A 57,671-nucleotide genomic window follows, 5' to 3' on the forward strand; every position below is an offset into this window, starting at 1 on the left:
TACACGAAAACAACCTTGATGTGAAATCGAGTAGGGCGGGACACGTGACATCCTGTCTGAATATGGGGGGACCATCCTCCAAGGCTAAATACTCCTGACTGACCGATAGTGAACCAGTACCGTGAGGGAAAGGCGAAAAGAACCCCTGTGAGGGGAGTGAAATAGAACCTGAAACCGTGTACGTACAAGCAGTGGGAGCCCTTCGGGGTGACTGCGTACCTTTTGTATAATGGGTCAGCGACTTACATTTTGTAGCGAGGTTAACCGTATAGGGGAGCCGTAGGGAAACCGAGTCTTAACTGGGCGTCTAGTTGCAAGGTGTAGACCCGAAACCGGGTGATCTAGCCATGGGCAGGTTGAAGGTTGAGTAACATCAACTGGAGGACCGAACCCACTAACGTTGCAAAGTTAGGGGATGACCTGTGGCTGGGGGTGAAAGGCCAATCAAACTCGGAGATAGCTGGTTCTCCCCGAAAGCTATTTAGGTAGCGCCTCGGACGAATACTACTGGGGGTAGAGCACTGTTTGGGCTAGGGGGTCATCCCGACTTACCAACCCCATGCAAACTCCGAATACCAGTAAGTAATATCCGGGAGACACACGGCGGGTGCTAACGTCCGTCGTGAAGAGGGAAACAACCCAGACCGCCGGCTAAGGTCCCAAAGTTCTGGTTAAGTGGGAAACGATGTGGGAAGGCTCAGACAGCTAGGATGTTGGCTTAGAAGCAGCCATCATTTAAAGAAAGCGTAATAGCTCACTAGTCGAGTCGGCCTGCGCGGAAGATGTAACGGGGCTCAAACCAGGCACCGAAGCCGCGGATTCACACTTATGTGTGAGTGGTAGGGGAGCGTTCTGTAAGTCTGCGAAGGTGTATCGAGAGGTATGCTGGAGATATCAGAAGTGCGAATGCTGACGTAAGTAACGATAAAGGGGGTGAAAAGCCTCCTCGCCGGAAGACCAAGGGTTCCTGTCCAACGTTAATCGGGGCAGGGTGAGTCGACCCCTAAGGCGAGGCCGAAAGGCGTAGTCGATGGGAAGCAGGTTAATATTCCTGCACGACTTGTAATTGCGATGGGGGGACGGAGAAGGCTAGGTGGGCCAGGCGACGGTTGTCCTGGTGAAAGTGCGTAGGTGGTGTTTCTAGGCAAATCCGGAGACACAACACTGAGACACGAGACGAACACACTACGGTGTGGAAGCCATTGATGCCCTGCTTCCAGGAAAAGCCTCTAAGCTTCAGATTACAAGTCATCGTACCCCAAACCGACACAGGTGGTCGGGTAGAGAATACCAAGGCGCTTGAGAGAACTCGGGTGAAGGAACTAGGCAAAATAGAACCGTAACTTCGGGAGAAGGTTCGCTCTTGACAGTGAAGTCCCTTGCGGATGGAGCAGTTGGGAGTCGCAGTGACCAGATGGCTGGGACTGTTTATCAAAAACACAGCACTCTGCAAACACGAAAGTGGACGTATAGGGTGTGACACCTGCCCGGTGCCGGAAGGTTAATTGATGGGGTTAGCGCAAGCGAAGCTCTTGATCGAAGCCCCGGTAAACGGCGGCCGTAACTATAACGGTCCTAAGGTAGCGAAATTCCTTGTCGGGTAAGTTCCGACCTGCACGAATGGTGTAACCATGGCCATGCTGTCTCCACCCGAGACTCAGTGAAATCGAATTCGCCGTGAAGATGCGGTGTACCCGCGGCTAGACGGAAAGACCCCGTGAACCTTTACTACAGCTTGGCACTGAACATTGAACCTACATGTGTAGGATAGGTGGGAGGCTTTGAAGGCGTGACGCCAGTTGCGCTGGAGCCGTCCTTGAAATACCACCCTTGTATGTTTGATGTTCTAACGCAGGCCCATGAATCTGGGCCGCGGACAGTGCCTGGTGGGTAGTTTGACTGGGGCGGTCTCCTCCCAAAGAGTAACGGAGGAGCACGAAGGTTGGCTAATCCTGGTCGGACATCAGGAGGTTAGTGCAATGGCATAAGCCAGCTTAACTGCGAGACGGACAGGTCGAGCAGGTACGAAAGTAGGTCATAGTGATCCGGTGGTTCTGAATGGAAGGGCCATCGCTCAACGGATAAAAGGTACTCCGGGGATAACAGGCTGATACCGCCCAAGAGTTCATATCGACGGCGGTGTTTGGCACCTCGATGTCGGCTCATCACATCCTGGGGCTGAAGTCGGTCCCAAGGGTATGGCTGTTCGCCATTTAAAGTGGTACGCGAGCTGGGTTCAGAACGTCGTGAGACAGTTCGGTCCCTATCTGCCGTGGGCGTTGGATGATTGAAGGGAGTTGCTCCTAGTACGAGAGGACCGGAGTGAACGAACCTCTGGTGTTCGGGTTGTCACGCCAGTGGCACTGCCCGGTAGCTAAGTTCGGAATCGATAACCGCTGAAAGCATCTAAGCGGGAAGCGAGCCCTGAGATGAGTCATCCCTGACCCCTTGAGGGTCCTAAAGGGCCGTTGGAGACCACAACGTTGATAGGTGGGGTGTGTAAGCGCGGCGACGTGTTGAGCTAACCCATACTAATTACCCGTGAGGCTTAACCATACAACACCCAAGAAGTGTTCTAAGGCTTGTAGCAAATAGAACGAACTACTCAAATTCAGTGATAGTGACAAGCCAAGCGCAACATCACTACTCACGTCAGCTTTCTGGATTAAGAATTTGCCTGGCGGCCATAGCGCCGTGGAACCACCTGATCCCATGCCGAACTCAGAAGTGAAACGCGGTAGCGCCGATGGTAGTGTGGCATTCGCCATGCGAGAGTAGGACACTGCCAGGCACCCAATTTAAGAACCCCGCTCATCGAGCGGGGTTTTTTATTGCCTACAATTCAGTAAATCGCCTTAATATTGACCTTTTATTCCCTCTTCTCTGCCGTTTTCCCTGTTTTTCCTCCCCTATTTTCTCCGGTTCTGCCATCGCCGCTGGCGTTGGTTGTCGTTATAATGGCCGCCCTCAAGCAAGGTGGTGGTATGAAAGCAGAATATCTACAGCGATTCGGGGGCATTGCCCGTCTTTATGGTCAGAGCGCACTGCGTTCCTTTAGCCAGGCCAAGGTCTGTGTGGTGGGGATCGGTGGCGTGGGCTCCTGGGCGGCCGAGGCGCTGGCCCGCGCCGGCATCAACCAGATCACCCTGATCGACATGGATGATATCTGCATCACCAACACCAATCGCCAGATCCACGCTATGCAGGGTACGGTTGGTCGCCTCAAGACCGAGGTGATGGCCGAGCGCATTCGCGCCATCAATCCGGATTGCGAAGTGATCGAGGTGGACGATTTCGTCACCGCCGACAACCTGGCCGAGCATATCAAGCGAGAGTTTGACTATGTGGTGGACGCCATCGACTCGGTCAAGGCCAAGGTGGCGCTGATTGCCTTCTGCAAGCGCAACAAGATACCGGTAATTGTGGCCGGTGGTGCTGGCGGGCAGATGGATCCGACCCAGATCACCGTGGCCGATCTGGCCAAGACTATTCAAGACCCGTTGGCGGCAAAGGTGCGCTCCGACCTGCGCCGGTTGCACAATTTCAGCAAGAATCCGGCGCGCAAATTCGGGGTGGAGTGTGTCTTCTCAACCGAGCAGCTGAGTTATCCGGATGGTAATGGTGGCACCTGTCAGGCCAAGGCGGCCAGCGATGGCACCATGAAGATGGATTGCGCCTCCGGTTTTGGCGCCGTGACGCCGGTGACGGCAACCTTCGGGCTGGTTGCCGCGTCCCGGGTATTGAAGAAGATTGCCGAGCGGGGGGCCCGCGCCGAGAAAGAGAGCGGGAATGAAGATGCAGGGTCGATTGGTGAAGCCTAATCGACCACTGAACAGAGCGGGTTAGACAGCCTGTTCCCGGATCGCCAGCACGATAGCTCTGAGCCCGTTACCTCGTGACGGGCTCAAGTGTTTCTCAAGTCCCAGTTCGGTGAAATACCCTTCCATATCAAATGCCTGGATCGCCGCAGACGATTGGTGGTTGAGTGCCGCCAGCACGATGACGATAAGGCCCCGCACGATCCGGGCATCGGAATCACAGGCAAAGTGCCAGCAGCCATCCTCGCTTTGTTCTCCCTTCAGCCAGGCCTGGCTTTCACACCCCTTGAGGCGGAACTCCTCCTGCTGCCATTCGGCGGGTAGCGCTGGCAGCTGCTTGCCGAGCTGGATGATGAGCCGGTACTGGTTCTCCCAGCCATGAGCGGCGGCAAACTGCTGGCGGATGGTGTCGGCGTTGGGCTCAAGGCCAATCTGGGTATAGCTTGCGAGGTCACTCATTCGGTTGTCTGCCTTAGAAGAAGTCACTGAGTTTGTGCAGGGCGGCCAGCAGGGCGTCGACATCGTTCCGATTGTTGTAGCAGGCCAGCGAGGCGCGCATCGTGCCGCCGATCCCGAGCGACTCCATCAACGGCATGGCGCAGTGATGGCCGACTCGCAGGGCGATCCCCTGCATATCGAGCAGGGTAGCAGCATCTTGCGGGTGGATGTCGTCGAGCAGGAAAGAGACCGAACCGGCGCGTTGGCCGGGTTCGCCGATCAGACGCAGCCCCGGCACCTGCTGAAGGCCAGCGACCAGATAGTCGGTCAGGGCCTGCTCATGCTGGTCGAGCCATTGCCTATCTTGCGCCATCACAAAGTCGATGGCGGCAGCGAGGCCGATAGCGCCAGCGATATGGGGAGTGCCCGCTTCGAACTTGAAGGGCAGGGTATTGAAGGTGGTGCCGCTGAAACTGACCCGATCGATCATCTCGCCACCTGCTTGCCAGGGCGGCATCCGTTCCAATAGCTCGGTGCGGCCCCACAACACGCCTATGCCGGTCGGGCCATAGAGCTTGTGACCGGAGAAGACGTAGAAGTCGCAACCGATGGCCTGCACATCCACCTCGAGATGAGCCACCGCCTGGGCGCCGTCGATCAGTGTCACGGCGCCAGCTGCCTTGGCCGCTGCCACCATCTCTTTGACTGGATTGACGGTGCCAAGGGCATTGGATACGTGGGCCACGCTCACCAGCCGGGTACGTGGCCCCAGCATGGCGTGATAGGCGGCCAGATCGAGATCGCCCCGCTTATCGAGTGGGATAACCCGGATGACTGCGCCTGTGCGTTGGGTGACCAGCTGCCACGGGACGATATTGGCGTGGTGCTCCAGCGTGCTGAGGATGATCTCGTCCCCCGCTTTGAGCTCGCTCATCCCCCAGCTCTGGGCTACCAGATTGATCGCTTCTGTGGTACCACGGGTCCAGATAACTTCGTGGCTGCGGGGCGCATTGATAAAGCGGGCGACCGTCTCGCGGGCAGCCTCAAAGGCGCGGGTAGCGCGGCCACTCAGAGCATGGGCGGCACGGTGCACATTGGCGTTGTCGGCCCGATAGTAGTGAGCGATGGCATCCAGTACCGCTTGCGGTTTCTGGGTGGTGGCGGCGTTGTCCAGATAGACCAGAGGGTGGCCGTTTACCTCCTGCGTCAAGGCCGGAAACTGGCTGCGCAGTTGGTCGTGCTGTTGCTGATTCATGCTCCCCTCATCATCTGGAAAAAGTCATCATCTCGAAAGGTCGGCCATGATCCTGAAAATAGCGCCCGAACACAAGGCGCGATAAGCCCGATTGGCGGTTGCCTGCCGTGCAGCAGGTACGGCTCGTCGGGTGATTTCTGGTACAATGCCGCCCCTCATCATAAGCCAAGAGATCCGGCCCATGAAGCTCAACCCCAATCAGAACGAAGCGGTCAAGTATGTCTCCGGCCCTTGCCTGGTGCTGGCGGGTGCCGGATCGGGCAAGACCCGCGTCATCACCAACAAGATTGCCTATCTGGTGCAGCAGTGCGGCTACAGTGCGCGCAACATCGCTGCGGTCACCTTTACCAACAAGGCGGCGCGGGAGATGAAGGAGCGGGTCGGCCAGACCCTGGGTCGCAAGGAGGCGCGGGGGCTGATGGTCTCCACCTTCCATACCCTGGGTCTCGATATCATTCGTCGGGAGCACAAGAGCCTGAATCTCAAGGCGAACTTCTCCCTGTTCGATGACACCGACCAGCTGGCGCTGCTGAAAGAGTTGACTGAAGACGAGCTCGACAACGACAAGGACAAGCTCTCGGCCCTTATCAGCCAAATCTCCAACTGGAAAAACGACCTTATCCTGCCAGCCCGCGCCATGCGCATCGCTCGCGGGCCGGAAGAGGTGTTGATGGCCCAGCTCTACGAGCGTTATCACCGCCAGATGGTGGCCTATAACGCGCTGGATTTTGACGACCTCATCGTGATGCCGACCCTGCTGCTCAAGAGCAATCAGGAGGTGCGCGAGCGCTGGCAGAACAAGATCCGCTATCTGCTGGTCGATGAGTATCAGGACACCAACACCAGCCAGTACGAGCTGGTGAAGCAGATCGTCGGCGAGCGTGCACGTTTTACCGTGGTAGGGGATGATGACCAGTCCATCTACTCCTGGCGCGGTGCCAAGCCGCAGAATCTGGTGCTGCTAAGCGAAGATTTCCCCAGCCTCAAGCTGATCAAGCTGGAGCAGAACTACCGCTCCAAGCGGCGGATCCTCAAGTGCGCGAACATCCTGATCGCCAACAACCCGCACGTCTATGACAAGGCGCTCTTCTCCGAGTTGGATGAGGGGGTGAAGCTCAAGGTGCTGTTCGCCAAGAACGAAGAGCACGAAGCGGAGCGGATCGCCGCCGAGATGATGGGCCACAAATTTATGAACCGCACCCGGTTCAAGGATTACGCCATCCTCTATCGGGGCAACCATCAGTCGCGCATCTTCGAGAAGGCGCTGATGACTAACCGGATTCCTTACCGTATCTCCGGCGGCACCTCGTTTTTCTCCCGCACCGAGATCAAGGACATCATGGCCTACCTCAAGCTGCTGGTGAATCCGGACGAGGACACCGCCTTCCTGCGGGTGGTCAACCTTCCGCGCCGCGAGATTGGCCCCACTACCCTCGAAAAACTGGGTCAGTATGCCAATCAGCGCGGCAAGAGCCTGTTTGCTGCCAGCTTCGAACTGGGGCTGGAACAGCATCTCTCCGGGCGGGGCCTGACTGCTTTGCAGGCCTTCACCAACTGGCTGGTTCGCCTTGGCGATCAGGCGTTGCGTGGTAATCCGGTGGAGGCGGTGCGGGACATGATCAAGGAGATCCATTACGAAGAGTGGCTCTACGAGACCTCGCCCAGCCCGAAAGCGGCCGAGATGCGGATGCAGAACGTTTCCACCCTCTATCGCTGGATCACCGAGATGCTGGAGGGGGATGAGCTGGAGGAGTCGATGACGCTGGCTCAGGTGGTCACTCGCCTCACCCTGCGCGACATGATGGAGCGCAACGAGGGGGAGGACGATGCGGATCAGGTGCAGTTGATGACCCTGCATGCCTCCAAGGGGTTGGAGTTCCCCTATGTCTATATGGTGGGGATGGAGGAGGGCTTGCTGCCCCACCAGACCAGCATCGACGAGGACAACGTAGAGGAGGAGCGGCGCCTCGCCTACGTGGGCATCACCCGGGCCCAGACCGAGCTGACCTTTACCCTCTGCAAGGAGCGGCGCCAGTTTGGCGAGTCGGTACGGCCCGAGCCGAGCCGCTTCCTGCTGGAGCTGCCGCAGGATGATCTGGATTGGGAGAATAAAAAAGTAGTCAGCCCTGAAGAGCGTCAGCAAAGAGGTTTGGATGCTCTTGCTCAGATAAGAGCACAACATAATTTGAAAAAGGGGTAGGGCGATTCTTCTCTACTTCTTGAGTTATCCCCAAGGGGAAAACCAGAAGAAGGTGACTGCCGAGGAGCGCCAGCAGAAGGGGCAGGTTGGTGTTGCCAACCTGCGGGCGCTGTTCAAGAAGGATTAATCCTAAGGATTTGCCGGGGTCAGTAGCGGTACTATGTCTGCTCCCGGCATGGGCGGTGAGATATAGCGCCCTTGCCCCATCCGGCAGCCGATATCAATCAGCTTCTGCAACTGCTGCTGGTTCTCGATCCCCTCGACCACCAGGGTGTAATCGAGATCCTGACAGATATCCCGCATGGCGCGGATCAGCGCCAAATCTTTGGGTGATTGCAGCATCCGCTGGGTAAAGCTGTCATCCACCTTGATGTAATCCACCGGGAAGTGGAACAGGGCGTTGAGGGAAGAGAAGCCGGTGCCGAAATCATCGAGGCTGATCTGGATACCCTTGGCCCTCAGGTCATGCAGGGATGCCAGCGCATCGGAATCTTGCCGCGACAGCTCCCGCTCGTTGAATTCAAAAATCAGATAGCCGGGGGCGACCCCCTCCTCTTCGATAATTCCCATCAGCCGCATGATGTGGTCATGGTTGACCAGATGCTTGCCCGACAGATTGATGGCGATCTTGAACTTGCCCTGCCCGGAGATTGGCAGCCAGTTCTTCAGCTGTTGGCAGGTGTGGCGCAGGATCTGGTAATCCAGCTCCAGAATCAGGCCGCACTGCTCCGCCAGCGGAATAAAGTCGAACGCATCCTTCAGAATCCCTTCCTCGGTCAGCCAGCGCGCCATCACCTCCAGTCCGGTCAGGCGGCTATCCTGCAGCCGGATCACCGGCTGGAAGTAGGGGACGATACGCCCCTCCCGCAGGGCTCTGGCCAGCATCTCTTCCGGCGAATTCCAGTTCTGGTTGATGCAATCATCCGAGTAGCTGACGATGCGACTGCGACCATTGCGTTTGGCCTGATACATGGCCAAATCGGCCTGATGGAGCAGCTGGCTGATATCTGAGGTTTGCTCGGATACGCTCGATACCCCAAGGCTGACGGTAATGCTCAGCTCGTTGCCGAGTAGCCGGAAAGGGTAGGAGAGACGGCTGATAATGCGGTTGAGCACCGGGCTGATGTCATCGTCGCTCTTGCTGCTGTCCAGATAGATGACAAACTCGTCGCCCCCCAGTCTGGCCACCAGATCATTTTGCCGGATACAGGTTTGCAGGCGGCGGCTGACCTCCTTGAGCAGCTGATCCCCAGCGCTGTGGCCCAGGGTGTCATTGATCTGCTTGAAGTGATCCACATCGATGAATATCACCGCAAATCCCGGCGATTTGTAGCGGTTGTAGTGGGTCATGGCGTGGTTGAGGTGGTTCATCAACAGCGCGCGGTTGGGCAGCTGGGTCAGCGGGTCGTGAAGCGCATCGAATTGCAGCCGCCGTTCCAGCTCCTGATGCTGCTTGAGCTGCTTTTGCAGCCTGAGGTTGGTCTGACGCAGCTGTTGCAGCCGCTGGTTGATGGAGTCTTCGGTATTGATGTCGTTGAGCTGCTGGCGGATCCGTCTCAGCTCCAGCAGCAGGGTGAGCTGACCACGCAGGAAGTCGAGAAACAGCTTGTCGTCGGTCTCCAGCGGTTGAGCCGTGCTGATGATGAAGTGGGCGAAGTACTGTTGTTGCAGCCGCAGCGGCATGCTGTGCCAGTAGCGTGACTCCCTGCTCACCTCGATATTGCTGGTGCTGTGGCACAAGCCGCTGATGAACTCGTCTCCCTGATGGGGATGGGCAGGGTAGATCTTTTCCAGCTTCTGACTGGTTAGCCTGACCAGCAGCATGTCCTCGATGGTGAGCATCTGACGCAGTACAGCTTCCAGTTGGGAGAAGAGCGCCTGGGCCGGCAGGGTATTGGCGAGCCGCATGATGCGGCTGATGCTCTCGATTTTCTTTTTCCAGTTCGGGTCTTTGCGGATTAGCGGCGAAGGCAGCTCGGTGAGATGGGATCCCGCCTGGGTTTCGGTCAGCCGTTTGGCCAGACACTCCAGCAGCAGACGCAGGGTTGGCAGGTCGGCAGGGGTGCCGCGAGCCAGCAACCACTGTATCTGGCCATGCTCAATGGGGAAGACGCACCACCCTTCGGCTTCATCCAGCTGGGTGAGCTGATCGGTGATGCGGGACTGCTCACGGCCCAGCTGTTGCTTGAAGATGTCGCTGACCTTGTAGGCGTAAAGCCAGTTCAGACCGGTATCGGAGAGGCCCAGCATGCCGAAATGTTGCAGCGGGCAGAGTTGGTCAATCTGCTGGATCAGGGCATCGTAATCGTCAGACGTGGCGGTTTGTGGCGCCGGGAAGTCCATAATGGCAGAGACCAACGCCAACAGAGGAGTTGAGTAGTGGGGTTCGATGGATTGGGCCGACATGTGCAACTCCCGATATGTCTACCTTACAAGAGTAGTCGGAAGCCGATAGATTGAAAGGGCCGCAATTGCGGCCCTTTCAAATACTTACAGCTTGTCGATCATGTAGTGGATGGCGTTTTCAATCTCTTCATCACTACAGTTCGCACAGGTGCCGCGCGGAGGCATCATGCCGGACTTGCCGGTAAAGCCTTCAATGGCATGTTTCTTGAGAGTATCAATGCCCTGGGCGATGCGAGGATCCCAGGCGGCCTTGTCACCCCGTTTGGGGGCACCAGCGGCGCCGGTGTCGTGACAGGCAAAGCAGGCGCCCTTGTATACCGTTTCGCCATCGCGGGGACCGGAAGAGGCGGCCGCCGTCGGTGCAGCACTCGCGCCGGCAATACCTTCCAGATCCTTGGCGGTATAGACCTGACCGATTGGTTTGATCCGCTCGGCAATGGCCTCCGGTGACATCTCATCGGCAGCAAGCACTGCCCCAGACAAGCTGGCGGCCGTCATCCCGACAGCCAGCAAATAGCTCAGTTTTTTCAACACGCTCATATACTCCCAGCAGTCTTTTATTATCCATGTAAACGACGGGATTATAACCGAATAGTTACAGCCATTTAAACGCTTGTGTGTGAAGTGTTAAACACTCTGCGTACAAAGTTTTGGCCGATATCACGGCAATTCGGGCGGTGGAGATAAAAAGAAACCCGGCATTCGCCGGGTTTCGGTTAACCAAGGGGTGAAACGGCCTATTTATCCCAGCTCAGGATCACCTTGCCGGAGTGGCCGGAGCGCATCGCATCGAACCCCTGCTGGAATTCGTCGATATGGAATCTGTGGGTGATGATGGGGGAGAGATCCAGCCCGGACTGGATCAGGCTGGCCATCTTGTACCAGGTCTCGAACATCTCGCGGCCATAGATCCCTTTGATAAACAGCCCCTTGAAGATCACCTTGTTCCAGTCGATGGCCATGGTGGAGGGGGGGATGCCAAGCATGGCGATCTTGCCGCCGTGGTTCATCTTGTCGAGCATCTCCTGGAAGGCGCTCGGGACGCCGGACATCTCCAGCCCCACGTCGAAGCCTTCGGTCATGCCCAGCTCGCTCATCACGTCGGCCAGCTTCTCCTTGGCCACGTTGACCGCGCGGGTGGCGCCCATCTTGCGGGCCAGCTCCAGCCGGTATTCGTTGACATCGGTGATCACCACGTGGCGCGCACCCACATGGCGGCAGACGGCGGCAGCCATGATGCCGATGGGGCCTGCCCCGGTGATGAGCACATCTTCACCCACCAGATCGAAGGAGAGGGCGGTGTGCACCGCATTGCCGAACGGGTCGAAGATGGCGGCCAGCTCGTCCGGGATGTTGTCCGGCAGCTTGAAGGCGTTGAATGCGGGGATCACCAGATACTCGGCAAAGGCACCCGGGCGGTTGACGCCAACGCCAATGGTGTTGCGACAGAGGTGAGTGCGCCCGGCGCGGCAGTTGCGGCAGTGACCGCAGGTGATATGCCCTTCGCCGGAGACCCGATCGCCGATGGCGAAGCCGCGCACCTCCTGACCGATGGCGACCACTTCCCCAACATATTCGTGGCCGACCACCATGGGTACCGGAATGGTCTTCTGGGACCACTCGTCCCAGTTGTAAATGTGGATATCGGTGCCGCAGATGGCGGTTTTGCGGATCTTGATCAGCAGGTCGTTGTGGCCGAGCTCGGGGGCCGGCACATCCGTCATCCAGATGCCGACCTCTTTGTGCAGTTTGGAGAGTGCTTTCATGGCTGTTCCTTCAATATGAATGCTAAAAAAAGGGGCTGCAGCCCCTTGATTCAAATCAGATAACGCCGAGTTCACGGCCGATGCGGATAAAGGCGTCGATCGCCTTGTCCAGCTGCTCGCGGGTGTGGGCGGCAGACATCTGGGTGCGAATACGCGCCTGACCTTTGGGCACGACCGGGAAGGAGAAGCCCACCACATAGATGCCGGCTGCCAGCATGCGGCTCGCCATTTCGGAGGCTAGCTTGGCATCCCCCAGCATCACCGGAATGATGGCGTGGTCGGCGCCAGCCAGAGTGAAGCCGGCGGCGCTCATCCGCTCGCGGAAGTAACGGCTGTTCTCTTTCAGACGTGCGCGCAGGTCGTGACCTTCCGCCAGCATGTCGATCACCTTGATGGTGGCAGAGACTATGGAGGGGGCCAGCGAGTTGGAGAAGAGGTACGGGCGGGAGCGCTGACGCAGCCAGTCGATCACCTCTTTCTTGCCGGAGGTATAGCCACCGGACGCGCCGCCGAGCGCCTTGCCCAGGGTGCCGGTGATGATGTCGACCCGATCCATCACACCGCAATATTCGTGGGTGCCACGACCATTTTCACCGATAAAGCCGACGGCGTGGGAGTCATCCACCATCACCAGCGCATCGTATTTGTCGGCCAGATCGCAGATGGATTTGAGGTCGGCGATGACCCCATCCATGGAGAAGACGCCGTCGGTGGCGATCAGCTTGAAGCGGGCGCCATCGGCGTCAGCCTGTTTGAGCTGGGCTTCCAGTTCGGCCATGTCGTTGTTGGCGTAGCGATAACGCTTGGCCTTGCACAGCCGCACGCCGTCGATGATGGAGGCGTGGTTGAGGGCATCGGAGATGATGGCATCTTCGGCGCCGAATAGGGTCTCGAACAGGCCGCCGTTGGCATCGAAACAGGAGGAGTAGAGGATGGTATCTTCGGTGCCGAGGAAGGCAGACATCTTCTGCTCCAGCGCTTTATGCTGGTCCTGGGTGCCACAGATGAAGCGCACCGAGGCCATGCCGAAGCCGTGGCTGTCGAGTCCCTGATGGGCGGCAGCGATCAGATTCGGGTGGTTGGCCAGCCCCAGATAGTTGTTGGCACAGAAGTTCAGTACCTGCTCACCGCCGACGGCGATGCTGGCCTGCTGGGCGGAGGTGATGATGCGCTCCTGCTTGTACAACCCTTCAGCTTGCACCTGGTTCAGTTGCTCGGTCAGGTGACGATAGAATCCGTTAGACATCCTCGATCCTTAGTGGCTATTTCAGCTGCGTATCAACAGAGGGCGACATTTTACTGCAATCTGTTGCGGTAAATTCAAATGATTGTGCTGATATTCAACAAATGTGAAACAGATCTCACCCTGCTGGTTGGGCCAGCTGACGGTAGTGCTGTTCCAGCTGCTGGATCTGTCCGGCCACCTGGGGTTGCACATAAGGGCGCAGCAGGAACAGCACCTTCAACACGCCCTGATAGAGCAGCGGTTTGGTGATGCGGGTGTTGGGGGCCTGGGCAATCTGGAAGGGGATCCAGCAGGTCACCACCATCTTGATGGTCTGTCCCAGATCCGGCAGGTCTTCATCGCTGACATCTATGATGCCCCCTTCGCGCAGGCTTCTGAGCAGCGCGACCACGGAGGAGCGCATCTGTTCCTGGGCTTTGAGGTACTTCTGTTGCAGCGGTTCGTCACGGCTCAGGATGTCCGGCAGATTGGCGTAGAAGAAGCGGAACTGCCACATCAGATAGAAGATGGCATCCAGATAGCCCATCAGATCCTGCAGGGTGATCTCACGGTTGCGGGTCGGGACGAAGCTCTCGCTCAGGTGGCGGGCATACTGGTCGAAGATGGAGTGGATGATGTCTTCTTTATTGCGGAAGTGGTAGTAGAGGTTGCCCGGGCTGATGCCCATGTGCGCCGCAATATGGTTGGTGGTGATGTTGCGTTCACCCTGATCGTTGAACAGCTCGGTCGCGCTGTGAATGATCCTGTCTCTGGTTTTCATCACTCATTCCTCCAACAGGTTCCGCTCGGGGCAGTTTTGAACAAGGTCGAATCCCCGGACGGCCCGTGATAAACTTTTCGGCAATTTCAAATTGGCTCACTATACACAGCTTTAACAAGCAGTCACATGTAGCCATCAACGTACGAGAGGCAAACTCCATGATCGTAGTAACTGGCGGTGCTGGCTTTATCGGCAGCAATCTGGTCAAGCAGCTGAACGCTCAAGGACGGACCGATATCGTGGTCATTGATGACCTGACCGACGGCACCAAGTTCGTCAACCTGGTCGATCTGACCATCGCTGACTACATGGACAAAGACGAGTTTCAGGCTCGGATCGTCTCCGGTGACGAGTTTGAAGAGTGGGACAACGGCATCGAGGTGATCTTCCACGAAGGTGCCTGCTCTGCCACCACCGAATGGAACGGCAAGTTCATCATGGAGGTCAACTACGAGTACTCCAAGGATCTGTTCCACTACTGCATCGAGCGTGAAATCCCGTTTATTTACGCCTCTTCTGCCGCGACCTACGGTGGCCGCAATGACAACTTCATCGAAGATCCCAAGTTCGAACAGCCGCTCAACGTCTACGGCTACTCCAAGCAGCTGTTTGACCAGTACGTGCGCCGCTGGATGCCGGAGATCAACTCTCAGGTTGTCGGCCTCAAGTACTTCAACGTCTACGGCCCGCGCGAGCAGCACAAAGGCTCCATGGCTTCCGTCGCCTTCCACCTCAATACCCAGGTGAAGAAGGGTGAGAATCCCAAGCTGTTCGAAGGTTGCGATGGCTTCCCGAACGGTGGCCAGATGCGTGACTTCATCTATATCGACGATGTCTGCAAGGTAAACCTCTGGTTCTGGCAGAACCCGCAGCACTCCGGCATCTTCAACTGCGGTACCGGCCGTGCCGAGCCGTTCCAGAACGTGGCCGAAGCAGTGATCAAGCATCATCAGAAGGGAGCCATTGAGTACATTCCCTTCCCGGATCACCTCAAGGGTCGCTACCAGAGCTTCACCCAGGCTGACATGACCAAGCTGCGCAGCGTGGGTTATGACGCCGAGTTTAAAACCGTTGCCGAAGGGGTAGCGGATTACATGGCCTGGCTCAACCGCTAACGGGTGAGCACAACGCGGCAGTTTGAGCGCAAAACCGGAAGTGGGCACTCGCCTGCTTCCGGTTTCTGGTCTCTGTGGCTGCTTGCCATTCCTCTCTTCTCTACCGGGTAACCGCGCGATGAATATATTGATGGCACTCTCCCAGCTCGAGGTAACGGGAGCTGAGGTCTATGCCACCACGGTCGGTAACGAACTGACCCGGCGTGGTCACAACGTCTTTTATGTTTCTGATACCCTGACCAAGCCGACGCTTGGTCCCGTCTTCAAGCTGAGATTCAACAAGCGCAGCATTCTGCGCCGCTTCTGGCACGTCTTTTACCTCATCTATCTCATCAAGAAGCACCATATCCAGTTGGTGCATGCTCACTCCCGCGCCTCCGGCTGGAGCAGCTATGTCGCTTGCAAACTGACTGGCACCCCGATGATTACCACGGTTCATGGTCGCCAGCCGGTGCACGCTTCGCGCAAAGCATTCCATGCCCTTGGGCTTAGGGCGGTTGCCGTTTGTGAGGATATTGCCCATCAGATTGTCGACAATCTGGGGGTGGATCCCGCGATCGTGCAGGTGCTGCGCAACGGTATCGAAACCGACAAATTCCAGCTTGTGCCAGCGCCGGACAACCCAAAGCCGGTGATTGCCATCATTGGCCGTTTGAGCGGTCCCAAAGGGGAGCTTTGCTACCGCCTGCTCGACGAAGTACTCGATCTGGATGCCTGCAAGGTACGGATTGTCAGCGGTACCAAGGTGCCGGAGCGCTTTGCCCGTTTCGAAGATCGTACCGAGTTTGTCGGTTATGTCGATGATGTGCCTGCTCTGCTGGCTGGCAGCGATTTGGTGATCGGCGCCGGTCGGGTTGCGATGGAAGCACTGCTCTGTGGTCGGCCCGCCTTTGCCATTGGTGAAGCCAGGGCCATTGGTCTGGTGACCGAACAGAATCTGGATGATGCCCTGGCGAGTAATTTTGGCGATATCGGCCCCAAGGATCTGGCTATCGATTTTGCTGCCCTGAAGGGAGAAATCGAGACCGCCCTGGCCAGCAAGACGGTGCCGGAAGTCATTCGGCAGCGCATTCAGGATGAGTATGGCTTGCAGGGGGTAGTATCTGGCCTCGAAACCATCTATCAGGATGCCGTAGTCGAAACCCTGCGCCGCGAGATGCCCGTCATCATGTACCACCGCTTTATCGAACAGGATAGCGAGAAAGGGGTGCACGGCACCTGGATGCCGATCACCATGTTCGAGAAGCATCTGCGCCTGATGAAGTGGCTCGGCTACGAGACCCTGACTTTCCGCGATTTGGCGGACAAAGGCTTTATCCACCGTCTGCAATACGGCAAGAAGTACCTGATGATCACCGCCGATGACGGCTATCAGGACAACCTGACCCGCATGCTGCCACTGCTGGAAAAATATGGTTACAAAGCTGTGGTGTACGTGGTCACCGGCGAAGGTTATAACCGTTGGGATGTGGATCATCCGACCAATCCGGATACCAAGGTCTCATTGATGAGTGGTGAGCAGGTCAAGGCGCTGGCCGCCAGCGGTCATGTGGAAATTGGTGGTCATACCCTGACCCATCCCCGCTTGAGCAAGCTCACACCCGAACAACAAGCCCATGAAATTCAGGAGAATAAACGCCAACTGGAGGCCCTGCTTGGCCATCCGTTGCTCTCGTTTGCCTACCCTTACGGAGATATGAACGAGAGTGCCAAGGAGCAGGCTATCGCTGCCGGGTATCGTTTTGCCGTTGCTACCAATAGCGGCCCCAAAGCGATGCACCAGGACCCCTACCAGATCCGCCGGATCGCTATCTTCCCCCGTACTGATGTATTCGGGCTGTGGCGCAAGATCCGCGGGAATTATGTTTTTAGAAAATGAAAGAGAAAAAAATGAATTACAAAAAAATAGAAAGATATTTACTTTGTTTGTTTGCTGCTTCCATATTTACTAGTAAGCCAGCTATTTATATTTCATCGGCACTAATGATAGTGTTTTTTATTGGGCGATGTGTTTTTGACAGAGAATATTATAATGTGGTGAAACGCGATGTTGTTTTATGGGGGCCAATCGCGGTGTTCCTATTCGGGGTCTTCGCGAAAATAATATCTCCTGCTTCCTTTGTGGATATAGGTCATTTTTTTTATAAGGGGATGTTTTTATTGGTTTTCCCGGCCTTAGTTATTTCTTTGCGAGAGAATAAAAATAGACGATTAGCATTCTCGATATCGATGTTGGGTTTTCTTCTATCTGTATTATGGTCTTTTGTCCAAGCATTTGTTCTGCTTCCACATACTTGGAGTGGTGAGCGATTTGGTGGGTTCTGGGATATAGGTCGGTGGGCTGAGATCACAACGTTTGTCTTTGCATTTATGTTGCCAAAATTGTCTGATGATATGACGGCATCAAAGAAAATTGTCATTGGATTATTTTTGTTTGTGACTTTCTTGAGTCTTATAATATCTGGCGGTCGTGCTGGTTGGATTGCTGCATCATTTTCCCTTGTGGTGTATATGATCTTTATGAATCGGAAAATGTTGTATGTTTTTACTCCGGTTGCATGTGTGTTGATTTTTTCTCTTTATCTAGCAATGCCCTCACAATTTAATGCTGTAGCGGGAAGGGCTACATCTGTAACTGAGACTACAAGCAAGGATTATTCTAACTTTAGCCGTATTCTCATGTGGGGGAATGGCGTTTCTCTTCTGCATGAAAATTTATCACATTATCCTCGAAAGTTTCTATTTGGTATAGGGTTCAATAAGTTTCAGACAGAATACTCGGCCTATTTGAACAAAATTTCGAATACTGAGGATCTGATAAAATTAACGCAAGGTAATTACTCCTTAAATGACTTGCATAATTCTTATCTTGATTCGGCAAATAAAATGGGTTTTTTGTATACGTTGTTTTTCTATGGCTCATTAATTTTCATTGTGTATCTTTTTTATAAGAAAGAATCTCTCATTAAGGGTTGCATATTAATTGCTCCATTTTTAATTTTGGGTGTTTTCTATACAAATTATCTTGAGTTTCAAACCTACATATTTTTCTTTGTTGTTGCATTAGCCTACTCGGAGGTTGAGCAATATAATGTTGATAACCATAAGGTGAGAGCATGAAAGCTAGTGTTATTATAGCTTTTTACAATAATTTAAAAGCATTGAAAATTATTCTGTCAGCTCTTAACAATCAGTTTGAAGATAACTTTGAGGTTATTATTGCTGATGATGGCTCCAGGGAAGATGTTGTTTCAGAAATAAAGTCTATTCAGACAGGATTTAGTTATCATATAAAGCATGTATGGCATGAAGATAAAGGTTTTAGAAAAAACAAGATACTTAATCAGGCTGTGTTACTTGCATCAAATGAGTACATAATATTTATTGATGGAGATTGCATTCCACAAGTTAACTTCGTTCGTGATCATTTGGAAAATGCAGAGGTTGGTTGTTTTTTAAATGGAAGAAGGGCGGACTTGTCACCATCATTTAGTCAGAAAATAACACTTGTCAGGCCAGAGTCATTTTTTAAAGAGAACGTATTTTTTATGCTTGCAGAATATATTTTTCTTGGGAAAGGGAAAAATATAGAGAAAGGGATGAGAATTACTAATCGATTTTTGAGTAGATGGTTGAATAGGAAAAACAAAGGGGTTGTTGGATGTAATTTTTCTCTTTACAAGAAAGATTTGACTTATATTAATGGATTCGATGAGCGGTATGAGGCTGCGGGGGTCGGAGAAGATACTGATGTTGAATTCAGATTGAAGTTGGCTGGTTTTAGATGCAAAAATATTTTTTATTTGGCTAATCAGGTTCACATGTATCATAAAGAGCTTCCTAGAGATCGAGTTAATGATGAGATATATGCATCTGTTGTTAAATCAGGGGAGTATTTCACCCCGTGGGGAATAGAAAAAAAGGCAGTTGATTAAAATGAAATTTCGGCTATTTAAGACTATTAAAGATCAATTTTTCATAGGGCGAGATTTATTTAGACGGCGTCTGGCAAGAATACTGTTTGATAAAGAGAGAAATTGTAACAAACATAATCTTTCAATATCTAGAGGTAATGGGAAAAAATTTCTGGTTATTCGTTGGGATGCCAAACTAGGGGATTCTATAGTTTGCTCTTGGTTATATAGGGAGATTAAAAAAGAGAATAAAAACAATCAACTTATAGTAATTTGCAATTCTAACATACAGAAATTGTATGAGAATATTTGGGGAGGTGATGTTTTTGTTATAAAAAAACGGCCTTCTTATAGAGAGTTGCGTCTGTTGGCAGAGAAAATAGGTTTTGTCGATTATGCTCTTCATTTTGGTGAGAAGCTAAAAATGAGAGACATTTATTTTCTAAGTAAGCTCTCTACAACATGCATTGCGGGGATGGATGATGACCTTGATTTAATAAATATTAAACTTGGTCAAGTTACATCAGAAATGCATTTTAGTGAGAAGTTTGTTTATTTTTTAAATGGAATTGGATTTTTTAATGTTGATGCGAAATATATCATTCCTGACTTCCCATTAGTTGAAAATAAAATAAGTTCATATCGGTGGCCACAAAAGAGCAATACTATTTGTTTTAATCCTTATGGGAGTGGGTCATCTCGAAGAATGAACTCTGAGTTGATAATTTCTCTGTGCGATTTCATGCTAAGAGAAACGGGTTTTTCTATCGTATTGTTAGGTATGCGTGATCAAGTTAAGGTAATTGAACATATGATAGCTAAAACCATAGATCCTGGACGAGTTTTTTGTTTACCGCCAGAGGACGTGTCAATTGAGTCACTATTCTCTCAGCTACGAATGTCAATTGGGTTGGTATCCGTAGATACTGCTACGATACACATCGCTTCCGGTCTGAATTTACCAACATTGGCAATTTATAATTCTAAAAGTGGTGAGCCAGATCAAAATTTTTTAAACTGGCATCCAAATAATGAGAAGGCTGATGTTGTTTTTACTAAGGATTTGAGTGGTCGTGGTGTAAACTCGCTTTCTGTTGATGATTTTGAAAGTAGATTCAAACAGTGGGTGAAGCGATTTCTATCATAAAAAAAAATAAATTATTTTATTTCGGTGTGATGTTTATTGGTCTCTTGATCAGCATATTATATTCGAATTTACAGAAGCTCACCGGCGATCAGACCCAGATGCTCTACAAAGGTTACCTTGGGGCCTATGAGGGGGTCTGGCTCAGCTATGGCAATGCGGCGAGTGCGGTGGGCAATGTGCCGGGGAGTTTGTCGGCCTGGCTGATCGGCGGGCCGCTGCTGCTGTGGGATTCTCCCTATTCCCCCATGGTGTTGCTGCTGGCGATGCGGTTGGTCGGATTCCTGCTGTTTGATGCAGTGATCCGTCAGGTGTTTGATGACAGGGTGCGTCTGCTGTTTCTGGTGATCTGCTGGCTCAACCCCTGGTTCCAGTACGAGAGTCTGCTCTACAACCCCTCCTATCTGTTCCTCTTCTCGGCCATGCACTGCTGGTCTGCCTGGCATATGCGCGAGCGGGCCTCCTTCTGGCACATGATTGTTCACCTGCTGGCCATCGGCATGGCGATGCAGCTGCACTACTCCTGGCCGCTGCTGGCGGTAATGTCCACCTATCTGTTCTGGCGCCGCATTCTCAAGGTGAGCTGGAGCGGGGTGGTGGTGGCTGCCCTGCTGATCGGTGCCTCCCTGATCCCTTATGCCATGGAAGTGATGAGCAACAGCCATATTACCCAGAACGTCGATCCCGAGGCACGCCAGCGCTATATCGGCTGGGGGCTGGTGCACGTCTATCCGGTGCTGAAATCAGTGCTCTACTGGCTGCGCTACGGCTCCTGGCTGTTTGCCAGCAAGCTGGTCAACGACACTCAGTTCATCTGGCTGGCAGGCCACGAATACCTGCAGATGGTAGCGATCTGGGTGTGGCGCATCGTGATTTACGGCGTGGGTTCCGCAACTGTGTTGCTGGCGGCCAAGGCCAACTGGCAGCTGTGGCGCGAACTCAAGCCGCGTCTGCTGCGCAGCGACCATGCTCCAGTGGATGGTGAAAGCTGGCTCGGCCTCTATGCGCTGGCGGCGGTGCTGGCGGTACTGGTGAGTGCGGCGCTCTCGCCCATCATCTTCAACTACTGGCACCTGATGCTGATCTTCCCCTACGCCCTGTTTCCGATCCTGCTGCTGCTGGTGCGCTGGAGCCGTCGTCATCCGCAGTGGGTTGGCAAGGGGCTGCTGGCGGCCACCTTGTTCTGCACCGCTGTGAACCTGATCGCGGCGTGCGACAGCACCAAGTTCTCCTATCAGGCGGACTACAAAACCCAGGTGCTGGAGTATCTGCAAGAGATGAAGCTGCAACCCAAGCAGTGAGTCATCCACGGCCAGCTCCCCTATCTCGGGGGGCTGGCTGTCACTATTCGAAACGGTCCATATGGGCGAAGTTTTTGGCTTCGGCAACCCAACCCTCACGCCCCTGCTTGTCCCGAATTTTTACCCACCACTGGTTCTGCGGTGACCGGCCGTATCTGATCTCTTTGCGCGCATAGTCATAATCGAGAATGTAGGTTTTGCCCATGTACCAGAACAGGCTATTGCCTTCGCCCAGTCCGCCGAGGATATAAAGCCTTTCCCCTGCCTTCATATTCAACAGCGGCCCTTTGCCCTCCTTGCTATAGCCCAGCTTGACCGATCTGAGTATCTCGACGATCCCCGGTTGTTCGGTAATGACGACCCCGGTCAGCCCTTCCACCTGCTGGCCGCGGGGTAGCCGGAACAGCGCTTTGGCCGTCAGGGATGGCTCGGCTCTGACGATCACCTCTTGCTTGGTGGTCCACGCCTGATAGGTACAACCCTCAAACGGGCAGCGACCCCAGTCGTAATAGGGCAGGCGCGGCTTTTCATCAGAACTTACGGTCGCAGCAAACAACGACAACAACAGCAAAAACAGTCTCATGAATCTACCTGTCCGGCGGGGCGCTCATCCGCCGGTTTAATGAATGGGGCCGCACTATATCTCAAGAGACCAAAATCCATCAAAGCAGCGGAATTATTGATTTTCACTTCAATAAAACGGGGCCCATTGGTCATGGGAGTCGGGGGCGCAAGAGGTCGAAGCGCGGCGGGAGCGGATAGCCCGCTCATTTGCCTTGTGCCATGCTGATGGCTATCAGGGCATCGGGTCGGCACCTATGGGCATCTCTCGTTCGGGCACGCGTTTGTCATTACTGCTATCGGCACTTCTTCTCCCTCTTATGACCATCAGCCAGGCCGTGGCGATCAACGCGCCACTGCGGGGATGCGTTTTCCAGCTGGCGCCGCTGGTCACCATCGATCAGCAGGGCAAGGTCTCCGGGCCGGTGATCGACTACTTTCGCAGTCATATCGAACCCGCGATCGGGCATACCATCGAGTGGCAGGGGCTCAATGTGGCGCGGCTGCTCAGCAACCTCGAGAGCGGCGAGTGCGATCTGACCCCGCTGCTGAGTTACAGTCCCGAGCGTGCTCGTCACTTTCGCTATATCGACCCCCACCTGTTGCTGCTGTGGCCAGTGCTGGTGGTACTGGTGCCATCGCGACTTCACTCGGTCGAGCGGCAGGAAGATCTCTTCGGCACCACCATCGGCTGGTCGAGTCAGGCGATCGTGCCGCTGCTGTTGCAGCATCCGCAGATCCACATCGACACCCTCTCCCAGCTCAGCTGGGAGCATGGCAACATGCAGAAGTTGCTGCGTGGGCGGATTGATGCCGCGCTCTTCTCCAACGATATCTCCGCCAACCATTTTCGTGCCAAGCTTCCTGCGGCGACCCGCCTCATCTACCTGCCGGTCACCCCACTGCAGGTGCATATCGTGCTGAACAAGTCGTTGGGGGATGGCAATCCCGAGCTGGTGCAGCGTATGCGTCAGATGGTGGAGCGGGTGCCGCTCGCCTCGCTGGTGGAACCAACCCCGCGGCTGTGGGGGCGTTGAGAGGGGGTTGCGTGCAATAATCTACAAGTCCAAGGCCCGCTTCTGGTGTATCTATAACCCATGAATACCACCGATTCCCTTATCCGCTACTGGCAATCCCCGCACCTGCCGGGGGTCGAGCTGTCACACTCCCACCACAGGGCGTTCAGCTACGGCCGCCATGTCCATCTCGACTACCATATCGGGCTGGTGCAGCGGGGTGGCCAGAAGTTTATCCACAAGGGGAACAGTCACCATCTGGTGCGCGGGGTGCTCTCTACCGTTAACCCGGACGAGGTGCACGACGGCCTCAGCCTGCTGCCGGAAGGGTACGAGGTGCGGGTCTTCGCCATCGATCCGCTGCAGCTGGCGCTCTGGCTGCCGGAGCAGCCGGAACCCTTCTTCGACAAGGGATTGCAGAGCCGCCCCGACCTCTATCAGGGCTTTGCCCAGCTACACGGCTATCTCGACAACCCCAAGGCCGATGGCCTGCTGATCGAGAGCCAGTTGCTCGCCCTGCTGGGGGAGCTGCTGCATCTGGCCCCCGAGGTACACCAGCTTGCCGATCCCCAGTTGCGATTCCTGCGCGACTACCTGATGGCTGCCCTCGACGAGCCCCACTCGCTGGAAGAGCTGGCGGGGCTGCTCGGGCTCGACCGTTTCGCCTTCCTGCGCCAGTTCAAGAAGCGCAGCGGCATGACCCCCTACGCTTGGCTGAAACGGCTGCGGCTAGAGCAGGGCAAGCGGCTGCTGGCGAGCGGGATGGCGGTGAGCGAGGTGGCGCTGGCGGTCGGCTTCTTCGATCAGAGTCACTTCCACCACGGTTTTCGCCAGGCATTCGGTCTGACGCCCGCCGAATTTCGTGCCCAGATGCAATCTTTTACAAGCCGCGCCCCCCGCTGATCCGCCATGCTGGCTCTCCGTCGTTAAAGCGAGAGTTGTTATGCTGACCAGTCTGTTCGTTACCCTCGGCCTGATGCACCTGATTGCACTGGCCAGCCCCGGCCCCGATTTCGCCCTGATCCTGCGCACCAGCCTGCACCGGCCGACCGCCCTTGGCGCGGCGCTGGGCATCTCGCTGGCGATCATGGTGCACGCCACCCTGAGCCTGACCGGGATCAGCATGCTGATCGCCAGTCACCCGCTGCTGTTTATGGTGATCAAGTGCTGCGGCGCCCTCTATCTGGGCTGGTTGGGGTGGGGCGCCCTGATGGCGGCTCGCCAGCAGAGTAGTACCGTGATGGCCAGTGCCGCCAACGAGCTGCGCGGCTGGGGCAGGGGTGTGCGCACAGGCCTTGCCACCAACCTGCTCAACCCCAAGGCGCTGGTCTTCTTTATCGGTCTGCTGGCCGCCATGGTGACGCCAGAGGTGGACGGGATGACCCGCAGCCTGCTGGTGGGTGAGCTCTTCATCATCTCCCTCTGCTGGTTCGGGCTGCTGGCGTGGAGCCTCTCCACCGATCGTGCCCAGCGCTTGCTGCTGCGGGTGCAGCGGCCGCTCAATCTGGTGACCGGCGTGCTGTTTGCGGTGGTCAGCCTCTCCATTCTGGCGAGCATGGGGGCCGAGCTGGTGGCCTGACGAGTCGACGCATGGGCCTATACTCCAACAAGGTTTACCTGTCAGGAGTGCCCGGCCATGCGTCTACTGCCTCTTTGCTGGTTGTTGGGGGTGACCCCGGCGCTGGCGGCCCCGGTTCAGCTCAAATTGCTGGAGTGGGGCTATCTGCCTGCGGGTTATGAACAACAGTTTGCCGACTACGCCAAAGCCCATGGGGTGGAGGCGACGGTCAGCCGGATCGAGCCGCTGCTGACCGATTTCGACAGCGTCTACCGCTCCCTGCGCACCCGCAGCGCCGATGTGGTGCTGCCGACCAGCTACTTCTACAAGGCCCATCACCAGCCGCTGTTCAAGCTGTTACTCCCCATCGATTTCAGTCGCCTGCAGCACTACGCCGAGGTGAAACCCGCCCTCAAGAACACCGAGTATGACAAGCAGGGGGAGCGCAACTACTCGGTGCCCTTCTCCTACGCCATGTTCAGCCTCGCCTATGACAGCAAGCAGGTGCCGCAAGTGCCCACCAGTTGGCAGGTGCTCGCCAACAGCTCGCCGCCGGGTCAGTTTGCCGAGTTCTGCGACCAGTTCGAGCCGCTGCTCTTTTCGGTGCTGCTCTCCCTTGGCAAGTCGCCCGCCCTGTTTGCCAGCGGCGAGATGCTGGCCGACAAGACCTTGCAGCAAGAGGTGGAGCTGCAGCTCTCGCAGCGGCTGCGAGCCAGTCGTGGCTTCTGGTTCAATCAGGCCAACCGCTGTGAGGATCTGCGCCAGCAGACCTTTGCTACCACCTGGGGGCTGGAGCTGGTGGAGTGCAACAAGCAGAACGAGCAGCAGTGGCGGATCGCCATGGTGCAGGAGGGGGCCATCTATGCCCTCGATGCGATCTCCATCGCCCGTCATGTTGGCGATGATCCTGCACGGCTCAAGGCCGCCTACCTGCTGGTGGATTTTCTGCTGAGCGCGCCGCTGCAACGCCAGATGCTGGTGGGCACGCCCACCATTTCGGCCAGCAATATTGCCTCCCGGCCACCCCTCAGCCCACAGGAGCAGGCGGTGCTGCCGGATCGCCCGCTGCCTGAGTTTGACGAGCGGCTGCTGGTGCCCGCGTTGCCCGCCCATATCAAGAATCGCTACAAACGGATGGTGCAGCAGGCGATCGTCGCCAGCGGCAAAGAGGGGCTGGTCAAGCAGTGCCCCTGGGACCTCGATAACTGATGAATGAGCCTGCCGCTTCTCCGGCGGCAGGCAAGTGTGCGCAAGATAGCTGATGATCGGTCATCGCCCGTTCCAGGATATTCCCCCGTTCAACTCACGCCGCTCGCTGGCCCACATCGTTTGAAAAAACTGAGCGCTTACCGCAGCCCCATTTAGCCGGATTAAACAACCGAACACTCGCCAGATTGCCGCTCATACCCTGGCTGACCCTGTACAAAAGTGCCTCAATTGTGACAACTTGGATGTGAGCTGAACAATCCTGATCTGTCCCTTGTGGGAAGGTGATGAATAGGTTATTTCTCTGTGACATTGGCGGCATCCGGCACGGGTTCTCCAGCCATGTGGTGCGAAATCCACAGCAAAAACAAACAGTAAAATGCAGGAGCAAATATGAAAAAGGTCGTGATGGTTGCCGTGGCTGCGGCCCTTCTGGGTGGCTGCGCCGTCAAGAATCAGGTATCCCACAGCTTGCAGGCGATCCCGCTGACAGCCTTCCAGCAGAGCGAGAGCAACCCCAATCAGCGCGTCTACAAGGAGCCGGGCGTTGACCTGCGCCAATACAATGAAGTGCTGCTCGATCCGCTGCAGTTTATCCGGCAAGAGAACGGTCAATGGTATCTGCTGACCGCCAATGAACAGAACCAGATTGGCCGCTATTACCACGACAAGTTCCAGAGCGAGCTGATCAAGCAGGGCGTCAAGATCGCCACTGCCCCCGGCCCGAAAGTGATGCGGATCCAGGCCGCCGTCACCAACTTCGACTTGACCCGCCCCGACCCCAAGCTGCGTGACCTGCTGCCAGCCAAGATCGCCATCAACGTCACCCGCGAAGTGATCGGCAAGGAGCCCTATCTGCTCAAGGTGGGCAGCATGGCCCAACTGCTCGACTCCCAGAGTGGCAAGCTGCTGGTGCGGGTGATGGATGCCCGTGAGAGTACGGATACCACCCACAAGGATGAGCCCATCACCGCCGGGGAGATGGAGAAGATGATCGACCAGTGGGCGGCCAGCCGCGCCAAACAGCTGGCGGACAATCTGGGGCGCTGAACGATTGGTGCGTCCAAGCGGGGCGCAGCGGGAGCCTTTTGGGCTGCAATAATGGCAAGATGTTGATAAGGTGGTCATTTTGCAGGCAGGAGAAAATGATATGAAACGCGTGTTGTTACCCATCCTTGTTGCTGGCCTGTTGAGTGCCTGTAGCACCTCGTCACCCACGCCGGAGTGTGCGCCGATGGCGGGTGGCTGGCAGAGTCAGCCGTTGCCCAATGCTGAAGGGGAGGCTGCGTTGGCCAGCGTGCTGGCTCGCATGAACACGGCCGCCAAACTGCAGAGCATCCGCGAGGTGCGCAGCCAGGTGGTCTCCGGGGTCAACTACGACATCGAGTTCCAGCTCGACAACGGAGAGGTGTGGAACACCCGTGTCTATCGGGATCTTGCCGGCAACTACCAGATGACCCGCCCGGCTGCACAGGGCGAGCTTCCTCCCTTGCCTTGCGTCAAGGCCAAGTAATTCCTGCTTGTTGAGCCCCTCGTCAGAGGGGCTCATCTGACCAGAAAATTTCTGCTTTTCTCCCCGCATTCTGACAGTCAGGATGACCCCTCCCGTGACTGCATCCTCATAGAAAAGGAACCGCTATGAATCGCCACCCCTGCATCAAACACTGGAGCGAGCTGCAAGAGCAGACGCCGCGCTACTACTCCGGCAGTCAGGAGCCCCTGTCGCGCGGTTGCGCCCTCGGCAAGCACTTTGGCTTCAGCCGCATCGGCATCCACCACGAGATCGTCGAGCCCGGCCACCGCACCAGCTGGCCCCACGCCGAAAAGACCGAGGACGAGTTCGTCCACGTGCTGGAAGGCACCCCCGATGTCTGGCTCGATGGCGTGCTCTATCGGCTGCAACCGGGCGACTCGGTCGGCTTCAAGGCCGGTGACGGGCTGGCCCACGCCTTTATCAACAACACCGAAGAGACTGTCCGGCTGCTCTGCATTGGCGATACCGATCGGGAGGACAACCGCATCCACTACGCCGTGCACCCCGAGCGCAATATCACCCTCGGCAAGCTGCACTGGGATGACGTGCCCGAGCGTGAGCTGGGGGATCACGATGGCCTGCCCGACAAGCTGCGCGAGAGCAACGGTCCCTTCTAGGGCGCAGCCTTTCTGCGCACCAGCCCTGCACCATCCGGCATAAAAAAGCCTGCCGCGTGGCAGGCTTTTGCTATCTGTTTGCCGCCAGTGGCGTGCAGCGCTTATTGCAGGTTGAGCCCGCCCAGATAGTCGCGCTTGCCGAGATCGACCCCGGCGCGGCGCAGCAGGGCGTAGGCCATGGTGAGGTGGAAGTAGAAGTTGGGAATGCCGTACTCATGGACGCAGGTATGGCCATCCATCCCCTTGCCGCCCGCCCAGTGGGGCACGTAACGGCCGCTGGCATACTGGCTGTAGTCCGCCTCCAGCTTGCCTTGCAGATAGCTGATGGTCTTGCCGATATGGGCGCGCAGATCCGCCATGGTTTTGGGATCATCGCCCATGGCCGGCAGCTCGCTGTGGCTGGCGGTGGCGACCACGGCGCGGGCCGAATCGCAGCAGATCAACACCTGCTTGGACAGCGGCAGCATATCGACGATCAGCCGCTCGCCGAAGAAGTTCTCCACGTTGAACTGCTTCGCCTCGGCGTGGGCCTCGGCCTTGGCCAGGCAGTGATCCAGATTGGTCAGCATCTTGATGAACTGGGCGGTAATGTCGCGATTCATGAGCACTCTCCATCTTGTTGAAACAGCGGCCCGCTTGCGCGGCCACAGTGAATGAGACTGGCTAATCGGCCACCAATATACCCCAACCGCTGCCGGGTTCGAGCCCACCACGACGAAAAGGGCAGGGCAGTGCCATTGCGCGCGACAGCCGCTGGCCATGCTCGCTTTTTCGCCCCATGAGTCTCTCTCTGCCCCTTTTTTGATCTGTGACATAAATCACCTTTTTTCAGAGGCGTAGGCTGAATGCCGTTGTCCTGGACAGACGCCTGCGCATCCGCCAGGACACAAGAAAAGGAGAATGAAATGAAGATCTATGACCGTAACCGCAATGTGCTGAACCTGGGTCAGCGCGTGATGATTGCCGCCACTGGCGCAGTCGATTTTCTGAAAGAGGCCCACACCGATAATATGACCCCCTATCAGGCGGAGCATGAGAAGTGCGTGCTGCTGGCAAACTCCGGTGAGCGCTACGCCCCCATCGAGTTGATTAGACTAGGCTGATCCCTTTCCCTGTCACCCTACTCTTTACAATTCACCCGGCCGTCGCGCCCCATCTGGCGGCCGGGTTTCTGAGTTCCCCCCTTCATCCCACCAAATGCTGGAAAATTGAACCGGGTCACACCCCAACCGATTTGAGCGATTGTCAGCCAGCGCAGGCTCATGCGAACCTTTAAACCCCGTTAACTCACTAAAAAATAACGACTATGTTCAGGCAAATAATGATGAGTGCCGCCCTGCTGTCGGCGGCGCTGCTTTCCGGTTGTGCTTCCGTACCCATGGCCGATGCCACCGCAGACGCCCAGGCCAAGCAGTTTGTGGCGCCCAAGGATGCGGCCAACCTCTATATCTATCGCAACGAGACCTTCGGTGCGGCGGTGAAAATGCCGCTGCTGGTGGATGGTATGGCGGTTGGCGATACCGTGGCCCACACCTATATCCTCAAGCAGGTGACGCCGGGCAGCCACACCATCACCTCCAAGTCGGAGAACGATGCCACCCTGACCCTCAGTACCGAGGCGGGTAAAAACTACTACGTCTGGCAGGAGGTCAAGATGGGCCTGCTGATGGCCCGCTCCAAGCTGAGCCAGGTCAGTGAGGAGGAAGGCAAACAAGGGGTGATGGAGAGCAAGTTGGTCAAGTGACCAAAGGCTTTCACCAAAAACAAGGCGTAGCTCCACCAGTTACGCCTTTGCCCGAAAGTGGGTGTTCCAGATTTCCTGTCCATGTAGGTTCGATTAGCGAAGCGTAATCGGACGATCGCGCAATGGAATATCCGCACCATCATGGCCCGTAAGCAGATCGACGTGAGGTAAGACTATGCTTGGCTTTTCGGTCTCAACGAGGGGAAAAGGATGGCCAATTGGCGGCGGGCATGGTGGCCCGGAGGAACCTGGTTCTTTACCGTCAACCTGCTGGAGCGGCGCAACAACCGGTTGCTGGTGGAGCAGATCGACCTGCTGCGCCAAAGCGTTGCCAAGGTGCAACAGGCTCACCCCTTCGCCATTCATGCATGGGTGGTGTTGCCCGACCATCTCCACTGCATTCTCTCTTTGCCGGAGGGGGACAGCGATTTCCCCCTGCGTTGGCGGCTGATCAAAAGCCACTTTTCCCGCACCTTGCCAGTGAACGAGCGGCGCAGCCAGACCCGGTTACGCCACGGCGAGCGGGGCATCTGGCAGCGCCATTATTGGGAACATCTGATCCGGGATGAGCAGGATTACCGCCACCATATGGATTACGTCCATATCAACCCGCTCAAGCATGGTCATGTCACCCGGGTGGCAGATTGGCCGTATTCCACCTTCCATCGTTACGTGGCGAGTGGCGTCTATCCGCAGGATTGGTGTGGGTCGGTGGATGGGGCGTTGGGGGGATTGGAGTAAACCTATCAAGGGTTAAACGTCCGATTACTCGATCGTCCGATTACGCTTCGCTAATCGAACCTACGGCCCTGCGTCATTTAACTATATGAATATATTGTGTTTTTGTGCTTCTCTGAACGTTGGGGTATCACAAATAGTGATATATTTTCATTGACGGCTAGGTCACGATTGTCCATGATTCCGGTTACACATTTGACTCACAAATTGTAAGTTAAGGGTGTAAAAAAGGGCCCGAAGGCCCTTGGTTAGATCTGGTAATACTGCACTTTGGTTGCTTCTGGTGTGCGAGACCAAAAGTAATCGTTGAAATCGTGCGGGACTACACTAAGCAGAAGTAAAAACACAAATCCTACAAGCTTTTGTCTTAAAGCGTCTAGGAACCCTGATATGAGCCACCTGATCCATTTTGGAAGGGTGGCTTTATCATTTGTAGTCTTTGGTGTTGAACGACGTGAACGTCGTGGCCTTTTTGGCATGGATGACCTCCATTATTTGCCATGGGATGGGCACAGTTTCGCCCGGGATAGGTTTTGATACTTCACTTCTCAACATGAGTTGCTCCTTAGTTGATGTAAAACCACTATATGTGGTGCTCCTGTCGCTTCGTAACACAAGATAATGGTGCAGAGACAGAGTTGCAATGTGTGGATAACTGACGCGCTGTGGATAAATTGTGAGTCCCTTGCTATCTGTTAGTATCCACTCACACTGAGCGGGTTTTCATTCGTCCGCTCCGCTAAATACAAGTCTCCCGATCGAGGATGGAAAATTTAAATAACTTTTTTTGCTTGCGATAAGGGTGCTTTTTTAATAGCAAAATTAAGTTGAATATACCTTATCCAATATGGGGCAAATATTGTTCTTCCACAGTTTAAACACAGCTGTAGGTTCGAATAGCGAAGCGTATTCGGACGATTGCGTATTTAAAGTTGTCGCGATAGGCAATATAAAAATCAACCCGGCCTAAGCCGGGTTGGTTGTATCAAAAGGCGGGAAAAATCAGAGTGCTTCTAATCTCGCATACGCCGTCACCAGCCACTTGGCGCCGACGTCGTCGAACTGGATCTGCACCCGGCTCTGCTGGCCGACCCCTTCGAAGTTGAGTACCACCCCTTCGCCGAATTTCGGATGGAGCACCCGCTGGCCGAGCTTGATGCCGCTGGCGTCGAAGCTCTGCTGCACCTCGTTCTGGCTAAAGCGGCCGTACTGGGTGGGGCGGCTGACCTGAGTGCGCAGCCGGATCTCTTCCAGACACTCGGCGGGCATCTCGCGGATAAAGCGGCTCGGTTTGTGGAACATCTCGCGGCCGTAGATGCGGCGGCTCTCGGCATAACAGATGTAGAGCTTCTCCATGGCGCGGGTCATGCCGACGTAACAGAGGCGGCGCTCCTCTTCCAGCCGGCCCGACTCCTCGGTGGATTGCTGGCTGGGGAACATCCCCTCTTCCACACCGACCAGCAGCACCAGCGGGAACTCCAAGCCCTTGGCGCTGTGCAGGGTCATCAGCTGCACCGCATCGGCATATTCGTCCGCCTGATTCTCGCCGGATTCCAGCGCCGCGTGGGCGAGGAAGGCGGATAGATCGCTCATATCCTCCAGCTCGTCCGGGCGCTGGTACTGGCGGCAGGCGGTGACCAGTTCGTCCAGGTTCTCTACCCGCGCCTGGGATTTCTCGCCTTTTTCCGCCAGATACATCGCCTTGAGGCCGGAGTTCTGGATGGCGATATCCGCCTGCTGGTGCAGCGGCAGCATGGCGACCTGCTCCTCCAGCGCGTCGATCAGCTCGACAAAGCCGCGCACCGCGTTACCGGCGCGACCGGTCAGCACCTTGTCGTTGAGCAGGGCCTTGGCCGATTGCCACAGGTTGAGCCCCTGATCGCGGGCGTTGCCGCGCAGGATCTCGAGGGTGCGATCGCCGATGCCGCGGGTCGGGGTGTTGACCACCCGCTCGAAGCTGGCGTCGTCGCCGCGGTTGTTGATAAGCCGCAGGTAGGCCATGGCGTCTTTGATTTCCTGCCGCTCGAAGAAGCGCAGGCCGCCGTAGATGCGGTAAGGCATGGCGTCCTGCATCAGCGCCTCTTCCAGCACCCGCGACTGGGCGTTGGAGCGATAGAGGATGGCGCAGTCGGCCAGAAGGCCGCCTTTTTCCTTCCAATCCTTGAGGCGGCCGACTACGAAGCGCGCTTCGTCCACCTCGTTGAAGGCGGCGTACAGCGAAATCGGCTCGCCCTCGGCCCCTTCGGTCCACAGCTCCTTGCCAAGACGCTCGGCGTTGTTGGCGATGACGCTGTTGGCGGCTTTCAGGATATTGGCGGTGGAGCGGTAGTTCTGCTCGAGGCGGATGGTCTCGGCGCCCTGATAGTCGGTCAGGAAGCGCTGGATGTTCTCGATTTTGGCGCCGCGCCAGCCGTAGATGGACTGGTCATCGTCACCGACGATCATCACCTTGCCGCTGTTGCCCGCCAGCATCCGCAGCCAGGCGTACTGGATGCCGTTGGTATCCTGAAACTCGTCCACCAGGATGTTCTGGAAGCGGTCGCGGTAGTGCTCGAGGATGTGCGGCTTGTTCAGCCACAGCTCGTGGGCGCGCAGCAGCAGCTCGGCAAAGTCCACCAGACCGGAACGATCGCAGGTCTCCTGATAGGTCTTGTAGATCTGCTGATAGGTGCGGGTGACGGGGTCGCCGTAGAGGTCGATGTCGCCGGGGCGCAAGCCCTCATCCTTCTTGCCGTTGATGTAGCCCATCACGGCGCGGGGGGCCCAGTGCTTCTCGTCGAGGTTGAGCGCCTTGAGCACCCGGCGGATCAGCCGGTACTGGTCGTCGGAGTCGAGGATCTGGAAATCCTGCGGCAGGCCGGCATCCAGATGGTGGGCCCGCAGCAGGCGGTGGGCGATACCGTGGAAGGTGCCGATCCACATGCCGCGCACGCCGTCGCCGATCACTTTTTCGACCCGGCCGCGCATCTCGGCCGCCGCCTTGTTGGTAAAGGTGACCGCGATGATGGAGAAGGGTGAACAGCGTTCCACCTGCATCAGCCAGGCGATACGGTGCACCAGCACCCGGGTCTTGCCCGAACCGGCACCGGCCAGCACCAGCAGGTTGCTGCGGGGCGCCGCAACGGCATCTCTTTGCTTGTCGTTGAGCCCGTCGAGCAGGGTTGAAACGTCCATCACCACTCCTGTTTATTTATACAGGCGGGGATTATACGGAAGTTCCGTCGATCCTGAAATGCATGATTCCCTAGGTGGCACAGGTTGTTGTTTTTGATAGTGGCGTTTTCGGAGCAGCCGTTGTTCACCTGTTGGGGTGAGCGTTAGGTCTTCTCCTGCCAGTTCATGGGTGGCTATCTGATAACTCATCTCGGCTGCGACCACGTTACCTTCGGGCAGCGTGCCGTGAACTCGATAGAGGCGCAGTTTCATTTCGTTCAGATAGGCTTTTTCAAAATAGAGTGGGCAGTCGCCCAGCAGTAATACACCCTGCTCGTAGTGTGATCGCTGGTTATTGACAGCGCGTATGGAGAATAGGCTGAGCAGCGAGAGCTTTTTGGGAAGGAGCTCACGATGAAATTCGCGGGCGTAAATACGATAAACAAGTATCCCTTGCTCATCGTATACAGCGTTCGAATAGTCACGGTAGTGTTCAGTCACTCCGAGCGCCAAGGCGCCCGGAGTGAAGCTGATAAGCATTGTGGCAAGCAGTGCCACAATGCTCGGGCTATTGAGATTACTGAAGTGCAGCACAATCTACGACGTCAGACTGGCCGTTTTCGGTACGACGGCACTCCAGGAAGACCTTGCCGAAGGTAGAGCCTTCACGGGGTTTCAGAGTGACTTCGGTATGGTAGGGAACAACCGGAGTGCGAGTGACGTGCATGATGTAGCTTGCCGTTTGATCGAACTCGTTTTGGACGAAGTCTGAGGTGTATTCAACTTTGAAACTCAGTTGCGGCATGATCCAGAAGTTATTCTCCTGAATGGCAGCAACTTCTGCTGGGCTCAACCCGCAAACCGGGTTGCCCATCATCTTGGAGTACTCTTCGGAGTAGGAACCCATGTTCTCTTCGCAGGTGCCTTCGCCAACGAGTACATCGACGTCATTACGATCCAGCCCTTCGCTGAAGAAGGGGTTCAAATCCAGTTTGACGGAGATGCCGTTACCATTGGTGGAATCGACGATGACGCTCGCTTGCTGACCGTTCAGGTGTTTATCCAGTGCTTCAGCCAGCTTGAGGGTGTTCTTGGCCTCTTCTGCATCGAGATGCAGAGATGTCAGGGCATTCCCCAGATTGGCAGTCAGCTTGGCGGCTTCAGCCAGTTGGGTACGAGCCAGCTTGAGACGGTCGGCCTGATTGATTACAAAAAATTGGGGGTCTTGCCAGAGCAGAGCGGGATTCACATCAGCATCACTGTACTCTGCGGTGATCTGTGTATTCAGGAGAGAAAATTTCCAGCTACTTTGATTCCCCTGAAACCATGGGTAGGCTGGATTATCGTAGATGTGTGCAATGCCGGTCTCTTCAAAATTAAGAATGGGTACTGACAACTCTTCAGTTTTGGGTTGCAGGTGACGATCATCACCATAGTGGTATGCGGCCATGATATTCAGACCAGAAGCCATAGCGATGGCGCTGGCACGCAGGGCGCGAACCTGATCGTAGGAGAGGGTCAGTTCATCGCTATCGCCGTAGGTTGCCTTGTACTCCGGGTTAACAATGTTGCCCAGACTGTTGGCGGTTTCCTGCATCTTGACGGCATATTTCGCCAGCAGGTCTGCTACGTCCTTGGTATTGCCAGTGGCCTCTTTGGCGGCCAGGCGAGCATGGTTAACCACTGCATCCAGCACTTTCGCCAGCATGGTGGTATAACCCTGTCCAGTCTGTGATGGTGTAACATCGAAGCGCTTGCTGACGATTGGGTCGTTGGTCACTTCCATCATGGCGATAATCGCCAGCATGATCTGGCGATCGGTTGTGCCTTGCTCATCTGCTTCGGTGCTTAAGCGATCTTTATAGCCGCGCAGCGTATTTTCGAAGTCAGTCTGTTCCCAATGCTTGCTCTGTTCCACTAGGTCGCGCAGTACATAATCTACGGCGGCAGACTTGCCATTAGCTTTGGCCAGCGAGTCATTCATATGTGCTTCGGCTGCTTTGATATCAACCACTTTTTTGTCGAGCTGTGCCTGTTTCAGGGCTTCATTCAGGCTGGTTTCAAAATCAATGTCGTTATCAAAGTTCAGGTTGCCGAGCTTTTTGGTATCTTCTGGGTTCAGGATAATGCCATTGCGGATATCACCATCTGTGTGCATGGTTTGCAGCAGGGCGGCGATACGAATGGCGCGATCTTTGTCACCCTTTTCGGCGATGGTGTATGGGGTTACCTGGGTCTGTCCCTTTTTAACCTGAGTTTCCCCAAGCTGGATTGAGCCCAGTTTGAAGGTACAGGTGTCACCGTCATTAAAGAGGAACTGGCCTTGCTCATTGGTTAACGCGCTGTAATTGCCGCATTTGTAGTTCAAACCGGCTACCGCACTATCAATAAAGGTGGCGGTCAACGCAGGTTTGGTGGCGTTTCCACCATTGCCACTGTTATTGCCATTATCTGTGCTGGCACCGTCGCCACCACCGCCACAACCTGCCAGCGCCAAGCTGGATAACGCCGTCACAACCGATAAAGCCAGAATATTTTTTTTCATTTTTATTTTCCTGAAACAACGATGCATATGTCACCGGCACCTGGCTGAGGAAGTCAGAATGGGTGGCATGAATTGATGCAAAAGAAGCCCAATTGATGTTTTTGTTAGTTTCATTTGAGATCCATGCGGCGGGCATCATACAGGGGCTCATATTGTTTTCAACTTGATCTGGATCTCGAGTTCATATGAATTGTGAGCTTGCTCAACAAAGTGGAGGTGGGGGCTGATTGTTGGTTAGGGAATGTTGACTGGAGAGTATTAGAGAGAGGGTCTGTGAGTGTTGGTCGTTTCCAGCTGTAGCCAACTCTTGCTCGAGCGGTTTGTGGGGATTTTGCGAGCCGGATCACGGGCTTGCCGGGGGGCTGGATGAATAAGAGGGGAAAACGGTTTACAGTAACTTGCTGAACAATAAGAGAAATGTCGTTTGGGTCTTTTGGTTGTTAGCATAAAAAACTGAAAAGTAGCTAAAAAACAACTGCTTATAAGGTTATTTGCTTAGAATTCAAACCGTTAACGCAAACGTTTTTCCCTTATCATTTGCTTGACCCGCATCGGGGCTGACTTAGAGTAAGCCTGCGTGCTAGATAGCCTGCTCTGACAGGCAAGCAAGTTCCCTCACTTAATAACAATCAAGGATACGATCGTGACTAAAGTGCTCAAGCTGGCCACCGTGGCCTCCCTCACTCTCGCTGCTCTTTCTGCTCAGGCTGCTTCCGAGCCAGCCGTCATTTATGACACCGCGGGCAAGTATGACAAATCATTCAACGAAGCCGTGTTCCGTAACGGCGTCGAGCTCTACAACAAGGACAAGGGCGTCAAGGTCAAAGAGTTTGAACCCCAGAACGAAGCCCAGCGCGAGCAGGGTCTGCGTCGTCTGGCCAGCCGTGGCAACGGCCCGATCGTGGCGGTCGGTTTCAACATGGGTTCTGCGGTAGAGAAGGTTGCGACCGAATTCCCGAAAACCCAGTTCACCATCATCGACATGGTGGTCGACAAGCCGAACGTCCAGTCCGTCATCTTCAAGGAGCATGAAGGTTCCTTCCTGGTGGGCGCGCTGGCTGCCATCGCTTCCAAGAGCGGCAAGGTCGGCTTCGTGGGCGGCATGGATATCCCGCTGATCCGCAAATTCCAGTGCGGTTACGAGCAGGGTGCCAAGTTCGTCAATCCGAAGATCGAAGTATTCCAGAACATGGCGGGCTCTACCCCGGCCGCGTTTGCTGACCCGGCCAAAGGTGCCGAGCTGGCCAAGTCCCAGTTCGCCAAGGGGGCTGATGTGGTTTACGCCGCAGCTGGCGGTACCGGTATCGGTGTCTATCAGGCAGCCAAGGACAGCGGCAAGTTCGCCATTGGTGTGGACTCAAACCAGAACCACCTGCAACCGGGCACCATGCTGACCTCCATGGTCAAGTCTGTGGGTCTGGCCGCTTACCAGACCTGGGATGACGCTGCCAAAGGCGAGTGGAAGCCGGGTATCAAGAACCTGGGTCTGGCCGAAGGCGGTGTGGATTGGGCGCTCGACAAGGACAACGAGAAGCTGATTACCCCGGAAATGAAAGCCAAGGTAGATGCCATCAAGGCTGAAATCATCGCTGGCAAGGTCAAGGTTCATGACTACATGAGCGATAACACCTGCAAATACTAATTAGATAGTTGCTACGACTCTCAACGCACCACCGGCCCGCACGGGCCGGTTTTTAGTCTTATTTCATGAAACGCAGGGCTGCATCATGGACCAGACAGATCGCTATGCCATCGAATTAAGAGGTATCGATAAGCGGTTCGGCGAAGTGTACGCCAACAAGCTGATCGACCTTAAGGTTCGCAAAGGCAGTATCCACGGCATTGTCGGCGAAAATGGCGCCGGTAAGTCCACCCTGATGAGCATCATTTATGGTTTCTACCATGCCGACAAAGGCGAGATGCTGATCGACGGGAATCCTTTTAAACCCCATGGCTCACAAGATGCGATTGCCGCAGGCGTGGGCATGGTTCACCAGCACTTCATGCTGGTCAATAACTTCACCGTATTGGAAAACGTCATCCTCGGCGCTGAGAACGGCTGGCACCTTCAGCAGAGCGTGGCGTCGGCAGAGAAGCTGCTCGGCGAGTTGGCGCGGGATTATGGCCTCGACGTGCCGCTGCACGAGAAGGTCGAAGATCTGCCGGTTGGCTTGCAACAGCGGGTCGAAATTCTCAAGGCGCTCTATCGCGGCGCCCGCATCCTGATCCTCGACGAGCCGACCGGGGTACTGACCCCGCAAGAGGCGGATCACCTGTTCGAGGTGCTGAAAAAGCTGCGGGATCAGGGGGCAACCATCATCCTTATCACCCACAAGCTGAGGGAGATCCTGGCCATTACCGATCAGGTCTCCATCATGCGCCGTGGCGAGATGGTGGCACACGTCGCCACCAAGGATACCGACAAGGAGCAACTGGCCGAACTGATGGTGGGCCGCAAGGTGCGCCTCAAGGTCGACAAGGGGCCAACCCAGCCCGGTGAAGCCAAGCTGAAGATCGAAGGGCTCAGCTACGTCGATGCCAGCAAGGTGGAGCGGGTCAAATCGGTCAGCTTCGAGGTGCGGGCCGGTGAAGTGGTCGGCATCGCCGGGGTCTCCGGCAACGGTCAGTCCGAACTGCTCAGTCTGCTTGGCGGCATTCTCAAGCCGAGCAAGGGTGGCTTTACCATCAGCAGCCGCAGCGGCGTGCACAAGGTGAGCGCGGAGCACCCGGCCGATCCCGAGCTGGTGCGCAACTACGGCCTCGGCCATGTGCCGGAAGATCGCCACAAGATGGGGCTGATCAACCGCTTCGAGGCGAAAGAGGCCTTCATTCTCGGTTATCACCGCCGTCCGCAATACAACAAGGGTTGGCTGCAGAACAAGGAGGCGATCCAGCAGGATTGTCAGGCCAAGATGGAGAAGTGGGACGTGCGCCCGCCCCATCCCGATCACAAGACCGCCAACTTCTCCGGTGGCAACCAGCAGAAGCTGGTGATCGCCCGTGAAGTGGAGCAGGACCCGGATGTGCTGCTGATTGGCCAGCCGACCCGCGGGGTCGACATCGGCGCCATCGAGTATATCCACCAGCAGATCATCGCCATGCGTGACAAGGGCAAGGCCGTCTTGCTGGTCTCGGTGGAGCTGGACGAGATCATGAGCCTCGCAGACCGGATTCTGGTCATTGCCGATGGTCGCATCGTCGGCGAGCTGGATGGTGCCAAGGCGGATGAGCGCACCATTGGTCTGATGATGGCGAACATAGTGCCGGACGAAGTTGCCAAGGAGGCCCACTGATGAGCCAAGTACGTATTCCTGCCTGGGTCTCCGTAGGCGTCTTGTCTGCGGTCAACATCCTGCTGGCCTTCCTGGTGTCAGCCATTCTGTTCTACTACCTCGACATCAACCCGGTCGATGCCGCCAAGATCATGTGGTACGGCGCGTTCGGCACAGGTGAAGGGGTCGGCTTCACCCTCTACTACGCAACCGGCTTTATCTTTACCGGTCTGTCGGTGGCGGTCGCCTTCCACGCCGGTCTGTTCAATATCGGTGGTGAAGGTCAGGCCTATATCGGCGGGCTCGGTGTCGGTCTGGTCTGTCTGATGCTCGGTGATGTGCTGCCGTTTGCCCTGCTGTTGCCGCTCTCCATCATTGCCGGTGGTCTGTTCGGTGCGGCCTGGGCCTTTATTCCGGCCTGGCTGCAAGCCAAGCGCGGCAGCCATATCGTGATCACCACCATCATGTTCAACTTCATCGCCGCCTCGCTGATGGCCTATCTGCTGGTGGAGGTGTTCAAGCCGCCCGGTTCGATGGCGACCGAGAGCAAGGTATTTGCCGAGGCAAGCTGGCTGCCCAAGATGAGCGGGCTGGCGAACCTGTTCGGGATGGAGATCCCCAACAGCCCGCTCAATATCAGCTTCTTCTGGGCGCTGATCTGTGCGGCGCTGGTGTGGGTCTTTATCTGGCACACCCGCTGGGGTTACGAGATCCGCTCGGTCGGCGCCAGCCAGAGCGCCTCCGCCTACGCCGGTATCTCCTATCCCAAGGTGGTGATCCTGGCCATGGTCATCTCCGGCATGCTGTCGGGCTTCTTTGCCCTCAACGTGCTGCAGGGGGAGCTGCACCAGATCAAGCTCAACTTCGTGGAAGGGTTCGGCTTCACCGGTATCGCGGTGGCGCTGATGGGGCGCAACCATCCGGTCGGCGTCATTATCGCCAGCCTGCTGTTCGGTTTCCTCTATCAGGGGGGCGCAGAGCTCAGCTTCGAGTTCGGTGTCGACCGCAACATCGTGGTGGTGTTGCAGGGTCTGGTGATCCTGTTCTGTGGCGCCCTTGAGCACATGATGCGTCCGCGCATCGAGCAGCTCTATCTGGCGTTTGCCAACCGCTCAGCCGCGCAAGCTAAAGGAGTCTGATCATGTTTGAAATTCTGATCCTGATGCTGGATGCGACCATCCGTACCGCGCCGCCCCTCATTCTCGCCGCCATGGCGGGCATGTTTTGCGAGCGCTCCGGGGTGGTCAACATCGCGCTGGAAGGCAAACTGCTGGCGGCGGCGTTCGCCAGTGGTGCGGCGGCGGCGGTCTCCGGTTCTGCCTGGATAGGTCTGGGTGCCGGGGTGGGAGTCTCCATCCTGTTTGCCCTGATGCACGGCTTTGCCACAATCACCCACCGCGGTGATCAGGTGGTGAGCGGCATGGCCATCAACATTCTGGCGGCCGGTCTGACCGTCACCCTGGGCCGTTACTGGTTCGATCAGGGTGGCCAGACTCCGGCGCTCTCCGGTGATGCCCGGTTCGCCCCGATCGATCTGCCCTATGCCAAGGAGTTGTGGGATGTGCCGGTGATCGGCCAGCTCTACAGCGAGCTGCTGAGCGGCCACTCCCTGCTGGAGTACGTGGCGTTCGCCTGCGTACCGCTGGCCTGGTGGGTGATGTTCCGTACCCGCTTCGGTCTGCGGCTGCGGGCGGTGGGCGAGGCGCCGGCTGCGGTCGATACCGCCGGTATCTCGGTGGTGCGGATGCGCTACACCGCGCTCCTCATCGGCGGTCTGCTGGCCGGTATCGGTGGCACCTATCTGGCGGTGGCCCAGACGGCCCAGTTCATCCCCAACATGAGTGCGGGCAAGGGCTTTATGGCGCTGGCGGCCCTGGTGTTCGGCAAGTGGCGTCCCTGGAATGCCATGGCCGCCTGCCTGCTGTTCGGCTTCCTCGATGCGGTCGCCATCCGCCTGCAAGGGGTCAGCATCGGTGGCTTCGCCATTCCGGTGCAGGCCATCGAGGCACTGCCCTACATCCTGACCGTGTTCCTGCTGGCCGGTTTTATCGGCCGCGCGGTGGCACCCAAGGCACTTGGTACACCTTATGTGAAGGAGCGGGAGTAGCGCCTTTTATCGCGATATTCCCGATCACACAGATAACAGCAGGCCCACTTCGGTGGGCCTGTTTTTTATGGTTTGAGTGGCTGGTTACAGCAGGAACAGGGTCGCCAGCCCGAGGAAGATAAAGAAGCCGCCGGTATCGGTGATGGCGGTGATCATCACGCTGGCACCGACTGCCGGGTCGCGGCCGAGTCGGGTCATGGTCATGGGGATGATGACTCCCATCAGGGCGGCCACCAGCAGGTTGAGCATCATGGCCAGGGTCATCACGGCGCCGAGCGCCGCATCCTGATAGAGCAGATAGGTGGCGATGCCCATGGTGCCGCCCCACACCAGCCCGTTGATAAAGGCGACGCCAAGTTCCCGCAGCAGCAGGAAGGAGAGGTTGCCTGCCTGAATGTGCTGCAGCGCCAGCGCCCGCACTATCATGGTGATGGTCTGGTTACCGGTGTTGCCGCCGATCCCGGCGACGATGGGCATCAGGGCCGCCAGTGCCACCAGCTGGGAGATGGTGTGCTCGAACAGGCCGATCACCCGCGAGGCGACAAAGGCGGTGCAGAGGTTGATGGCAAGCCAGGCCCAGCGGGTCTTGACCGCCTTGGAGACGGGCGCGAATACGTCTTCATCCTCGCTGATACCCCCCATCCGGCGCAGGTCGGTGTCGCTCTCTTCATAGACCAGGTCCACCACCTCTTCGACGGTGAGGCGGCCCATCAGCTTGCCCTTGCCATCCACCACGGCGGCGGAGAGCAGGTCATCCCGCTCGAAGGTGCGGGCCGCCGCTTCATCGTTATCCTCCGGATCGAAGGTGACCGGATCCCGCTCCATCACGTCGCTCACCAGGGTGGCGGGCTTGTGCAGCAGTACTGTGGTGAGGGCCAGCTCACCCAGCAGGTGGTTGCGCCGGTCGATGACGAACAGCTTGTCGGTGTTGGCGGGGATCTTGCCGCGCAGGCGCAGATAGCGCTGCACCGTGGCGAGCGTCACCTCGGGGCGGATGGTGATGATCTCGAAGTCCATCATGGCGCCGACGGTGTGCTTGCCGTAGCGGATCACCTCCCGCACCCGATCCCGGTCGGCGGGGGCCATATAGGTGAGCAGCCGCCCCATCAGGTTGCGCGGCAGGTATTGGCCCAGATAGATCTGGTCGTCGATATCCAGGGTGCGCAGGGCGTGCAGCAGCTCCTTGTCGCTCATCCCGCTGATGAGGCTGTCCCACACCGTCTCGGAGGCTTCGACCAGGATCTGGCCGCGCTTTTCCTCCTCCACCAGTACCCACAGGGCATGACGCTCATCGGGCGGCAGCGACTCCAGCGCATCGGCGACGTCGGCGGCGGGCAACCCGTTGACCAGCGCGGTGAGTTCGCTGGTCTGATCGCGCTGCTCGGCATCCTGCACCACCTGCGGATCGAGCAGGCTGTCGGTGAGGGCATCATCGCGCAGCAGCAGGGTGAGAATGCGGGATCTGTCATCCGCGCGCTGCCGGGCGCTGTTCTTGATGGGAAGAGACATGGGATGAATTCCTGAGATGGTAGCCAAGGGCTCAATGCCCATAGGATACCAGACTTAAAACAACAGGTTATGACCGTGATAGGAGAAGAGAGAGGTAAAAGTGAGGCCACCTGCTGGTGGCCTCATGGTGAGTTGCCGAGGATACCTCAGGCGAGGGCTCGCTGAGCCTGTGGTGCCTCGCCAAACCAGGCGAGCCGGTCGGCCAGGGTCACCACCGAGCCCACCATGATGAGGGCAGGACTCTCGACCCCCACCGCCAGCGTGGGCAGCTCATCGAGGGTGCCGCGAATGACCCGCTGGCAGGGCTGGGTGCCGCGCTCGATCAGCGCCACCGGGGTGTTGCCCGCCTTGCCGTGGGCCAGCAGCTGCTCGCGGATGGTGGCGCAGGATGAGAGCCCCATGTAGAACACCAGAGTCTGTTTGTCCTTGGCCAGCAGCGGCCAGTCGAGATCCCTGGCGCCCCCCTTGCCGTGGGCGGTGACGAAGCGCACGCTCTGGGCGTGGTCGCGATGGGTCAGCGGAATGCCGGCGTAGGCGGCGCAGCCGCTGGCCGCAGTGATCCCCGGCACCACCTGAAAACCGATGCCGCTGCCGACCAGCGTCTCCAGCTCTTCGCCGCCCCGGCCGAAGATAAAGGGGTCGCCCCCCTTGAGCCGCACCACCCGTTGCCCCTTCTTCGCCTCCTCCAGCAAGAGCTGGTTGATCCCCTCCTGCGGCACGCAGTGGTTGCCCGCCTGCTTGCCGACGAAGATGCGCTTGGCATCCCGGCGCACCAGCGCCATCACCTCGTCGGAGACCAGCCGGTCATAGACCACCACGTCCGCCTGCTGCATCTGGCGCAGGGCGTGCAGGGTGAGCAGACCAGGATCGCCGGGGCCAGCACCCACCAGCACCACTTCGCCTCCGGTCTGGCTTTCATTGGCAAACAGGCTGTCGGCCAGCTGGTGGGCAGAGGCGCTATCGCCCCGCGCCAGCGCCTGACCGAGCCGATCCGCCCCGAGCAGCCGCTCCCAGAAGCGACGCCGCTCGCCCATGCTGGCGAAGCGGGCCTTGACCCGTTCCCGCAGGCTGCCGGCGAAGGCCGCCACGGCCCCCAGATGTTGCGGCAGCAGGGCTTCCAGTTTTTCCCGCAGCAGCCGGGCCAGCACCGGTGCCTTGCCGCCGGAGGAGATGGCTACCATCAGCGGCGAGCGATCGATGATCGACGGCATGATGAAGCTGGATCGTTTCGGGTCATCCACCACGTTGGCAAAGATCCGCGCCTGATTGGCGCTCTGGTAAACCAGCGCATTCACCTCGCGCCGATCGGTGGCGGCCACCACCAGCCACTTGCCCGCTAGTTGTTCCGGCATAAATTCACCGGCCAGCCACTCGATGCTGCCGTTGGCCGCCAGTTCCGCCAGCTCGGGGTCGAGCTTGGGCGCTACGACTGTGAGGTGGGCACCGGCATCCAGCAGCAGACGCGCCTTGCGCTCTGCCACCTCGCCGCCGCCGACCAGCAGCACGGGTTTGTTGTCGAGTCGGCAAAAGATGGGCAAGTAGTCCATGGGGCCTCCGGATCAGGCGGTTCGGGTCTGGTTGGCGGAGCTGGTGGTCTCGCTCACTGCGACCGGGCGCTCAGCCTTGGGGGTGGCATACCAGTAGCCGAGGCCCATAAAGAGGACGCCGGAGACGGTGTTGCCCAGGGTCACCCACAGCAGGTTGTGGCCGATGCCGCCCAGGGTGTAGGCCTCGGAGTGGGCGCCAAACCAGGAGAGGGCGAACAGGGTCATGTTGGCGATGGAGTGCTCGTAGCCGGAAGCGATAAAGGCCAGCAGACACCACCAGATGGCGATGAAGCGGGCCGCCCCTTCGGTGCGCAGCGCCATCCAGATGGCGAGGCAGACCAGCCAGTTGCAGAGGATCCCCTTCATAAACAGGGTCAGCGCCGGGGCCTGGGTCTTGGCCAGCGCCACCTTGTGGGCCAGGCTGCCTGCGTCCGGCAGCAGGCTGCCGCCGTAGGAGTAGATGAGCGCCACCACGATGGAGCCAATCAGGTTGCCAGCCCAGGTCTGCGGCAGGATGCGCAGCAGGTCGGCCATGGTGATCTTGCCGCTCTTCACCCCAAAGGTGAGGAACATGGTGTGGCCGGTAAACAGCTCGGAGCCAGCAATGATCACCAGCGTCAGGGCGATGCCGAAGGTGGCTCCCATCACCAGCGGCCGGATGGCGGGATCCACCAGATTGCCGAGGGTGAAGATGAGGATGATGCCGAGGCCCACATAGGCCCCCGCCATGGCGGAGCTGAGCCAGAAGCCGAGCTTGTCGCTGCGCTCGAAGCGGTTGATGCGGGCCGCGTTGGCGGCGCACTTGTTAATGGTTTCCGTGTACATCTTGTGAGTCCTTGAAAGGGCTGCCCACAGGCAGCCCGAAAGAGAGTGAAATCGGCTTAGACGGCGACCCAGACCTGCTGGTCGCGCACTTCAACGGGGTAGCTTTGAACCGACATGGCGGGATTGTCGAAACAGTGGCCATCGCTCAGGCGAAAGCGCTGCTTCTTGAGCGGGCTGGCGACCCAGAGCTTGCCGTCGTGTTCGCAGATCAGGCCCCGTGACAGCACGTTGGCAGCGAAGAAGGGATCCCGGTTGTCGATGGCGAACACCTCGGCGGCCGCGCTCGGGCGGAACAGGGCGATCTGGCGACCCTCGATCAGAGCGCAGACACCGGTTCCCGGCAGGATGTCGTTGAGTTGGCAGGCAAGTTTCATCATTTGTTTTCCACCTCGATCTGGTAGACGGGGATGCGTTCGGCCGGAGTGGCGGGTCTGTGCTGGTCGCGCTCGGCAACGAACTGAACGTCGGGATCGCGCTTGTCGCTGTTGATGAAGTGGCTGAATCGCTGCAACGCCTCCTCTTCATTGAGGGTGCGCGACCATTCGCACTCGTAGCTGTCGATAAGACGCTGGATATCGCGCTCCAACGTCTCGGCCAGTCCCAGCTTGTCATCGACGATCACCTCGCGCAGGTAGTCGACGCCCCCTTCCAGATTGCCGAGCCAGACCGAGGTGCGCTGCAGTTTGTCGGCGCTGGTGACGTAGAACATCATAAAGCGGTCGATCAGCTTGATGAGGGTTTCGCGGTCGAGGTCAGACGCCAGCAGATCGGCGTGGCGCGGCTTCATGCCGCCGTTGCCGCCCACATAGAGGTTCCAGCCCGCGTCGGTGGCGATGATGCCGACATCCTTACCTTGGGCTTCCGCACATTCGCGGGTACAGCCGGAGACGCCGAACTTCATCTTGTGCGGGGTGCGAATGCCCTTGTAGCGGTTCTCGAGGAAGACCCCGAGGCCAACGCTGTCCTGCACGCCGAAGCGGCACCAGGTGCTGCCGACGCAGGTTTTGGCCATGCGCAGTGCCTTGGCGTAGGCCTGACCGGTCTCGAATCCGGCTGCCAGCAGTTTGCGCCAGATGGCGGGCAGGTCATCCTTCTGGGCCCCGAACAGGCCGATGCGCTGGGCGCCGGTGATCTTGGTGTAGAGCTTGTAGTCGCGGGCCACTTCGGCCACCGCCAGCAGCCCTTCCGGAGTCACTTCGCCACCGGCCATGCGCGGGATGACGGAGTAGCTGCCGTCTTTTTGCATGTTGCCGAGGAAGATGTCGTTGGTGTCCTGCAACGGGATGTTACGCGGGCTCAGCACATGCTCGTTCCAGCAGGAGGCGAGGATGGAGCCGACGGTCGGTTTGCACACCTCGCAGCCATAGCCCTGACCGTGTTTGGCCAGCAGCTCGTCGAAGCTCTTGATCCCCTCCACCTTGACCAGATGGAACAGCTCCTGACGGGAGTGGGGGAAGTGGGCGCAGAGGTGGTTGTTGACCTCGATGCCCTGCTTCACCAGCTCGGCGTTGAGCACCTGGCTGATGAGCGGCACGCAGCCGCCGCAGCCGGTACCGGCCTTGGTGTGCTGCTTGATGGCGGCAAGGGTGGTGTGACCCTCGGCCACCGCCTTGGCGATGTCGCCCTTGGAGACGTCGAAGCAGGAGCAGATCTGGGCGCTTTCCGGCAGGGCATCCACCCCCAGCGTCGGCTTGGCACCGGCGTAGGCGGGCAGGATCAGGGTGTCCGGGTGGCTCGGTAGCGGCAGGGCGTTGAGCATCATCTGCAGCAGGTTGCCGTAATCTTCCACGTCACCCACCAGCACGGCGCCGAGCAATCGGCTGTTGTCTTCGCTCACCACGATCTTCTTGTAGACGCCAGCCTGATCGTCCTGGAACACATAGCTGTGGCTGCCCGGGGTGCGGCCATGGGCATCACCGATGGAGCCGACGGAGACGCCGAGCAGCTTGAGCTTGGCGCTCATGTCCGCCCCTTCGAAACGGCTGTCGCCGCCCTGCAGATGGTCGACGGTGATCTGGGCCATCTTGTAGCCCGGCGCCACCAGCCCGAAGAAGCGGCCCTGCCAGGCGGCGCACTCGCCGATGGCGTAGATGTCGGGGTCGGAGGTGAGGCAGTGATCGTCGATGACGATGCCGCCGCGCTCGGCGATGGCGAGATCACCGTAGCGGCCCAACGTATCTTGCGGACGAATGCCGGTGGAGAAGACCACCACATCCACTTCAAGCTGGCTGCCGTCGGCGAAGGCGAGGCGGTGTTTCGCCTGTTCGCCGCCATGCATCAGGATCTCGCTGGTGCTCTTGCTGGTGTGCACTTGCACGCCCATGGATTCAATCTTGCGGCGCAGTAGCTGGCCGCCCTGACCGTCGAGCTGCTCGGCCATCAGCACAGGGGCAAATTCAACCACGTGGGTCTCGAGACCCAGCGCCTTGAGGGCACCTGCCGCTTCAAGGCCAAGCAGACCGCCCCCAATCACCACCCCGCTCTTGCTGCTCTTGGCGGCGCTGCGAATGGCTTTCAGATCCTCGATGGTGCGATAGACGAAGCACTCGTGGTGCTGACTGCCCGCAATGGGCGGCACCCAGGGGTAGGAGCCGGTGGCCAGCACCAGCTTGTCGTACCCGACCACAGTGCCCTTGTTGGAGTGCACTTCGCGGTTGGCCCTGTCGATTTTTTTCACCGCTTCGCCGAGCAGCAGGCGGATGCCGTGCTTGTCGTAGAAGCCGGGTTTGACGAGGGAGAGATCTTCGCTGGTGTGATGGGAGAAGTAGGAGGAGAGATGGACGCGATCGTAGGCGGGACGGGGTTCTGCACCGAAGACGGTGATCTCGTAGCGGCCCGGGTCGGCCCGCTCGATCAACTCTTCGATGATGCGGTGCCCCACCATGCCGTTGCCCACAACGACCAGTCTGACTTTGCTCATGATTGCCTCTAGTTTGGAGTAATAAAACATCATTCTGAGGCTAGGCTACCCAGTCAGTCGGGGCGGGCAATTGATGCAAATCAAGTGTCTATTTATATATCTCGTCAGGGGTAATTCAATAAAATTCAAAGATATACAAAAATAGGTATACCAGTTGATGATTTCTGCGCGGGTGTAGAGTGAGGGGTGTCTGAGAGCAAGCCCGCTTTAGCAAAAGCCGGGGAGTGAAAACTTCTGTCGGAAAAAAACCGGCCTCGTACTGGGCTAGACCGGCATCAATGGGCATCAGCTGAGCAAGGTGGCGCGTCAGGCGATATGGCGGCGGAACATGGCGAGCGCCAGCGACAGGGTGACGCCAGCGATGGCGAGCAGTGGCCAGAGCAGGGGCCAGGCGGCCGACCAGTCGAACCCCTTGAGGAAGACCCCCTTGAGCAGCACGATGAAGTGGGTGAGGGGGTCGATGGCCGCCAGCCACTGGAACACCTGCGGCATGTTCTCCACCGGCGAGATGTAGCCCGAGAGGATCACCGCCGGTACGGTGAAGGAGAAGACTCCGAGAAAGGCCTGCTGCTGGGTCGAGCAGAACGACGAGATGAAGAGCCCGATCCCGGCCAGTGCCAGCCCGTAGCAGACCATGCCCGCCATCAGCAGGCTGAGGCTGCCGGCAAAGGGGAGGTGAAAGATAAAACGGGCGGCCAGCGCGACTATGCACCCTTGTCCCACCGCCACCATGATGCCGGGCACCGCCTTGCCCGCCATGATCCAGCCCGCGGTGAGGGGAGAGACCAGCAGCTGATCGAAGGTGCCCTCCTCCCGCTCCCGCGCGACCGAGAGGGCGGTAACGATCAGACAACCGGTGGTGGTGATGATGGCCACCAGCGCCGGCAGGATATGCCAGTGGAACTCGACGTTGGGGTTGTAGAGGTTGCGCACCGCCAGCTCGGGTTGCCCCTTGCCCTCACTTTGCCAGCGGGCAATCACCTGACTGATGTAGCCCGCCGCCACCTGACCGCCGTTGGAGCGGCGGCCGTCGATAATCAGCTGCACCTTGGCCGGTTCGCCACGCGCCAATCGGCGGGAGAAATCACCCGGAATAATCAGCCCGAGCAGCGCCTGCTGTCCGGTGATGGCCTCGGTCATGCCCGCCTCGCCTTGCACCGAGATGATGGTGGTGAAGGCGGGCATATGGGTGAGACGCTCCAGCAGCTCGCGGCTCTGGGCACCGCCATCCTGGTTGTAGATGGCCAGCGTGTTGCCGGTCACCTCCAGAGTGGCGGCGAACGGGAAGAGGGCGGTCTGCAGCAGCACCGGCATGATGAGCAGAAAGCGCCCCTGAGTATTGCCCATCAGGGCCTGCAGCTCTTTTCGGATCAGCCACCAGAGTCGGATCAGCATGGGTTACTCCAGAGTGCGCCGCGTCTTGCGGGCGGTCAGGGCCAGCCAGAAACCGGCCAGCAGCAGCAGACAGAAACCGTTGACCAGCAGGATCGAGAAGACGCTGCCCGCCTGATAGAGGGTCTGCAGCGAGCTCGCGAAGTAACGGGCCGGAATGAGGTGAGTGATGGCCCGAAGCCAAGGCGGCATGCTGGCGATCTCGAACACGAAGCCCGACAGCATCACCGCGGGCAGAAAGGCGGCGATCAGCGCTGCCTGCGCGGCATTGAACTGGCTGCGCATCACGGTGGAGAGGAACAGCCCGAGTCCGAGCGCGCTGCCGAGAAAGACGCTGGTGACCAGAAAGAGCAGCAGCAGGGAGCCGCGCCATGGCACGCCCATCACCGCCACCGAGAAGAGCAGGCAGAGCAGCATGGCGATGATGCCAAGGCCATAGTAGGGCAGCAGCTTGGAGAGCAGCAGCTCCCCCTTGGTGACCGGGGTGGCGAGCAGCGCCTCCATGGTGCCGCGCTCCCACTCCCGCGCCACCACCAGCGAGGTGAGCAGGGCGCCTATGATGGTCATCACCACCGCAATGGAGCCCGGCACCAGAAAGTTGCGGCTCACCAGCGCCGGATTGAACCAGGCGCGGCTCTCTATCGACACCTGCATGGCGACCCCCTCGCCAGCGAGCCACCCCTGCCAGATCCCCTGCACATAGTTGGTGACGAAGTTGGCGGTGTTGGGCTCGGAGCCGTCGGTCAGCAGCAGTGCCTGCGGCGTGCCATTGCCCTGACCGGCCATAGTGCGGGAGAAGTCGTCATCGATCACCAGCAGGCCGCGGATCTCGCCACGGGCCAGACTGGCGAGCAGGGACTCCTTGCTCGGCCCGCTGTGGATCTCCAGTGCGGTAGAGCCGCGCAGGGTTTGCTCCAGCCGCACCGCCGGGGCGCCGCTATCGGTACGCCAGATGCCGAGACGCAGATGGTCCACATCCAGATTAATGGCGTAACCCATCACTACCAGCAGTACCACCGGCATGATGAAGGCGATGAGGATGCTGCTCGGGTCACGGACGATTTGCAGCGTCTCCTTGCGGCAGAGGGCCAGCAGTCGCCGACGGTTGATACTCATGCGTCCTCCTCGCTGGCCCGCTCGACCAGGGTGATAAAGGCCTCTTCCATTGTTGGCAAAGAACAGGTCGGCAAGGAGCCGGTTGGCAGAGAAGTCGCCGCCTCTTTGGCGGCCAGCCCCTTGAGATCGTCCGGAGTGCCGAGCGCCAGCAGCTTGCCGCGATAGATGAGGGCGATGCGGTCGCAATACTCCGCCTCATCCATAAAGTGGGTGGTGACCAGCACGGTGACGCCGTGGTCGGCCAGCGCGTTGATGTGCGACCAGAACTCGCGCCGGGTTACCGGATCGACCCCGGAGGTGGGCTCGTCGAGAAACAGCAGCGGCGGTTCGTGCAGCAGGGCGCAGGCGAGTGAAAGACGCTGGCGCAGGCCGAGCGGTAGGGATTCCGCCTTCTGATCGAGCCAGGGGGTGAGGGCAAAAGCGGTCACCATGGCGTCGATCCGCGTCTGCTGGTGGCGGCCGAACAGGCCGTAGATACCGGCGAAGAAGGAGAGGTTCTGCGCCACGGTGAGCTGCTTGTAGAGGGAGAACTTCTGCGCCATGTAACCGAGGCGCTGACGTGCCGCCGAGGGGCTGTGGGCCAGATCGATGCCGGTCACCAGCGCCTGTCCCTCGCTCGGGCGCAGCAGGCCGCACTCCATCTTGAAGGTGGTGGACTTGCCCGCCCCGTTGGGGCCGAGCAGGCCGAAGATTTCGCCGCGGCGCACCGCAAAGCTGACATCATCGGTGGCGGCAAAATCGCCGAACCGCTTGGTGAGGTGGCGCGCTTCGATCACCGCCTCGGGGGAGACCCCCTGCGGCAGTTCTGCTTCGCGCATCCCGGCCGCCAGACTCGACTCTCCGCCGGGACCGCCGCCGAGCAGGTCGATAAAGGCATCCTCCAGCCGGGCTGGGCCGGTTGAAAAGCGCCGTTGGCGAGATGCAGCTCCGCCAGCGGTGGGGGTGTCATGCCCGGGTGCAGCAGCAGGCGAACCCGCTCCCCTGCCACCGCGCCATCCATCACCGCCGGGTGAGCCAGTGCCCGGCGCAGCAGGGCGCGCCGCTCGCGGCCATCCAGTTGCCCCGCCTCCAGCAGCCAGCAGCGGCTGGCCATGGCCCCCATCAGATCGGCTGGCGTGCCGCTGGTACGCACCTCGCCATCTGCCATCAGCAGCACGTGGTCGCACAGCTCCGCCTCATCGAGATAGGCGGTACTCCAGAGTACCGTCATCCCTCCCTTGGCCAGCTCGCGCACCATCTGCCAGAGGGCGCGGCGGGAGATGGGATCGACCCCGACCCCCGGTTCGTCGAGCAGCAGCACATCCGGGGTGCCGAGCAGGGCGCAGGCTAGCCCGAGTTTTTGTTTCATCCCGCCAGAGAGCTTGCCCGCAGGCCGCGCGGTGAAGCGGGCAAGATCGGTGAAGGCGAGCAGCCGCGCGAAGGTGGGTGTGCGTTCGGGCTCCAGTACGCCGCGCAAGTCAGCGTAGAGGGTGAGGTTCTCCAGCACGCTGAGATCCTCGTAGAGGCCGAACTGCTGGGGCATGTAGCCGAGGCGCTGGCGCAGCAGATCCCCCTCGCTTACCGGATCCAGCCCCAGCACCCGGATGGTGCCCGCTTCCGGGATCAGCAGACCGGCCAGCAGGCGTAGCAAAGTGCTCTTGCCGGCGCCGTCGGGGCCGACCAGCCCGGTGATGCCGCCAGCCGGAATGGTGGCCGAGATGGCGTTGAGGGCGACCCGCTCGCCAAAGCGTTTGGTGAGCCCCTCAAGGGAGATGGCGCAGCTCATGGCGCCAGCCTGACGGTGACCGGCATCCCTTGGCGCAGGGCCGGGTCGGGGTCCTGCACCACGATACGCAGCCGGTAGACGAGGTGAGTGCGCAAGTCAGGCGTCTCCACCGATTTCGGGGTGAACTCGGCGGTCGGCGAGACAAATCCCACCACCCCGTGATAGGGCTGATCCGGCCGCGAGTCGGTGGTGAGGGTCACTTTGGCGCCGCTCGGGAAGTGGCCGAGCCAGGGCTCCTCCACATAGGCGCGCACCCAGACTGGCGCGGTCAGGGAGAGGTTGAAGGCGGTCGCTCCACTCTGCACCATGCTGCCGTTCTCGATGGCGCGACTGATGATGATGCCGTCGCTGGGGGCGGTCAGGTTGGCATCTGCCAGCGCCAGTTCGGCACTGGCGAGCGCCGCTTTGGCCCCTTCCAGTTGGGCATCGGACTGGGCAATTTCCTCCGGGCGGTAGCCGGTTTCGAGCTGGGCGAGCTGTTCGCGGGCGGAGCGCACCTGCGCCTGGGTCTGATCCCGCTGGGAGCGGGCGGTATCGAGCTGACCGCGTGAGATGGCGCCGGTGGCTGCCAATGCGCTCTGGCGGCGCCACTGCTGGTCGGCCTCCAGCGCAGCGGCTTCGGCGGCGGCCAGTGCGGCCCGGGCTCGGTCGGTCTCTTCGCTGCGATAGCCTTTGTGGATCAAGGCGTTGGCGGCAGTGAGCGCGGCCAGATTGGCGCAGGCGCTGTCGCGGCTGTGGGTGAGGGGAACCGGATCGAGGCGGGCCAGCAGTTGACCGGCTTTTATCCTATCCCCCTCATCGACCAGCACCTGATCGACGCGGCCGCCGACCCGAAAGGCCAGATTGACGTCGCGAATATCGACATTGCCGTAGAGGATGGAGCCGTCGGCGGGGCGCCCCTGCCACCAGAGGTAGCCGCCGATAACGGTTAGCAGCAGGGCTGCGATGGCAATGCGTTGCTTCATGCCGCGTCTCCTTCTTTCATATCGCTGGGGCGCAGGCCGCGCAGTGCCCATACCAGCCGCTGTCTGGCAGCCTCGGGGTTGTCTATCTGGCTGAGAAAGGGGGCGGCCTGTTCGGGCAACCAGCCGAGCTGACGACCGCTGCCGGCGATCACCAGCGGCAGACCGACCGACCCCATGATGAAGATCATCAGCTGGAGCGGGTGGCCCGTGACCAGCGACCCTTCCGTCTGTGCCTTGCGCACCTGTTCGATCAGCAGCAGGGGATGGCGGCGCGGCAGGCTGAGCAGAAAGCGCTGGGCCGCCCCTTCGCCTGCCAGTGCATCGCCAAACAGGTGGTTGATAAAGCCGCGCTGGCGCGCAACCAGCCCGATCAGCGCCTCCATGGTGGCCTCGAACATGGCAATGGCAGAGGGGTAGGAGCCTTTGGCTGCCACCGCCTTGAGCTCGTCATAGAGGGGGGCATACCAGAGCTCGACCAGCTCGTCGATAAAGGCGTCGCGGTTGCCGAAGTGGTAGACGAAGGAGCCGAGGTTCACCTCTGCCGCCGCCGCCAGCTCGCGCACCGTCAGGCCGCGCAGCCCCTTCTCGGTGGCGATGGCGAGGCCGGTATCGAGCAGTTTCTGCCGGGTTGGATTCATCTTTCTGGTTCCTGTTGCACAGATTGTGATCTGATTTATACGTATGTATAAATCAATTGCACAGAAGTAGACAGATCTTTTTTTGAGCGAATTTCAGCGGAGATGAAAAGGACGCCTCCACATAGGGAGGCGTCCATGATGTCGCTTATTGGCTGGTGTCCCAGTCAGGAAACTCGAGATACCAAGTGTCGTGGGTATTGCCGACAATAGAACCACGTTTACCGATCTTTTTTCTTAATGTAGCGATGCAAGTAGATTCAAAATCCAAGCTGTATCTTCTTTGCCGAGATATTGAGTCAAGCCATTGCCAATCGCTGCTGCCTGGATTGATGCTCAGGCGAATTTTTTGTCCTGAGCCTCCGAGTTGGATTACTCCGCCACCCTGTGATCTGCTCAAAATAAGTGGCACAAGGGGGCCGTCCTCATGGATCTCAATGAAATCAATCTGACGACCATTCACTGTCACAATATCCGGTTCACGTTCAGTCATTGGCATGCTCCATTAGATAGAAAAACCAATAATATCAGTGCTTTAGTTGACAGTCTCGTCAATGGCTGGAGAGGGTGGTTAGGGGCTTAAAATGCAAAACGCCCCCATTTCTGGAGGCGTTTTTTTACAAACAGAACTGCGCTTACAGAATAAAGCGGCTCAGATCTTCATCCTCGACAAGCGCACCGAGGTGGGCGTTGACGTAGTCGGTGTCGATGACAAAGGTCTCGCCGGACTTCTCGGAGGCGTCATAGGAGATATCTTCCATCAGGCGCTCCATCACGGTGTGCAGACGACGGGCACCGATGTTCTCGGTACGCTCGTTGACCTGCCAGGCCGCTTCGGCCAGACGGCGGATGCCATCCTTGGTGAACTCGATGTTGACCCCTTCGGTGGCCATCAGCGCCTTGTACTGATCGGTCAGCGAGGCGTTCGGTTCGGTCAGGATGCGCTCGAAGTCATCTGTGGTCAGGGCGGTCAGCTCGACGCGGATCGGCAGACGGCCCTGCAGCTCGGGGATGAGGTCGGACGGCTTGGCGATCTGGAAGGCGCCGGAGGCGACAAACAGGATATGGTCGGTCTTGACCATGCCGTGCTTGGTGTTGACGGTGCAACCTTCAACCAGCGGCAGCAGGTCGCGCTGTACCCCTTCACGGGAGACATCGGGGCCCGAGCTCTCACCGCGCTTGCAGATCTTGTCGATCTCGTCGAGGAAGACGATGCCGTTGTTCTCGACCGCAGCGATCGCTTTCTGCTTCAGCTCTTCCGGATTGACCAGGCGGGCCGCTTCCTCTTCGATCAGCGCCTTCATGGCCTCTTTGACCTTGATCTTGCGCTTCTTCTTCTGGTTCTGGCCCAGATTCTGGAACAGCCCCTGCAGCTGGTTGGCCATCTCTTCCATGCCCGGCGGGGTCATGATTTCGACGCCCATCGGGGAGGCGGAGAGCTCCAGCTCGATCTCCTTGTCATCCAGCTGACCTTCCCGCAGTTTCTTGCGGAAGATCTGGCGGGTGTTGGAGTTGTCGGCTTCTCTTCCTCACCCCAGGTGTTGCGGGGGTTGGGCAGCAGGGCGTCGAGGATGCGCTCTTCGGCGGCTTCCTCGGCGCGGTATTTCATCTTCTCCATCTCGGTTTCGCGCACCAGCTTGATGGCGGCATCGGTCAGATCGCGGATGATGCTGTCCACTTCCTTGCCGACATAGCCCACTTCGGTGAACTTGGTCGCTTCCACCTTGATGAAGGGGGCGTTGGCCAGCTTGGCCAGACGACGGGCGATCTCGGTTTTGCCGACACCGGTCGGGCCGATCATCAGGATGTTCTTCGGGGTCACTTCATGGCGCATCTCTTCGTTGAGCTGCATCCGGCGCCAGCGGTTGCGCAGGGCAACGGCAACGGCGCGCTTGGCATCGGCCTGACCAATGATGTGTCTGTCCAGCTCGTGGACGATTTCTCTCGGGGTCATCTCGGACATGATGGTGTTCCTGTATCCGGGGCGGGCAGTGCCCACCCCTTGGGAAATTGGGTTGGCTGGCGCCTTATTTGGCGGCCTTACTTGGCAGCGTAGTCCAGCACTTCGATGGTGTGGTTGCCGTTGGTGAAGACGCAGATGTCGCCCGCAATCTTGAGGGACTTCTCGACAATGGTCCTGGCATCCAGCTCGGTGTTTTCCAGCAGCGCGATGGCGGCGGATTGGGCGAAGTTGCCACCGCTGCCGATGGCGATGAGATCGTGCTCCGGCTGCACCACGTCACCGTTGCCGGTGATGATGAAGGATTTGTGTTCGTCGGCCACGGCCAGCAGCGCTTCAAGGCGGCGCAGGGCGCGATCGGTGCGCCAATCTTTGGCCAGCGCCACGGCGGCGCGCTCCAGATTACCCTGATGGGCCTGCAGTTTTGCTTCGAAACGTTCGAGCAGTGTGAAGGCGTCGGCGGTACCGCCAGCGAAACCGGCCAGCACCTTGCCGTTATAGAGGCGATGAACCTTGCGGGCGTTGCCCTTCATGACGGTGTTGCCAAGAGAGACCTGGCCATCGCCACCGATGACGACCTGACCGTTGCGGCGAACTGAAACTATGGTAGTCACTTTACTTACCTCGCTTGAGCCGAATGACGGCCTGACTGTGCATGGCAAGAAAGATGGGGATGGCAAACGGGCTTTTCAACCCTGCCCTTGGTCGGGATAAACGGGGTAGTAAAGAGCGTGGGTGCGAGTGACACCAAAAGAAGTGACACCAAAAGAAGTGACACCAAAAGAACAGGGCCGGGTGTTGCCACCCGGCCCTGCGTCATCGGTAAGCGGATTACCCTTTCTTGGGAATGCAGCCGCTGATGCCGGAGCTCTGCAGCTTGCTGTTGGCCGCGTCGGCGGCCGCCTTGCCGTTGAAGGGGCCCACCATCACCTTGTAGACGGTGCCGTTGGCGCCATTGATCACCTGCAGGCTGGAAGAGAGGCCGGCGGTGAAGGCGATACGCGCCTTGAGCGACTCTGCGGAATCCTGCGAGCGCAGGGCGGCGCACTGCATCATATAGCGACCGCTGTCGGCGGCTGCGGTCTGGGCTGGCGGAGTGGCCGCTTTGGCCTTGGCCGCTTCGGCCCGCTCCCGTTCCAGCTCGGCGCGGATCTCCCGCTCCATCCGTTCCCGTTCGGCCTTGCGGTCGATCACCTGCTCTTGCGCGCTGGCAACCGGTGCACCGGAGGTGGAAGGGGTGGTCGCCGGATTGGGCTGATAGGGCTTGGGCTGGCCGATGGGCGTTCCCGGTTGGGGAATGTCGGTCGGCACCGGCTGCGGCAGTTTTTCCGGCTGCAGGGTCATGGTATCTGCCGGCGGTGGCGGCAGCACACCCGGCTGGGTCGGCGGCTCTATGATATCGACCTGCTTGTTCTCAAGCCGTTCGATGTAGCTCCACTTCTCCTGAGGCAGCCCGTTATTCTGCGCTTTTGGCTTGTTGGCTTTTACCTGCTCCTCAATGGTGGGGGCGTCGTTGCCCTTGCCATTGATCATGTAGAGGAAGCCACCAAAGCCTGCCAGCAGTGCCACGACCAGCAGCACTGGAATAACAGGAAAGCGGCGAGGGGCCGCTTTCTTGGTATT

48 protein-coding genes, 2 rRNA genes and 1 pseudogene (2 of these 51 running past the window's edge) are annotated in these 57,671 nt (G+C 58.1%); 24 read left to right on the top strand and 27 right to left on the bottom strand.

Annotated features, from left to right (window positions below; all coding sequences use genetic code 11):
• The 3 genes from ACTG19_RS13355 to tcdA all read left to right on the top strand — a co-directional run.
• A 23S ribosomal RNA gene (locus tag ACTG19_RS13355) occupies positions 1-2,556 on the top strand; it begins 334 nt to the left of the window's first position.
• Positions 2,557-2,676: 120 nt separating this feature from the next.
• Positions 2,677-2,791 (top strand): 5S ribosomal RNA (gene rrf, locus ACTG19_RS13360).
• Between the two features lie 193 nt (positions 2,792-2,984).
• Positions 2,985-3,821 carry a tRNA cyclic N6-threonylcarbamoyladenosine(37) synthase TcdA gene (tcdA, locus tag ACTG19_RS13365; RefSeq protein ID WP_439989158.1) on the top strand — a complete coding sequence of 279 codons (837 nt, stop codon included), beginning with the start codon at positions 2,985-2,987 and terminating at the stop codon, positions 3,819-3,821.
• A 21-nt stretch (positions 3,822-3,842) separates the two neighbouring features.
• Here tcdA and ACTG19_RS13370 read toward each other — a convergent pair whose 3' ends face one another.
• Both ACTG19_RS13370 and ACTG19_RS13375 read right to left on the bottom strand, forming a co-directional pair.
• Entirely contained in the window at positions 3,843-4,277 is a 435-nt protein-coding gene (locus ACTG19_RS13370; RefSeq protein WP_058056434.1) for a SufE family protein, read from the bottom strand.
• 13 nt (positions 4,278-4,290) lie between these two features.
• The gene (locus ACTG19_RS13375; RefSeq protein WP_439989159.1) at positions 4,291-5,511 is read right to left on the bottom strand and encodes a SufS family cysteine desulfurase; all 1,221 of its coding nucleotides are present in this window, start codon (positions 5,509-5,511) and stop codon (positions 4,291-4,293) included.
• Positions 5,512-5,692: 181 nt separating this feature from the next.
• Here ACTG19_RS13375 and rep point away from each other — a divergent pair, with 181 nt between their 5' ends.
• Complete coding sequence (rep, locus tag ACTG19_RS13380; RefSeq protein WP_199427811.1) at positions 5,693-7,711, top strand: DNA helicase Rep; 2,019 nt, start codon at positions 5,693-5,695, stop codon at positions 7,709-7,711.
• A 129-nt stretch (positions 7,712-7,840) separates the two neighbouring features.
• On the opposite strand, the gene ACTG19_RS13385 is transcribed toward rep, so the two are convergent.
• The 5 genes from ACTG19_RS13385 to ACTG19_RS13405 all read right to left on the bottom strand — a co-directional run bounded on the left by ACTG19_RS13385 (position 7,841) and on the right by ACTG19_RS13405 (position 13,889).
• The gene (locus ACTG19_RS13385; RefSeq protein WP_421318693.1) at positions 7,841-10,117 is read right to left on the bottom strand and encodes a putative bifunctional diguanylate cyclase/phosphodiesterase; all 2,277 of its coding nucleotides are present in this window, start codon (positions 10,115-10,117) and stop codon (positions 7,841-7,843) included.
• Between the two features lie 84 nt (positions 10,118-10,201).
• The gene (locus ACTG19_RS13390; protein WP_041234042.1) at positions 10,202-10,657 is read right to left on the bottom strand and encodes a c-type cytochrome; all 456 of its coding nucleotides are present in this window, start codon (positions 10,655-10,657) and stop codon (positions 10,202-10,204) included.
• 197 nt (positions 10,658-10,854) lie between these two features.
• On the bottom strand, positions 10,855-11,883 hold the full coding sequence (gene tdh, locus ACTG19_RS13395; RefSeq protein ID WP_005340852.1) for an L-threonine 3-dehydrogenase: 1,029 nt from the start codon (positions 11,881-11,883) through the stop codon (positions 10,855-10,857).
• A 55-nt stretch (positions 11,884-11,938) separates the two neighbouring features.
• The gene (locus ACTG19_RS13400) at positions 11,939-13,129 is read right to left on the bottom strand and encodes a glycine C-acetyltransferase (protein ID WP_136502380.1); all 1,191 of its coding nucleotides are present in this window, start codon (positions 13,127-13,129) and stop codon (positions 11,939-11,941) included.
• Between the two features lie 115 nt (positions 13,130-13,244).
• Complete coding sequence (locus ACTG19_RS13405) at positions 13,245-13,889, bottom strand: TetR/AcrR family transcriptional regulator (protein WP_005340848.1); 645 nt, start codon at positions 13,887-13,889, stop codon at positions 13,245-13,247.
• 158 nt (positions 13,890-14,047) lie between these two features.
• On the opposite strand from ACTG19_RS13405, the gene rfaD reads away from it, so the two are divergent.
• From rfaD to ACTG19_RS13435, 6 genes are all read left to right on the top strand, one after another.
• Positions 14,048-15,004, top strand: a complete 957-nt coding sequence (rfaD, locus tag ACTG19_RS13410) for an ADP-glyceromanno-heptose 6-epimerase (RefSeq protein WP_005340846.1) — start codon at positions 14,048-14,050, stop codon at positions 15,002-15,004.
• A gap of 118 nt (positions 15,005-15,122) precedes the next feature.
• Positions 15,123-16,883 (top strand): polysaccharide deacetylase family protein, encoded by a 1,761-nt coding sequence (locus tag ACTG19_RS13415; RefSeq protein WP_113740205.1) that lies wholly within the window; start codon positions 15,123-15,125, stop codon positions 16,881-16,883.
• An 11-nt stretch (positions 16,884-16,894) separates the two neighbouring features.
• Positions 16,895-18,124: an O-antigen ligase family protein gene (locus tag ACTG19_RS13420; protein WP_162628438.1), complete on the top strand. Its 1,230-nt coding sequence runs from the start codon at positions 16,895-16,897 to the stop codon at positions 18,122-18,124.
• Entirely contained in the window at positions 18,121-18,939 is an 819-nt protein-coding gene (locus tag ACTG19_RS13425; protein WP_113740203.1) for a glycosyltransferase, read from the top strand. The genes ACTG19_RS13420 and ACTG19_RS13425 overlap by 4 nt, the downstream gene beginning before the upstream one ends.
• A gap of 1 nt (position 18,940) precedes the next feature.
• Positions 18,941-20,065 (top strand): glycosyltransferase family 9 protein, encoded by a 1,125-nt coding sequence (locus ACTG19_RS13430; RefSeq protein WP_113740202.1) that lies wholly within the window; start codon positions 18,941-18,943, stop codon positions 20,063-20,065.
• Positions 20,066-20,163: 98 nt separating this feature from the next.
• Entirely contained in the window at positions 20,164-21,363 is a 1,200-nt protein-coding gene (locus ACTG19_RS13435; RefSeq protein ID WP_113740215.1) for a 3-deoxy-D-manno-octulosonic acid transferase, read from the top strand.
• A 43-nt stretch (positions 21,364-21,406) separates the two neighbouring features.
• On the opposite strand, the gene ACTG19_RS13440 is transcribed toward ACTG19_RS13435, so the two are convergent.
• On the bottom strand, positions 21,407-21,946 hold the full coding sequence (locus tag ACTG19_RS13440) for a hypothetical protein (protein ID WP_113740201.1): 540 nt from the start codon (positions 21,944-21,946) through the stop codon (positions 21,407-21,409).
• A gap of 298 nt (positions 21,947-22,244) precedes the next feature.
• Between ACTG19_RS13440 and ACTG19_RS13445 the strand changes: the two genes are divergently transcribed.
• The 7 genes from ACTG19_RS13445 to ACTG19_RS13475 all read left to right on the top strand — a co-directional run bounded on the left by ACTG19_RS13445 (position 22,245) and on the right by ACTG19_RS13475 (position 27,855).
• On the top strand, positions 22,245-22,961 hold the full coding sequence (locus ACTG19_RS13445) for a substrate-binding periplasmic protein (RefSeq protein WP_113740200.1): 717 nt from the start codon (positions 22,245-22,247) through the stop codon (positions 22,959-22,961).
• A 60-nt stretch (positions 22,962-23,021) separates the two neighbouring features.
• Positions 23,022-23,843, top strand: coding sequence for an AraC family transcriptional regulator (locus ACTG19_RS13450; protein ID WP_439989160.1), 822 nt, complete (start codon positions 23,022-23,024; stop codon positions 23,841-23,843).
• Between the two features lie 40 nt (positions 23,844-23,883).
• Positions 23,884-24,519, top strand: a complete 636-nt coding sequence (locus ACTG19_RS13455) for a LysE family translocator (RefSeq protein WP_058059345.1) — start codon at positions 23,884-23,886, stop codon at positions 24,517-24,519.
• Between the two features lie 57 nt (positions 24,520-24,576).
• A complete protein-coding gene (locus ACTG19_RS13460) occupies positions 24,577-25,707 on the top strand; it encodes an ABC transporter substrate-binding protein (protein WP_439989161.1) in 1,131 nt (376 codons plus the stop codon).
• A 390-nt stretch (positions 25,708-26,097) separates the two neighbouring features.
• Positions 26,098-26,754, top strand: coding sequence for a DUF3313 domain-containing protein (locus tag ACTG19_RS13465; RefSeq protein WP_110304241.1), 657 nt, complete (start codon positions 26,098-26,100; stop codon positions 26,752-26,754).
• A 100-nt stretch (positions 26,755-26,854) separates the two neighbouring features.
• Positions 26,855-27,217, top strand: a complete 363-nt coding sequence (locus ACTG19_RS13470) for a cystatin domain-containing protein (protein WP_042054283.1) — start codon at positions 26,855-26,857, stop codon at positions 27,215-27,217.
• 125 nt (positions 27,218-27,342) lie between these two features.
• Positions 27,343-27,855: a cupin domain-containing protein gene (locus ACTG19_RS13475; RefSeq protein ID WP_019445003.1), complete on the top strand. Its 513-nt coding sequence runs from the start codon at positions 27,343-27,345 to the stop codon at positions 27,853-27,855.
• Between the two features lie 101 nt (positions 27,856-27,956).
• On the opposite strand, the gene ACTG19_RS13480 is transcribed toward ACTG19_RS13475, so the two are convergent.
• Entirely contained in the window at positions 27,957-28,457 is a 501-nt protein-coding gene (locus ACTG19_RS13480) for a DUF1993 domain-containing protein (RefSeq protein WP_113740198.1), read from the bottom strand.
• A gap of 303 nt (positions 28,458-28,760) precedes the next feature.
• On the opposite strand from ACTG19_RS13480, the gene ydfZ reads away from it, so the two are divergent.
• The 3 genes from ydfZ to ACTG19_RS13495 all read left to right on the top strand — a co-directional run bounded on the left by ydfZ (position 28,761) and on the right by ACTG19_RS13495 (position 30,340).
• The gene (ydfZ, locus tag ACTG19_RS13485; RefSeq protein ID WP_005342516.1) at positions 28,761-28,958 is read left to right on the top strand and encodes a putative selenium delivery protein YdfZ; all 198 of its coding nucleotides are present in this window, start codon (positions 28,761-28,763) and stop codon (positions 28,956-28,958) included.
• 203 nt (positions 28,959-29,161) lie between these two features.
• The gene (locus ACTG19_RS13490; RefSeq protein WP_017788673.1) at positions 29,162-29,599 is read left to right on the top strand and encodes a DUF2846 domain-containing protein; all 438 of its coding nucleotides are present in this window, start codon (positions 29,162-29,164) and stop codon (positions 29,597-29,599) included.
• Between the two features lie 210 nt (positions 29,600-29,809).
• Positions 29,810-30,340 carry an REP-associated tyrosine transposase gene (locus ACTG19_RS13495; protein ID WP_113740197.1) on the top strand — a complete coding sequence of 177 codons (531 nt, stop codon included), beginning with the start codon at positions 29,810-29,812 and terminating at the stop codon, positions 30,338-30,340.
• A gap of 999 nt (positions 30,341-31,339) precedes the next feature.
• Here the strand turns inward: ACTG19_RS13495 and uvrD are convergent.
• From uvrD to ACTG19_RS13510, 3 genes are read right to left on the bottom strand one after another with little or no spacing between them, the layout of a single operon-like run.
• On the bottom strand, positions 31,340-33,511 hold the full coding sequence (gene uvrD / locus ACTG19_RS13500) for a DNA helicase II (protein ID WP_041209786.1): 2,172 nt from the start codon (positions 33,509-33,511) through the stop codon (positions 31,340-31,342).
• 12 nt (positions 33,512-33,523) lie between these two features.
• A complete protein-coding gene (locus ACTG19_RS13505) occupies positions 33,524-34,048 on the bottom strand; it encodes a hypothetical protein (protein WP_162628437.1) in 525 nt (174 codons plus the stop codon).
• A gap of 19 nt (positions 34,049-34,067) precedes the next feature.
• Positions 34,068-36,035, bottom strand: a complete 1,968-nt coding sequence (locus ACTG19_RS13510) for a hypothetical protein (protein WP_113740194.1) — start codon at positions 36,033-36,035, stop codon at positions 34,068-34,070.
• Positions 36,036-36,678: 643 nt separating this feature from the next.
• Here ACTG19_RS13510 and ACTG19_RS13515 point away from each other — a divergent pair.
• From ACTG19_RS13515 to ACTG19_RS13530, 4 genes are all read left to right on the top strand, one after another.
• Complete coding sequence (locus ACTG19_RS13515; protein WP_005340803.1) at positions 36,679-37,677, top strand: BMP family lipoprotein; 999 nt, start codon at positions 36,679-36,681, stop codon at positions 37,675-37,677.
• 85 nt (positions 37,678-37,762) lie between these two features.
• Complete coding sequence (locus ACTG19_RS13520) at positions 37,763-39,328, top strand: ABC transporter ATP-binding protein (protein ID WP_043821432.1); 1,566 nt, start codon at positions 37,763-37,765, stop codon at positions 39,326-39,328.
• Positions 39,328-40,446: an ABC transporter permease gene (locus ACTG19_RS13525; protein ID WP_005357011.1), complete on the top strand. Its 1,119-nt coding sequence runs from the start codon at positions 39,328-39,330 to the stop codon at positions 40,444-40,446. The genes ACTG19_RS13520 and ACTG19_RS13525 overlap by 1 nt, the downstream gene beginning before the upstream one ends.
• Before the next feature lie 2 nt (positions 40,447-40,448).
• Positions 40,449-41,414, top strand: a complete 966-nt coding sequence (locus ACTG19_RS13530; protein WP_021230728.1) for an ABC transporter permease — start codon at positions 40,449-40,451, stop codon at positions 41,412-41,414.
• 84 nt (positions 41,415-41,498) lie between these two features.
• Here the strand turns inward: ACTG19_RS13530 and mgtE are convergent, their stop codons facing one another.
• The 15 genes and pseudogenes from mgtE to ACTG19_RS13605 all read right to left on the bottom strand — a co-directional run.
• Positions 41,499-42,923, bottom strand: a complete 1,425-nt coding sequence (gene mgtE / locus ACTG19_RS13535; protein ID WP_088868183.1) for a magnesium transporter — start codon at positions 42,921-42,923, stop codon at positions 41,499-41,501.
• A 146-nt stretch (positions 42,924-43,069) separates the two neighbouring features.
• Positions 43,070-44,470 carry a siroheme synthase CysG gene (cysG, locus tag ACTG19_RS13540; protein WP_439989162.1) on the bottom strand — a complete coding sequence of 467 codons (1,401 nt, stop codon included), beginning with the start codon at positions 44,468-44,470 and terminating at the stop codon, positions 43,070-43,072.
• Positions 44,471-44,482: 12 nt separating this feature from the next.
• Complete coding sequence (gene nirC, locus ACTG19_RS13545) at positions 44,483-45,295, bottom strand: nitrite transporter NirC (RefSeq protein ID WP_236398605.1); 813 nt, start codon at positions 45,293-45,295, stop codon at positions 44,483-44,485.
• A 56-nt stretch (positions 45,296-45,351) separates the two neighbouring features.
• The gene (gene nirD, locus ACTG19_RS13550) at positions 45,352-45,669 is read right to left on the bottom strand and encodes a nitrite reductase small subunit NirD (RefSeq protein WP_236398698.1); all 318 of its coding nucleotides are present in this window, start codon (positions 45,667-45,669) and stop codon (positions 45,352-45,354) included.
• On the bottom strand, positions 45,669-48,215 hold the full coding sequence (gene nirB, locus ACTG19_RS13555) for a nitrite reductase large subunit NirB (protein ID WP_439989163.1): 2,547 nt from the start codon (positions 48,213-48,215) through the stop codon (positions 45,669-45,671). The genes nirD and nirB overlap by 1 nt, the downstream gene beginning before the upstream one ends.
• A 306-nt stretch (positions 48,216-48,521) precedes the next feature.
• Entirely contained in the window at positions 48,522-49,610 is a 1,089-nt protein-coding gene (locus ACTG19_RS13560; RefSeq protein WP_439989165.1) for an ABC transporter permease, read from the bottom strand.
• A gap of 3 nt (positions 49,611-49,613) precedes the next feature.
• A complete protein-coding gene (locus ACTG19_RS13565; protein WP_113740188.1) occupies positions 49,614-50,723 on the bottom strand; it encodes an ABC transporter permease in 1,110 nt (369 codons plus the stop codon).
• Positions 50,720-51,541, bottom strand: a complete 822-nt coding sequence (locus ACTG19_RS13570; protein WP_439989166.1) for an ABC transporter ATP-binding protein — start codon at positions 51,539-51,541, stop codon at positions 50,720-50,722. Before ACTG19_RS13570 ends, ACTG19_RS13565 begins: the two co-directional genes overlap by 4 nt.
• Positions 51,496-52,488 (bottom strand): ABC transporter ATP-binding protein, encoded by a 993-nt coding sequence (locus ACTG19_RS13575; protein WP_439989167.1) that lies wholly within the window; start codon positions 52,486-52,488, stop codon positions 51,496-51,498. Before ACTG19_RS13575 ends, ACTG19_RS13570 begins: the two co-directional genes overlap by 46 nt.
• Complete coding sequence (hlyD, locus tag ACTG19_RS13580) at positions 52,485-53,453, bottom strand: secretion protein HlyD (protein ID WP_113740186.1); 969 nt, start codon at positions 53,451-53,453, stop codon at positions 52,485-52,487. Before hlyD ends, ACTG19_RS13575 begins: the two co-directional genes overlap by 4 nt.
• A complete protein-coding gene (locus tag ACTG19_RS13585; protein ID WP_113740185.1) occupies positions 53,450-54,091 on the bottom strand; it encodes a TetR/AcrR family transcriptional regulator in 642 nt (213 codons plus the stop codon). Before ACTG19_RS13585 ends, hlyD begins: the two co-directional genes overlap by 4 nt.
• Positions 54,092-54,236: 145 nt before the next feature.
• The gene (locus ACTG19_RS13590; RefSeq protein WP_113740184.1) at positions 54,237-54,581 is read right to left on the bottom strand and encodes a hypothetical protein; all 345 of its coding nucleotides are present in this window, start codon (positions 54,579-54,581) and stop codon (positions 54,237-54,239) included.
• A gap of 142 nt (positions 54,582-54,723) precedes the next feature.
• Positions 54,724-56,051: pseudogene (gene hslU / locus ACTG19_RS13595) on the bottom strand (HslU--HslV peptidase ATPase subunit).
• A gap of 77 nt (positions 56,052-56,128) precedes the next feature.
• Complete coding sequence (hslV, locus tag ACTG19_RS13600) at positions 56,129-56,662, bottom strand: ATP-dependent protease subunit HslV (protein ID WP_005342555.1); 534 nt, start codon at positions 56,660-56,662, stop codon at positions 56,129-56,131.
• 217 nt (positions 56,663-56,879) lie between these two features.
• Positions 56,880-57,671, bottom strand: partial view of an SPOR domain-containing protein gene (locus ACTG19_RS13605; RefSeq protein ID WP_005340771.1) — the 3' portion only. Its footprint extends 54 nt past the window's final position; the window shows 792 of its 846 coding nt (coding positions 55-846); its start codon lies off the right edge, out of view — the gene reads right to left on this strand; its stop codon occupies positions 56,880-56,882.

The sequence above is a fragment of the Aeromonas sp. 3P genome (assembly GCF_051919745.1).
Taxonomy (GTDB): Bacteria; Pseudomonadota; Gammaproteobacteria; order Enterobacterales; family Aeromonadaceae; genus Aeromonas; species Aeromonas veronii.

Bases quoted from the DNA above. Each gene is read 5' to 3' on its own strand.
- tcdA (WP_439989158.1), top strand. From the start codon at position 2,985: ATGAAAGCAGAATATCTACAGCGATTCGGGGGCATTGCCCGTCTTTAT.
- ACTG19_RS13370 (WP_058056434.1), bottom strand. From the start codon at position 4,277: ATGAGTGACCTCGCAAGCTATACCCAGATTGGCCTTGAGCCCAACGCC.
- ACTG19_RS13375 (WP_439989159.1), bottom strand. From the start codon at position 5,511: ATGAATCAGCAACAGCACGACCAACTGCGCAGCCAGTTTCCGGCCTTG.
- rep (WP_199427811.1), top strand. From the start codon at position 5,693: ATGAAGCTCAACCCCAATCAGAACGAAGCGGTCAAGTATGTCTCCGGC.
- ACTG19_RS13385 (WP_421318693.1), bottom strand. From the start codon at position 10,117: ATGTCGGCCCAATCCATCGAACCCCACTACTCAACTCCTCTGTTGGCG.
- ACTG19_RS13390 (WP_041234042.1), bottom strand. From the start codon at position 10,657: ATGAGCGTGTTGAAAAAACTGAGCTATTTGCTGGCTGTCGGGATGACG.
- tdh (WP_005340852.1), bottom strand. From the start codon at position 11,883: ATGAAAGCACTCTCCAAACTGCACAAAGAGGTCGGCATCTGGATGACG.
- ACTG19_RS13400 (WP_136502380.1), bottom strand. From the start codon at position 13,129: ATGTCTAACGGATTCTATCGTCACCTGACCGAGCAACTGAACCAGGTG.
- ACTG19_RS13405 (WP_005340848.1), bottom strand. From the start codon at position 13,889: ATGAAAACCAGAGACAGGATCATTCACAGCGCGACCGAGCTGTTCAAC.
- rfaD (WP_005340846.1), top strand. From the start codon at position 14,048: ATGATCGTAGTAACTGGCGGTGCTGGCTTTATCGGCAGCAATCTGGTC.
- ACTG19_RS13415 (WP_113740205.1), top strand. From the start codon at position 15,123: ATGAATATATTGATGGCACTCTCCCAGCTCGAGGTAACGGGAGCTGAG.
- ACTG19_RS13420 (WP_162628438.1), top strand. From the start codon at position 16,895: ATGAATTACAAAAAAATAGAAAGATATTTACTTTGTTTGTTTGCTGCT.
- ACTG19_RS13425 (WP_113740203.1), top strand. From the start codon at position 18,121: ATGAAAGCTAGTGTTATTATAGCTTTTTACAATAATTTAAAAGCATTG.
- ACTG19_RS13430 (WP_113740202.1), top strand. From the start codon at position 18,941: ATGAAATTTCGGCTATTTAAGACTATTAAAGATCAATTTTTCATAGGG.
- ACTG19_RS13435 (WP_113740215.1), top strand. From the start codon at position 20,164: ATGCTCTACAAAGGTTACCTTGGGGCCTATGAGGGGGTCTGGCTCAGC.
- ACTG19_RS13440 (WP_113740201.1), bottom strand. From the start codon at position 21,946: ATGAGACTGTTTTTGCTGTTGTTGTCGTTGTTTGCTGCGACCGTAAGT.
- ACTG19_RS13445 (WP_113740200.1), top strand. From the start codon at position 22,245: ATGACCATCAGCCAGGCCGTGGCGATCAACGCGCCACTGCGGGGATGC.
- ACTG19_RS13450 (WP_439989160.1), top strand. From the start codon at position 23,022: ATGAATACCACCGATTCCCTTATCCGCTACTGGCAATCCCCGCACCTG.
- ACTG19_RS13455 (WP_058059345.1), top strand. From the start codon at position 23,884: ATGCTGACCAGTCTGTTCGTTACCCTCGGCCTGATGCACCTGATTGCA.
- ACTG19_RS13460 (WP_439989161.1), top strand. From the start codon at position 24,577: ATGCGTCTACTGCCTCTTTGCTGGTTGTTGGGGGTGACCCCGGCGCTG.
- ACTG19_RS13465 (WP_110304241.1), top strand. From the start codon at position 26,098: ATGAAAAAGGTCGTGATGGTTGCCGTGGCTGCGGCCCTTCTGGGTGGC.
- ACTG19_RS13470 (WP_042054283.1), top strand. From the start codon at position 26,855: ATGAAACGCGTGTTGTTACCCATCCTTGTTGCTGGCCTGTTGAGTGCC.
- ACTG19_RS13475 (WP_019445003.1), top strand. From the start codon at position 27,343: ATGAATCGCCACCCCTGCATCAAACACTGGAGCGAGCTGCAAGAGCAG.
- ACTG19_RS13480 (WP_113740198.1), bottom strand. From the start codon at position 28,457: ATGAATCGCGACATTACCGCCCAGTTCATCAAGATGCTGACCAATCTG.
- ydfZ (WP_005342516.1), top strand. From the start codon at position 28,761: ATGAAGATCTATGACCGTAACCGCAATGTGCTGAACCTGGGTCAGCGC.
- ACTG19_RS13490 (WP_017788673.1), top strand. From the start codon at position 29,162: ATGTTCAGGCAAATAATGATGAGTGCCGCCCTGCTGTCGGCGGCGCTG.
- ACTG19_RS13495 (WP_113740197.1), top strand. From the start codon at position 29,810: ATGGCCAATTGGCGGCGGGCATGGTGGCCCGGAGGAACCTGGTTCTTT.
- uvrD (WP_041209786.1), bottom strand. From the start codon at position 33,511: ATGGACGTTTCAACCCTGCTCGACGGGCTCAACGACAAGCAAAGAGAT.
- ACTG19_RS13510 (WP_113740194.1), bottom strand. From the start codon at position 36,035: ATGAAAAAAAATATTCTGGCTTTATCGGTTGTGACGGCGTTATCCAGC.
- ACTG19_RS13520 (WP_043821432.1), top strand. From the start codon at position 37,763: ATGGACCAGACAGATCGCTATGCCATCGAATTAAGAGGTATCGATAAG.
- ACTG19_RS13525 (WP_005357011.1), top strand. From the start codon at position 39,328: ATGAGCCAAGTACGTATTCCTGCCTGGGTCTCCGTAGGCGTCTTGTCT.
- ACTG19_RS13530 (WP_021230728.1), top strand. From the start codon at position 40,449: ATGTTTGAAATTCTGATCCTGATGCTGGATGCGACCATCCGTACCGCG.
- mgtE (WP_088868183.1), bottom strand. From the start codon at position 42,923: ATGTCTCTTCCCATCAAGAACAGCGCCCGGCAGCGCGCGGATGACAGA.
- cysG (WP_439989162.1), bottom strand. From the start codon at position 44,470: ATGGACTACTTGCCCATCTTTTGCCGACTCGACAACAAACCCGTGCTG.
- nirC (WP_236398605.1), bottom strand. From the start codon at position 45,295: ATGTACACGGAAACCATTAACAAGTGCGCCGCCAACGCGGCCCGCATC.
- nirD (WP_236398698.1), bottom strand. From the start codon at position 45,669: ATGAAACTTGCCTGCCAACTCAACGACATCCTGCCGGGAACCGGTGTC.
- nirB (WP_439989163.1), bottom strand. From the start codon at position 48,215: ATGAGCAAAGTCAGACTGGTCGTTGTGGGCAACGGCATGGTGGGGCAC.
- ACTG19_RS13560 (WP_439989165.1), bottom strand. From the start codon at position 49,610: ATGCTGATCCGACTCTGGTGGCTGATCCGAAAAGAGCTGCAGGCCCTG.
- ACTG19_RS13565 (WP_113740188.1), bottom strand. From the start codon at position 50,723: ATGAGTATCAACCGTCGGCGACTGCTGGCCCTCTGCCGCAAGGAGACG.
- ACTG19_RS13570 (WP_439989166.1), bottom strand. From the start codon at position 51,541: ATGCGCGAAGCAGAACTGCCGCAGGGGGTCTCCCCCGAGGCGGTGATC.
- ACTG19_RS13575 (WP_439989167.1), bottom strand. From the start codon at position 52,488: ATGAGCTGCGCCATCTCCCTTGAGGGGCTCACCAAACGCTTTGGCGAG.
- hlyD (WP_113740186.1), bottom strand. From the start codon at position 53,453: ATGAAGCAACGCATTGCCATCGCAGCCCTGCTGCTAACCGTTATCGGC.
- ACTG19_RS13585 (WP_113740185.1), bottom strand. From the start codon at position 54,091: ATGAATCCAACCCGGCAGAAACTGCTCGATACCGGCCTCGCCATCGCC.
- ACTG19_RS13590 (WP_113740184.1), bottom strand. From the start codon at position 54,581: ATGACTGAACGTGAACCGGATATTGTGACAGTGAATGGTCGTCAGATT.